The organism is Amycolatopsis sp. NPDC043885 (assembly GCF_056435685.1).
Genome location: NZ_JBWKEA010000004.1, coordinates 1 through 57,671, shown reverse-complemented (window position 1 = coordinate 57,671; position 57,671 = coordinate 1). Strand labels below are relative to the sequence as shown.

44 protein-coding genes and 1 riboswitch (1 of these 45 running past the window's edge) are annotated in these 57,671 nt (G+C 69.9%); of the genes, 18 read left to right on the top strand and 26 right to left on the bottom strand.

What is annotated here, in order from left to right; translation table 11 throughout:
- On the top strand, positions 1-663 hold the 3' end of the coding sequence (locus tag AC069I_RS15595; protein WP_478227602.1) for an MFS transporter. The gene continues 882 nt to the left of window position 1, outside the view; 663 of the gene's 1,545 nt are visible here — the last part of the coding sequence; the start codon falls outside the window, past its left edge; the stop codon is at positions 661-663.
- A gap of 343 nt (positions 664-1,006) precedes the next feature.
- Positions 1,007-3,769 carry a helix-turn-helix transcriptional regulator gene (locus AC069I_RS15590; RefSeq protein WP_478265686.1) on the top strand — a complete coding sequence of 921 codons (2,763 nt, stop codon included), beginning with the start codon at positions 1,007-1,009 and terminating at the stop codon, positions 3,767-3,769.
- Between the two features lie 7 nt (positions 3,770-3,776).
- Here AC069I_RS15590 and AC069I_RS15585 read toward each other — a convergent pair whose 3' ends face one another.
- The 7 genes from AC069I_RS15585 to AC069I_RS15555 all read right to left on the bottom strand — a co-directional run bounded on the left by AC069I_RS15585 (position 3,777) and on the right by AC069I_RS15555 (position 15,623).
- On the bottom strand, positions 3,777-6,500 hold the full coding sequence (locus AC069I_RS15585; RefSeq protein WP_478265685.1) for an AAA family ATPase: 2,724 nt from the start codon (positions 6,498-6,500) through the stop codon (positions 3,777-3,779).
- A gap of 9 nt (positions 6,501-6,509) precedes the next feature.
- A complete protein-coding gene (locus AC069I_RS15580; protein WP_478265684.1) occupies positions 6,510-9,248 on the bottom strand; it encodes an AAA family ATPase in 2,739 nt (912 codons plus the stop codon).
- Positions 9,245-11,941: an AAA family ATPase gene (locus AC069I_RS15575; protein ID WP_478227598.1), complete on the bottom strand. Its 2,697-nt coding sequence runs from the start codon at positions 11,939-11,941 to the stop codon at positions 9,245-9,247. The genes AC069I_RS15580 and AC069I_RS15575 overlap by 4 nt, the downstream gene beginning before the upstream one ends.
- A 472-nt stretch (positions 11,942-12,413) precedes the next feature.
- Complete coding sequence (locus AC069I_RS15570; protein ID WP_340683040.1) at positions 12,414-13,079, bottom strand: helix-turn-helix transcriptional regulator; 666 nt, start codon at positions 13,077-13,079, stop codon at positions 12,414-12,416.
- Between the two features lie 501 nt (positions 13,080-13,580).
- Entirely contained in the window at positions 13,581-13,916 is a 336-nt protein-coding gene (locus tag AC069I_RS15565) for a hypothetical protein (protein WP_478265683.1), read from the bottom strand.
- A 172-nt stretch (positions 13,917-14,088) separates the two neighbouring features.
- On the bottom strand, positions 14,089-14,874 hold the full coding sequence (locus AC069I_RS15560) for an SDR family oxidoreductase (RefSeq protein ID WP_478232328.1): 786 nt from the start codon (positions 14,872-14,874) through the stop codon (positions 14,089-14,091).
- Entirely contained in the window at positions 14,871-15,623 is a 753-nt protein-coding gene (locus tag AC069I_RS15555) for an SDR family oxidoreductase (protein WP_478265682.1), read from the bottom strand. The genes AC069I_RS15560 and AC069I_RS15555 overlap by 4 nt, the downstream gene beginning before the upstream one ends.
- 122 nt (positions 15,624-15,745) lie before the next feature.
- Here AC069I_RS15555 and AC069I_RS15550 point away from each other — a divergent pair, with 122 nt between their 5' ends.
- Both AC069I_RS15550 and AC069I_RS15545 read left to right on the top strand, forming a co-directional pair.
- Entirely contained in the window at positions 15,746-16,360 is a 615-nt protein-coding gene (locus AC069I_RS15550; RefSeq protein WP_340683044.1) for a TetR/AcrR family transcriptional regulator, read from the top strand.
- 158 nt (positions 16,361-16,518) lie between these two features.
- On the top strand, positions 16,519-17,892 hold the full coding sequence (locus AC069I_RS15545; RefSeq protein ID WP_478227594.1) for an MFS transporter: 1,374 nt from the start codon (positions 16,519-16,521) through the stop codon (positions 17,890-17,892).
- On the opposite strand, the gene AC069I_RS15540 is transcribed toward AC069I_RS15545, so the two are convergent.
- The gene (locus AC069I_RS15540; RefSeq protein WP_478265681.1) at positions 17,851-18,810 is read right to left on the bottom strand and encodes a helix-turn-helix transcriptional regulator; all 960 of its coding nucleotides are present in this window, start codon (positions 18,808-18,810) and stop codon (positions 17,851-17,853) included. The two genes, AC069I_RS15545 and AC069I_RS15540, sit on opposite strands and share 42 nt — an antisense overlap.
- Before the next feature lie 143 nt (positions 18,811-18,953).
- On the opposite strand from AC069I_RS15540, the gene AC069I_RS15535 reads away from it, so the two are divergent.
- A complete protein-coding gene (locus AC069I_RS15535; RefSeq protein WP_478265836.1) occupies positions 18,954-19,391 on the top strand; it encodes a nucleoside deaminase in 438 nt (145 codons plus the stop codon).
- On the opposite strand, the gene AC069I_RS15530 is transcribed toward AC069I_RS15535, so the two are convergent.
- Positions 19,388-20,647 (bottom strand): GGDEF domain-containing protein, encoded by a 1,260-nt coding sequence (locus tag AC069I_RS15530; RefSeq protein ID WP_478227592.1) that lies wholly within the window; start codon positions 20,645-20,647, stop codon positions 19,388-19,390. The genes AC069I_RS15535 and AC069I_RS15530 overlap by 4 nt on opposite strands.
- A 223-nt stretch (positions 20,648-20,870) precedes the next feature.
- Between AC069I_RS15530 and AC069I_RS15525 the strand changes: the two genes are divergently transcribed.
- Positions 20,871-21,821, top strand: a complete 951-nt coding sequence (locus AC069I_RS15525; RefSeq protein WP_478227591.1) for a chitinase — start codon at positions 20,871-20,873, stop codon at positions 21,819-21,821.
- 143 nt (positions 21,822-21,964) lie between these two features.
- Here AC069I_RS15525 and AC069I_RS15520 read toward each other — a convergent pair whose 3' ends face one another.
- From AC069I_RS15520 to AC069I_RS15460, 13 genes are all read right to left on the bottom strand, one after another.
- Positions 21,965-23,503: an ABC transporter substrate-binding protein gene (locus AC069I_RS15520; RefSeq protein ID WP_478227590.1), complete on the bottom strand. Its 1,539-nt coding sequence runs from the start codon at positions 23,501-23,503 to the stop codon at positions 21,965-21,967.
- A 49-nt stretch (positions 23,504-23,552) separates the two neighbouring features.
- Positions 23,553-25,583, bottom strand: a complete 2,031-nt coding sequence (locus AC069I_RS15515; RefSeq protein WP_478265680.1) for a hypothetical protein — start codon at positions 25,581-25,583, stop codon at positions 23,553-23,555.
- A gap of 177 nt (positions 25,584-25,760) precedes the next feature.
- Positions 25,761-26,276, bottom strand: coding sequence for a hypothetical protein (locus AC069I_RS15510; protein ID WP_478265679.1), 516 nt, complete (start codon positions 26,274-26,276; stop codon positions 25,761-25,763).
- A gap of 123 nt (positions 26,277-26,399) precedes the next feature.
- Positions 26,400-26,669, bottom strand: coding sequence for a hypothetical protein (locus AC069I_RS15505; RefSeq protein WP_034311873.1), 270 nt, complete (start codon positions 26,667-26,669; stop codon positions 26,400-26,402).
- An 86-nt stretch (positions 26,670-26,755) separates the two neighbouring features.
- Entirely contained in the window at positions 26,756-27,388 is a 633-nt protein-coding gene (locus AC069I_RS15500) for a TetR/AcrR family transcriptional regulator (RefSeq protein WP_478227587.1), read from the bottom strand.
- The gene (locus AC069I_RS15495; RefSeq protein WP_478227586.1) at positions 27,385-28,236 is read right to left on the bottom strand and encodes an SDR family oxidoreductase; all 852 of its coding nucleotides are present in this window, start codon (positions 28,234-28,236) and stop codon (positions 27,385-27,387) included. The genes AC069I_RS15500 and AC069I_RS15495 overlap by 4 nt, the downstream gene beginning before the upstream one ends.
- A 67-nt stretch (positions 28,237-28,303) precedes the next feature.
- A complete protein-coding gene (locus AC069I_RS15490) occupies positions 28,304-29,470 on the bottom strand; it encodes an acyl-CoA dehydrogenase family protein (protein WP_478232320.1) in 1,167 nt (388 codons plus the stop codon).
- Positions 29,467-31,419 carry an ATP-binding protein gene (locus AC069I_RS15485; RefSeq protein WP_478265678.1) on the bottom strand — a complete coding sequence of 651 codons (1,953 nt, stop codon included), beginning with the start codon at positions 31,417-31,419 and terminating at the stop codon, positions 29,467-29,469. Before AC069I_RS15485 ends, AC069I_RS15490 begins: the two co-directional genes overlap by 4 nt.
- A gap of 183 nt (positions 31,420-31,602) precedes the next feature.
- A complete protein-coding gene (locus AC069I_RS15480; RefSeq protein WP_478265677.1) occupies positions 31,603-33,201 on the bottom strand; it encodes an acyl-CoA carboxylase subunit beta in 1,599 nt (532 codons plus the stop codon).
- On the bottom strand, positions 33,198-34,346 hold the full coding sequence (locus AC069I_RS15475) for an acyl-CoA dehydrogenase family protein (protein WP_478232317.1): 1,149 nt from the start codon (positions 34,344-34,346) through the stop codon (positions 33,198-33,200). The genes AC069I_RS15480 and AC069I_RS15475 overlap by 4 nt, the downstream gene beginning before the upstream one ends.
- Positions 34,343-36,034: an acyclic terpene utilization AtuA family protein gene (locus AC069I_RS15470; protein ID WP_478227581.1), complete on the bottom strand. Its 1,692-nt coding sequence runs from the start codon at positions 36,032-36,034 to the stop codon at positions 34,343-34,345. The genes AC069I_RS15475 and AC069I_RS15470 overlap by 4 nt, the downstream gene beginning before the upstream one ends.
- Positions 36,031-36,825: a TIGR03084 family metal-binding protein gene (locus AC069I_RS15465; protein ID WP_478227580.1), complete on the bottom strand. Its 795-nt coding sequence runs from the start codon at positions 36,823-36,825 to the stop codon at positions 36,031-36,033. The genes AC069I_RS15470 and AC069I_RS15465 overlap by 4 nt, the downstream gene beginning before the upstream one ends.
- A gap of 270 nt (positions 36,826-37,095) precedes the next feature.
- On the bottom strand, positions 37,096-37,956 hold the full coding sequence (locus AC069I_RS15460) for an NAD(P)-dependent oxidoreductase (RefSeq protein WP_478227579.1): 861 nt from the start codon (positions 37,954-37,956) through the stop codon (positions 37,096-37,098).
- Positions 37,957-38,006: 50 nt separating this feature from the next.
- On the opposite strand from AC069I_RS15460, the gene AC069I_RS15455 reads away from it, so the two are divergent.
- From AC069I_RS15455 to AC069I_RS15410, 10 genes are all read left to right on the top strand, one after another.
- The gene (locus tag AC069I_RS15455) at positions 38,007-38,399 is read left to right on the top strand and encodes a MerR family transcriptional regulator (RefSeq protein WP_478227578.1); all 393 of its coding nucleotides are present in this window, start codon (positions 38,007-38,009) and stop codon (positions 38,397-38,399) included.
- A complete protein-coding gene (locus AC069I_RS15450) occupies positions 38,396-38,875 on the top strand; it encodes a tetratricopeptide repeat protein (RefSeq protein WP_478227577.1) in 480 nt (159 codons plus the stop codon). The genes AC069I_RS15455 and AC069I_RS15450 overlap by 4 nt, the downstream gene beginning before the upstream one ends.
- Before the next feature lie 41 nt (positions 38,876-38,916).
- Positions 38,917-39,756, top strand: coding sequence for an enoyl-CoA hydratase-related protein (locus tag AC069I_RS15445; protein WP_478227576.1), 840 nt, complete (start codon positions 38,917-38,919; stop codon positions 39,754-39,756).
- Complete coding sequence (locus tag AC069I_RS15440) at positions 39,753-40,361, top strand: acetoacetate decarboxylase family protein (RefSeq protein ID WP_478227617.1); 609 nt, start codon at positions 39,753-39,755, stop codon at positions 40,359-40,361. Before AC069I_RS15445 ends, AC069I_RS15440 begins: the two co-directional genes overlap by 4 nt.
- Positions 40,362-40,583: 222 nt before the next feature.
- Positions 40,584-43,568: a ribonucleoside-diphosphate reductase subunit alpha gene (locus AC069I_RS15435; protein WP_340683062.1), complete on the top strand. Its 2,985-nt coding sequence runs from the start codon at positions 40,584-40,586 to the stop codon at positions 43,566-43,568.
- A 74-nt stretch (positions 43,569-43,642) separates the two neighbouring features.
- The gene (locus AC069I_RS15430; protein ID WP_340683063.1) at positions 43,643-44,719 is read left to right on the top strand and encodes a ribonucleotide-diphosphate reductase subunit beta; all 1,077 of its coding nucleotides are present in this window, start codon (positions 43,643-43,645) and stop codon (positions 44,717-44,719) included.
- Between the two features lie 154 nt (positions 44,720-44,873).
- A riboswitch (cobalamin riboswitch) is annotated at positions 44,874-45,096 on the top strand.
- A gap of 99 nt (positions 45,097-45,195) precedes the next feature.
- Positions 45,196-47,469, top strand: coding sequence for a 5-methyltetrahydropteroyltriglutamate--homocysteine S-methyltransferase (gene metE, locus AC069I_RS15425; protein WP_478265676.1), 2,274 nt, complete (start codon positions 45,196-45,198; stop codon positions 47,467-47,469).
- Between the two features lie 138 nt (positions 47,470-47,607).
- Positions 47,608-49,053, top strand: a complete 1,446-nt coding sequence (locus AC069I_RS15420; protein ID WP_478265675.1) for a cytochrome P450 — start codon at positions 47,608-47,610, stop codon at positions 49,051-49,053.
- Positions 49,054-49,262: 209 nt separating this feature from the next.
- Positions 49,263-51,110, top strand: a complete 1,848-nt coding sequence (locus AC069I_RS15415) for a putative bifunctional diguanylate cyclase/phosphodiesterase (protein WP_478227573.1) — start codon at positions 49,263-49,265, stop codon at positions 51,108-51,110.
- Between the two features lie 17 nt (positions 51,111-51,127).
- Positions 51,128-51,592 (top strand): peroxiredoxin, encoded by a 465-nt coding sequence (locus AC069I_RS15410; RefSeq protein ID WP_034311845.1) that lies wholly within the window; start codon positions 51,128-51,130, stop codon positions 51,590-51,592.
- Here the strand turns inward: AC069I_RS15410 and AC069I_RS15405 are convergent.
- The 4 genes from AC069I_RS15405 to AC069I_RS15390 all read right to left on the bottom strand — a co-directional run bounded on the left by AC069I_RS15405 (position 51,579) and on the right by AC069I_RS15390 (position 55,459).
- Positions 51,579-52,109, bottom strand: coding sequence for a GNAT family N-acetyltransferase (locus tag AC069I_RS15405; protein ID WP_478265674.1), 531 nt, complete (start codon positions 52,107-52,109; stop codon positions 51,579-51,581). The genes AC069I_RS15410 and AC069I_RS15405 overlap by 14 nt on opposite strands.
- A 61-nt stretch (positions 52,110-52,170) precedes the next feature.
- On the bottom strand, positions 52,171-53,385 hold the full coding sequence (locus AC069I_RS15400; protein WP_478227571.1) for an LCP family protein: 1,215 nt from the start codon (positions 53,383-53,385) through the stop codon (positions 52,171-52,173).
- Between the two features lie 94 nt (positions 53,386-53,479).
- Positions 53,480-54,742: a class I SAM-dependent methyltransferase gene (locus tag AC069I_RS15395; RefSeq protein ID WP_478265673.1), complete on the bottom strand. Its 1,263-nt coding sequence runs from the start codon at positions 54,740-54,742 to the stop codon at positions 53,480-53,482.
- Positions 54,743-54,763: 21 nt separating this feature from the next.
- Positions 54,764-55,459 (bottom strand): alpha/beta hydrolase, encoded by a 696-nt coding sequence (locus AC069I_RS15390; protein WP_340683070.1) that lies wholly within the window; start codon positions 55,457-55,459, stop codon positions 54,764-54,766.
- A gap of 131 nt (positions 55,460-55,590) precedes the next feature.
- Here AC069I_RS15390 and AC069I_RS15385 point away from each other — a divergent pair, with 131 nt between their 5' ends.
- Both AC069I_RS15385 and AC069I_RS15380 read left to right on the top strand, forming a co-directional pair.
- Positions 55,591-56,319: a sugar isomerase domain-containing protein gene (locus AC069I_RS15385; protein ID WP_478227569.1), complete on the top strand. Its 729-nt coding sequence runs from the start codon at positions 55,591-55,593 to the stop codon at positions 56,317-56,319.
- A 92-nt stretch (positions 56,320-56,411) separates the two neighbouring features.
- The coding region (locus tag AC069I_RS15380) for a serine hydrolase domain-containing protein (protein WP_478265672.1) at positions 56,412-57,671 on the top strand (1,260 nt) is incomplete at its 3' end.

The window sequence follows — 57,671 nt, the reverse complement described above, 5'->3', positions numbered from 1 at the left end:
AGTCCGCTGCGCTCCGGGCTGGCCTTCGTGCCCGGCGCCGTCGCCGCACTCGTCGCGGGCGGTGTCGTGGCGGCCAAGGCGGTGCGCCGGTTCGGCCGGGCGCCGACGGTCTCGGGCGGGCTGGCGCTGGCGTCGATCGGCTTCGGGCTGTTCGGCGCGGTGAGCACGGACTCGCCGTACCTGCTGGTGCTGGCCGCGCAGGTGGCTTTCGGCGCGGGCGCCGGGCTCACGCTGACCGTCACCGGCGACACCATCCTCGGCACGGTGCCTCGCGACCGCGCCGGTGCCGCGTCGGCGATCTCCGCCACCGCCTACGAACTCGGCGGCTCACTCGGGATCGCGGTGGTCGGCAGCGTGCTGTCCGCCGTCTACCACGCCGAACTGACGCTGCCCGCCGGAGTGCCGCCCGATCTGGCCGCCCAGGTGCGGGAATCGTTCAGCGCCACCGCGGCGGTCGCGACCGGGCTGCCCGAACCGGTGGCGACGGCGGTCCGCACGGCTGCCGAGGAGTCGTTCGTCGGCGGCATCCGGACGAGCATGCTGGGCAGCGCGGCGGTGATGACGATCCTCGCGCTGGTGGCGCTGCGGAGCCTGCGGGGCGTGCCGAAGGTGATCGAGACCGACGTGCCGCCTCCGCGGCCCGCTCCGAGCCCGCTGCCGTGACTTGGTGGGCGTCGCGCAGGGTCCGAAGTACACGAAGCGGTCCTTCACGGACGTACGGCCAGGAACGACGTGAAGGCCTCCTTCCCTACTCTCAAGGTAGGGAAGGAGGCCTTCACGGACTTGGCCGGGCGTGTCTCGCCGGCCCCCTCATGACGAAGTGACGTTCCCTTCCGCACTGCCACGGACCATCCCGAAGAGCGGCCGACCGTGGTCCGCCGGGGCAACTATGCTGGCCGAAGGTGCCCCGGCCGCCTGACCTCCCGACCGAACGGTCCTCCTTGCGCCATGCTCGGAGCGACCGTCGCCCGGCCGCGCCGTGGACCCGCGACGGCCGAGGAGGGAAATGGGAGCGACGGCCGTCACGAGCGCCGGACCGGAGGACGCGCAGGCCGCGTTGGACCGGGTGCTCACGGGGCCCGGCGCGATCTGGGTGGTGCACGGGCCTTCGGGCAGTGGCCGCAGCACCGTTCTCTCCGGTCTCGCCCAGCGCGGCCGCCGCTCCGGTGCCGCCGTGCTGGCCGTGCCCGCCGGCCTCGAGCCCAGGACCGTCCTCCTCCGGCTGACGACCCAGCTGGCCGAGCTGATCACCGTCCTCGACCGCCCCGAGCTGGTCAGCATGCTCAGCGCGGTCGCCTGGCTGCGAACCCGGCTCGAATCGGGTTCCGGCGCCGGACCGCAGACGACGGCCCACGATCTGGTCACCGTCCTCGCCACGCTCGCCCCGCGCGGCCGCATCGTGCTGCTGTTCGACGACTTCGACCTGCTGCCGCCGGAGCTCGCCACCGTGCTCACCCTGGTCGCCGAAGGCGCCCGCGCCACCGGGACGGTCACCGTCGCGACCGTGACCGGCCGGAGCAGGCGGGACGGCCCGGTCGGCAAGGTGTTCGCCGTCGCCGACGGCGCGATCGGTCTCCTGCCGCTGACCGCCGACGAGGCGACCGCGCTGCTCCCCGCCTGGACGACCCGCGCCGGGCGGATCGCGAGTGATCCCGCGTTCGTCACGGCGGTGCGCGCCGCGCTCGGGCCGCTGTTCGGCAATCCCGGCACGGTCGGCGCGACGGTCGCGGGCCTGCGCGCCACCGGCAGGCTGGCGGTCATCGACGAGCACGTGTGCCTGATCGGCGCGGGAACGCCGATCGTGCTGCCCGGCGGGCATCCTGAGACGCTCCGCCTGCGACGGCTCGGGCCGCGCGCCCGGCGGCTGGCCGCCATCATCGCGGTGCTGAGCGAACAAGGCGCCGTCACCCTCGAAAGACTGCCTTGGCTGGCCTCCGCGGCGGGAATGACGCCGTCCATCGTGGGACAGGCCCTCGACGATCTGGTCCGGGCCGGGATCCTTCGCACCGGCAGCGGTACCGACGGCGCGATCGAGTTCGCCGTCCCCGCCCTGGCCGACAGGCTCCGGCTGGAGCACAGCGCGCGCTGGCGCGCCGTGCTGCATCGGCGGATCGTCCGGGAGCGGCGATCCGCCGAGATCGCCCCGCATCTCGCGGAGCTTCCGCCGTCGCCGCCGGATCCCGAGGCCGCGAGCCCGCTGCTGGAAGCCGCGGCGAACGCCGACCTGCCCACGGCCCGCCGCTACCGGAGGGCGGCGCTGCGGCTGCTCGCGCCGGCCGACGCCCGCTTCCCCGAAACGCTCCGTGCGCTGCTCGCGGACAGCCTCGCGGCCGGTGAGTACGGCACGCTGGCCGACGACCTCGCCACCGTCGTCGCACCGCGACTCGCCGACGCCGAGCCGTCCGCACGGCTGTCCGTCACCGCGCTGCTGTGCTGGCTGGGTGCCCTCGCCCACGATCAGCGGCTCGCCGAACTCGACGTCGTACGATCGCTGGCAGTCGAGGTCGCCCGCGCCCTCGACTCGGCTCACGAATGCCACCGCCTGCTGGACGCGGTCAACCGGGCCGACCGGCCGGTGGCCGCCGAGGCGGTCCGGGCGCTCGCGCGTGCCTGCGGCGCCGAAGACGACCGTCTGTTCGCCCTGGGCGCCGGGATCCTGCTCGGCTCGTTGCCCGGCGACGGTGGCAGGCCTGCCGAAGAATGGCTGGTATCGACGGAGATGCCGCCGCACGAGGACGTCGCCGAGGCCGCCGAGGTCCTCGACACGGTCAGCGTGCTGAAGGTCCTGCTGTGCGGCCGGTACCAGCCGCCCTCGACCGGGTTCTCGTGCGACTGGCACGCCGTCCGGCAGGCCTACCGCGAAGGCGAGTGGGACACGGCGCTGTCGCTGGCGCGGCGACTCGAAGGCGACCGCCTGTGGTGGGATCCACCCCGTCGCCACCGGTTCGCGAGTGTGTTCGCCGCGGAGATCTGCGCCCAGCGCGATCAGCCGGAACGAGCAGCGGATTGGTTGCGCCGCTTGCCTTTCCGGACGTCCGTCGACGCCTGTGCCGCCTGGGTCCGCTGCCGGCTGCGCCAAACCGAAGGACGGCACGACGAGGCGGTGGAGCGTGGCTGGCGGGATTACCTCGACTGCCGCGAACGCGGCGTGCGCGCGGGTATGGAACGGCTTCTCGCGCGGCTCCTGTACGGCGCGCGGCGTCAAGGTGACACCGAGACCGTGACCCGTCTGCTGGCCGAATTGGAGAACCTCGCGACCCGATGCCCGACCCCGTCGGTCCAGGAGGCGGCCCTGGTGTGCGGCGGTCTCGTGCGCGGGGACAGGGAATCGGTGCACGCGGGGGTCAAACTGGCCCGGCAGTCCGGCGACGTGTTCCGGATCGCCGAGGCGTGCACGGCGTTCGGCGAGGTGAGCCCGGTTCCCGCGCCGTCGCTGCTGGAAGCGCGCCGGACGCTGGAGCGGCTCGGCGCGGTCGCCGAGCTGGCGTCCGTTTCGGCGCTGCTCGACCGGCACCGCATCGCCGTCTCGCCGGAGCAGGCGGACCGGACCGACCGGGCGGCGCTGGATCCCTTGGAGCGCCACATCGTCGGCCTGATCGCGAGCGGCCACACGAACCGGCAGATCGCGGCCGCGCTGCAGGTCAGTGAGAAACGCGTCGAAGCGCGGCTGACGTCGCTGTTCGAGCGCACCGGCAGTCATTCCCGCGTGGAGCTGGCCGCGGCGTGGCTGCAGGGCCGCCTCGACACGGCGGCGCCCACCGGATCCTGACCGGCATTCACCCCGCCCGGTGGCCCCGCATCGCCGCGGCCAGCTGGGCGCGGCCGGTGATGCCCAGCTTGCGGTACGAACTGGTGAGGTGCTTCTCCACCGCGCGCACCGTGACCTCCAGCAGTTCCGCGATGTCGCGGTTGCGGCGCCCGGACACCGCCAGTTCCACGACGCGCTGCTCGGTCGCGGTCAGCAGGCCGTCCGCCTGATCCGGCGGCTCCCCGGATCCGGTCAGCCAGCTCGCGCCGCATCCGGCCGCCAGGCTCCGGCCCTCCCGCAGCCATTCGCGGGCGTCGGGCCCGGTGGCCCGTTCGCCAAGCAGGACCAGGGTGCGGGCGAGTTCGAGACGATCTCCCGAGCGGGACAGGGTTTCCGCGGCTTCGCGCAGCACCGGGACGGCGTCCTCGTCCCGATCGAGCAGCGTCGCGCGGATCCGCAACGCCCGGCCGACCGAAGACGGCGCGCCCCACGACAACGCCCGCTCGACCTCGCCCTGCGCGACGGCTTCGGCCCGCTTCGGGTCGTCGGTCGCCGCGAGCAGCAGCGCGATCTGGCCGCGCAGCGGCAGCAGCACCCGGTTCCCGAACCGTTCCAGCTGGTGCACGCAGTCGAGGAAGTACTCGGCGGCCGCGGTGTGATTGGCCTCGGTCAGCGCCAGGGTGCCGTAGGCCAATGACCGCAGCCACGGATCGTGGTCGGCCTCCAGGTTGTCGACGAGCAGCCGCGCGAGCGCCGGATCTCGTTGCTCCATCGCGATTTCGGCCAGCACCCGCATCGCCGTCATGGTGATCCCGACCCGGCTGGGGCCCGCCGAGGCGAGCACCGCCTGCGCGCGGTCGCGGGCGACGCCGAGCAGCCCCGTGGCGGAGGCCACCAGCGCCTGCCCCGCCCACGCGACCAGCGTCGGGAGGTCGGGGTCGGCGGCGGGGCCGCACGCCGCCGCGAGCCAGGAGTCCACTCCCTCCAGCGAATCCGCCGCCGCCAGCACCAGCACGGTGAGCGGGAACGTGGTGTACATCTGGTCCGGTGAACCGGGTTCCCGCGCCAGCACCTGCCTGGCGAGGTCCACAATGGACTCCCGGGGTGCGACACCCGCGACGGTCATCAGGTACAGCAGGACCGCGACCAGTTCCCGCTGGGCCGAAGACTCCTGCGCGGGCGCGGGACCGAGTTCGGCCAGCCGGTCCGCCGCCGCGTCCCCGGCACCGGGCACTCCTCGTTCGAGGTAGCGAAGCCGGGCTTCCATGCGCAACGCCGCTTCGGCCGCGGCCGGGCCCGGGACCTCCCGCAGTTCCACGAGCACCTGCCGGAGGCGGCGGACATCCGCGGCGAAACGGAGCCCGGCCACCACCGGGAGCAGGCCGAGCGCGAAGGCGCGATCGACCGGATCCCGCATCAGGCCCAGTGCCTGATGCAGATGCCGGTGGGCGGCGGGCAGGTCGTAGCCGCGTTCGACGGCGGCGAGATCGACGAGCAGTTCCGCGCGATCGGCGCCCGGATGCGCCAGCGCGTGCCGCAGGTATTGGGCGGCCGTCCGAGGCGACGAGTTCGCCAGCGCGGCACTGGCCGCGGTCCGCAGGACGTCCGCAGCCCACGGCTCGGGTTCGGCGACCGTCGCGAGCAGCTGGCGGCCGATCTGCTCGACCGGCCTTCCGTTGCGGTACAGGACGTTCGCGGCACGCAGGTGCAACCGGTCCTGTTCATCGGCGCTCAGCTGATCGGCGACGAGATCACCGGCCATCCCGCCGGCGAACCGCAGCAGCCCGTCGGCGGGGGTCTCGACGATGCCCAGCCTCCGCAGCGCCCGCAGCGCCGCGTCGAAGTCCGGGGAATCGAGTCCCGCGAGTTCGGCGAGGACGCCGGCCTCGGTCTCCTCGCCGAGCGCGGCCATCGCCTTGGCCACCGCGCGGACGTCGTCCGGCTGGGCGCGCAGGCAACGGGTCAGCCGGGCCGCCGCGGGCGAGGGGCGCAACGCGGCGAGTTCGGCCGCGGCCGAGGCGACCGGGCGCAGCCCGTGCCCGAGTATCGTGTTGACCAGCGCGTCCAGCAACATCGGCGAACCACCCGTGCGGGCGAAGCAGGCGCCCGCGAACTCGGGGGCGGGTTCGGCTCCGCAGCGGGCGGTCAGGTAGGCCCGGACGCCGGCGGCCGAGAGCGGGGTGGCGTGCACCGTACGCGCCGCGGTGCGGGCGATGTCCTTGACCACGATGTCGTCGGCGGAGTCGTCGCCCTCCAGCAGGGTCGCGACGACGAGGACCCGCAGCCTGCTCATCCGTTTGGCCAGGTAAGCGAGCCAGCGCGCCGACGCCGCGTCCGCCCATTGGAGATCGTCCACGAGCAGGGCCACCGGGCCGGTGTCGCGCACCATTTCGGTGAACAGTTCCAGCAGTTCGTGCAGCACGAGATGGGCGCGGCGCGCGTCGGGCGGGCCGGCGGGGAATTCGCTGTCGGCCCGGACCGCGGTGAGCAGTTCCCCGCGACGACCCGCCTCCAGCAAGGGTTCCAGCAGCAGCCAGACGACGCCGTGGGCGACTCCGCGCTCCAGCGGTGTCGCCGCTGCCCGCACCACGCGCACTCCCCGCGCGGCGGCCTCCTCCCCCGCCGCGTGCAGCAGGGCGGACCGCCCCGCCCCCAGGCCGCCGCGGACGACGACGAACTCGCCCGCCCCGGCACGGGCCTCGGCGACCGCCCCGGCGATCGCGGCCAGCTGATCCGCTCGCTCGATCATCATGACGGCGGCTCAGAGCTCCTTGTCCAGCGCGTCGAACAGCTCGCGCAACTCGGCCCGCCCGGTCACCTCGAGCTGCCGGTAGATCGCGGTGAGCCGCAGCTCGACGGCGCGTTTGCTCACGCCCAGTTCTTCAGCCAGTTCGGCGTTGGAGGCGTTCGCGAGCACGCGGCGGACGAGGTCGGTCGCACCGGGCGAGAGCGCCCGCCAGCGCCGGGACGCCGTGCGGTAGGACCGCCGCGGCCGGTCGGACAGCCGTTTCCCGAGGTCCGCGATCCGGGACGTGGCCCACGCGAGCTGATACGCGGTGGCCAGCCGTTCGGCTTCGCGCAGCAACCGCGGCACGCCGCTGGTCTGGCCGCGGTTGAGCTGGGCGGCCGCGAGCAGCAGGACCGCCTCGACGTAGAGCACCCTGGCCGGCGACTGCTGGAGCGCGTTGACCGCCTGTGTCAGCCGGAACACCGCGTCCTCGGCGCGGACCGCGACACCCGCCCCCAGATGGGTCCGCCCGATCGCGGTGCGCGTGCCCCAGTTCTGCGCCAGCCGCCATTCCTCGCTGATCATCGCGGCCGCGGTGTGCTCGTCGCCGAGTGCCTGCGCCGCGATGGCGACATGCGAACGCCACGGCACCAGGCCCGGGTTCAGCCAGCCCGCCGCGTTCATCCGCCTGCCGCATTCCTGGAACAGGCCCAGCGCCCGGCGGTGGCGTTTCAGGTCCAGTTCCAGGAGCCCGCGCATGAAAAGCAGGTAGGGCGCGGAGTACAGCGGCCCGCCGTCGCCCGCGGCGTCGACGGCGCGCTGGGCGGCCTCGAGATCCCCGCGGGTGAGGGCCGCCGCGATCTGGATCGTGCTCAGCGACGTGGCGACCGTCGACGGCCAGCCCTCCGGTGGGCCGGAGGCGGCGGCTTCGGCGAGCGCGTCCTCGGCGGCCTGCACGCGACCGCGCTGCAGATGGATCCAGGCCTTGCCGGTGAGCCCGAGGGCCACCGGCACGCCCGCCCCGGCCGCGCTCGCGTCCGCGATCATCTCCTCGTACACCGAAAGCGCTTCCAGGACGTCGTCGGTCTGGGTGAAGGTGATGGCCAGCGCCAGCCGCGGCGAGTAGAGGGTGATGGGTTCGCGGGACGGATCCGCCGCGCGCCGGGCCAGCCGCCGGGCGGCTTTGCCGTCGCGGCAGGCGATCGTGGCCAGCCAGGACGCGGCGGCCGCCTGCGCGGAGGTCAGTGCCGCCGGGTCGAGATCCGGCAGTGCGGGGATGCCGAGATGGACGGCGCCCGCGCCGCTCCCGTCGGCCAGCCAGTACAACGCCGCCAGATCCGCGCGGTCCCGGTCGTCGACCGCGGCCTCGCTCAGGAGGGCCAGCTCGCGCAAGGCGTCTTCCCTGGCGCCTCGCTGCATCATCAGGTCCACAGCGGACAGTCGCGTTCGGACGGTGTCGTCACCGGAAACCCTGGTCGCCCTCGCCAGCCGCAGCCCTCCGGTGAACGGGCACGACGACGCCTCGACGGTCTCGAGTTCCAGCCGCAGCCGCGCCGACATCCCCGGCGGCGCCGGTTCGGCCAGCGCTCTCCGGTAGTAGCGCGCCGCTTCGGCGTGATCCCCGGCTTCGCGGCGGCGCAACGCCGCGGCGTGCAGCGTCTCCAAGGCCCAGGCCTCGCCGACCGGTTGCGAGCCGAGCAGCAGCCCGGCGACGACCTCCTCCGGGGCGGCCCGGCGATGCCCGAGTTCGGCGGCCCGGCGGCGCGTCCCCGCCCGCTCGTCCGCTCCGGTCTCGGCGAGCACCCAGGTGGCCACCTGCGGGTTCATCGGCTCGGCGGGATCGGTCCCGATCAGGCCGGAGTCCGCCAGCACCCGCAGCGCCCGGCCCAGCGGCATCCCGAGCGGCCCGGCGAGCGGCCGCAGGTACGCCTCGTCGAGGGTGCCGATCGCGGCGATCGTCCGGACCAGCGCGGCGAGATCGGACGGCAGCCGGGCGAGCAGGTCGAGCACGGTGTCGCGGCGCACGTCCGCGGTGACGGCGGTGATCTCCGGACCGGCGGACGACCGGGCGAGCACCTCCGCGAGCAGGGCGGGATTCCCCCGCGTGGCCGCGTAGACCTCGGCCACCGGCGGCCGCGGCGCGGGGACCGCGTGCACCAGCCGCCGGACCGCCGCCTCGCTCAAGGGCCGTAACCGGACGACATGCCGGTTCTCCCAGGGAAGACCGCCGAGCGACAAGGGATCCGCTTCGTCGGCGTCCTGCGGGCCGGAGTGCGCGGCGATGAGCAGCACGGGGGCGTTGCCCCGGCGTCGCTGCAAGGCCGCCAGCCAGGCTTCGGACTGCTCGTCGGCCAGGATGAGGTCGTCGACGACCAGCAGGACCGGGCAGCGCCGGGCCGACTCCAGCAGCCGCTGGCAGAGCAGTTCGTGCAGGACCTGCACGTCGGTGCCGTCCGAGAGCGCGGCTTGCAGCCACGGGACGTCCGCGAGCTCCGGGATCGGTGCCAGCAACTGGGAAAGAAGCCCGTACGGCAGCTGCGCCTCGGTGGCCGAGCCGCACGCGGTGAACACCTGCAGTCCCCGCTCGGCGGCCAGGGACGCGACCTGGTCCAGCAGCGCCGTGCGCCCGCTGCCCGCCGGGCCGAGCACGGCCGCGGAGCCGCCGTGGCCGTGTTCGAGATCCCCGATCAGGCGAGTGAGCAGACGCAGTTCGGTCTCGCGTTCGACGAGTTCGTCCGCACCGTCGGCCTCGAGCCGCCGGACGGCGCTCACCGGGCACCTTCGAGGACGGCCGGACGCTCTTCGGTCTCCTCCAGCACCACGGCCAGTTCGGTCCGCCCGCTGATCCGCAGCTTCCGGTACACGCTCGTCAGATGTGTCTCGATGGTCCGGACGGTGACGAAGAGCCGTTCCGCGATGACCCGGTTGCTGATCCCGCGTCCGGCGAGCCGGGCGATATGCCGTTCCGCGGGACTCAGCGAGGCGAACGGGGACATCTCGCCCGGGATCCCCGCGTCGGCGGCGGTCCGCTGGGCGCGGCGGAGCAGGAACCGGTCCCCTGTCCGCAGGCTCAGCTCGGCGCAGCGCCGCAACCGGGTGCGCGCGGCGACGGTGTCCCCCGCTTCGACGAGCGCGCGGCCGAGGTGGTACTCCGCCAGCGCCTCCTCCAGCCGGGCGGGTGAACCGGCCAGGATGCCCGCCGCCTCTTCGATCAACGCGATCCGGTCGGGGCCGCGGGTGGCGACCGCGGTCGCGAGCCGGGCCATCCCGACCGCCCTCGGGGTGCCCCACCGCAGTGCCGGTCCGGTTCCTTCGGCCGCGAGGTCAGCGGCGGCCTCGAAACGTCCCTCGTCGGCCAGCATGCAGGCGGCCTCGAACCACCACGGCGCCAGCAGCGGGTTGGCGATGCCGACGTCCGCGAGGCTCTCCCCGCAACGGTTGAAGAGGTTCAGCGCGGCCTCGCGGTCTCCCGCCGCCCAATGCACCCGCGCGTCGACGAGCTGGAACCACGGGCGCATCACCGTGTGCTCCCACAATTGCGGGGAATCCGCTTCCCGCAACAACTTCATCGCCTTCGCGGTCTCGCCCTGCTGCGCCGCGACGGTCGCGTACGCGATCCGCGGGACGACACCGCCGGTCCGGCCTTCGGCGCGACGGCTGAGCGCGTAGGCCTGTCCGGCGTCGGCCGACGCGGTGGCGAGATCACCGCACCAGTGCCCGAGCAGGCCGCGGAAGGCGAGATATTCGCTGCGCTGGGCCGGCACGAGTTCGATGGCCCTGGTCAGTTCGTCCCTCGCGACGTCGATCTCGTCCGCGAGCAGCAGGGCCAGCACGGCGGAGCTGACGGCCGAATCGTCGGTGGTCGGGGTGTACCCGCGGATCGCGCGCATCGCCCATTCGGCGGCTTCACGCGGCCGGGTGCCGTCGAGTGCGGCGACGACGGCGCAGACGGCCAGATGCCTGGCGTCGACGACCGCGTTGTTCGACCGCGGCTGGATCCGGGTGTCGAGTTTCGCCAGGCTGTCGCGGTCTTCGATGCCCACCAGGCACAACAGTCCTTCGAGCTGCCCGCGCAGCTGCTGGTCCATCTCGCCGCCGAGCACGGTCAGCACCCGGTCCAGCACGGTGACGGCGGTCCCGCAGCGGCGGGCGACGAGCGCCGCGCGGCCCAGTTTCACCGCGGCCCTGGCCTGGTCCACCGGATCCTGTTGCAGTTCGAGCGCGCGGCGCAGGAGGTCGAATCCGCTGTCCGGTTCCAGCAGCGCGACCGTCTCGGCGAGTTGAACGGCCAGCCCGGCGTCGGAGGGCCGGGCGGCCGCGGCGGGCCGGAGATAGCGCAGCGCGTCCCAGGGCGCGCCCCGGTCGCAGGCGCAGGTCGCGGCGTCACGCAGCAGGTCGACCATCCAGGTGTCGAGCTCGGCGAGTTCGAGCAGGTGTTCCGCCACTTCCTCCGGTGATCCGGCCGCGTCGCTCAGCAGGATCGCCGCGGTCCGCCGCCACCGGCCCAGTTCGGCGGGTTCGAGAGCGTCCAGCAGCCCTTCCCGCACCGGATCGTGCCGGAAGGAAAGCCCTTCCGCGGCGAGGATGTGCCTGCCCCGGAGCAGCTCGACGGCGGTTCCGGCGGTGCGGGCAGGCACCTTGGCCAGACGGGCGACCAGTGACAGGTCCTGCCCGCCGAGCACCGCGATGGCGGTGGCGACCGCCTTGGCGTAGTCGGGGACGCCGGCGAACAGGGAGCGGATCAGCGCCGCCCCCGCCGCGGACCCGGCCACCGGGGCGATCCCGGACGCGACCTTGCCCAGTTCGTCGAGCATCTCCCGCAGCAGCAACGGATTCCCGCCGGACTGCTCGACGCAGTGCCGCACGAACGGCTCGCCCGGGTCCGACCCGACGGCCTCGCGCGCGAGCGAGGCGACCGCCTCGGCGGGCAGCGGGCCGAGGTCGAGCGCTTCGGTGCCGTACCAGGATTCGAGATCCGCCAGGCGTTCCGCCGCGCCGTCCGGCCCGTCGGCGGCCGACCGGACCAGGATCATCCGCACCGGCAGCCTGGTGGAATGCCGGGCGATCAGGCTCAGCCACCGCACGACCGCTTCGTCACACCAGTGCACGTCGTCGACGGCGAACACGATCGCGGGCAGTCCGGCCGCCCATTCGGCGAAAGCCTCGTACCAGGCGGCGAAGTCTTCCGGGTCCGGGACGCGGGCGCCCGCGCGGCGCAGCTCCGCGAGTAGTTCCCCCGCGACCGCGGCCCCGTCACCCGGAACACCGGTGCCCCGGCAGACGACGGTGTCCGTGAGAGCCGCCAGCGCGGTGTCCAGCAGGCTGGACTTCCCGATACCCGCTTGCCCCCGCACGACGATGACGGAGCCTTCACCGGGTGCACCGGGGCGCAGCCGAGCGGCGAGCCAACGGAGCTCGTCGTCACGTCCGGCCAGCGCGCGTCCGGGTCTGTTGGCGTCCCTCATCTCCCGCCTCCCTGTCGTCCCATCGGGGCCGTTGCCGTCACACAGAGCGAACAATCGCTTACGTGCTTCCATCTCATCGTGTGATCGTCTTACCGAATAGAGCGTGCAACCTCGATAAGGGTTATCCCTCACTACAGGGACGGCGGGCGCTCAAATGAGCACGACACTCATCAACGGCGGGATTTCGAGCGCGAAGCGGCGCGGGTCGGCGCGCGGACCCGGGTCGATCAAGACCGACAGAAGTCGCGACAGAAGGAAACATGGCATGAACCAGCGACACCATCGAAGTGACCGCCCGGCTGCCAGCTGACTCGCTCGACAGGCCGCCATCCGCTCAAACGAGCGAAATCACCGCGCGGGTCATTACGAATTCTGCCGAAATACATGCAAACGAAGTGGCCGTTCACTGGGACCGCACCGTGATCGCACGAGCACGTCACGCGATGGCCACCCGCGCGTCAGATCCCGGCGATCAGCTCGCGCGCCGGGACTCCGGCACCCGCGGCGGCCAGGCCGTCGAGTCCAGCAGGCCGGTGGCGAAGGCGCGTGAAACCAGTTCGACCCGGTTGCGCGCCTTGAACTTCCGCTGGAGGCGGGCGACGTGATAGTCGATGCCCTGCCGGCTCAGGTAGAACTTGTCGGCCATCTCCAGACTGGACAGGCCACTGGCGATCCCCTGGAGGATCTTCGCCTCGATGTCGGTGACCGAGCCGAGGTGTTCGGCGCGGGCGACGGCGGGCGCCGCCTCCGGGAGCATGGTCAGCAGGATCGCCGTACCCGGCGCCCGCATCCGGCCCGCCATGATGGTCAGCCTGTCGGAGCCGCCGGAACCGAGCCCGGTGACACTGCCGCGGAACCGCTGTTCCCAGCCTTCGGCGACCCGGTTCAGCCGGTCGCGTAAATGGTCCGGACCAGTGGTGACCAGCTCGGGGAACGATTCGCCGAGCACGTCGGCGGGACGGCGGCCGAGCAGGCGGAAGAACGCGGCGTTGCCGCTGCCGAGCCGCAAGCCGGCACTGAGCGCCGCGAGCGGCATGTCGGCGACTTCCACGAATTCGCTGATGGTTCCGGGTCGTACGGTGCGACCCGCGTCGAAAGCGCGCGTGCCGATCGGGGAAATCGTTCGGATGCCGGCCATGGAAAGCCCCCTTCTGCCTGAGCCAAATGTGTCCACCAAAGCCGTCCCTGCCCAAGACTCGGCAAACACTACGAAGCGGCGATCCGCGAGGTCAACGAATTCCGGAGCAGTTCGTGGCCACCGAACCCACCGTGCGGACGGGCCGCACCGAAGGTTCGGTATCGGGGCCTCGGCTGGAGAATCCTCAGCTCAGCGGCCGGTTCGGCGACCGAACCTCGCACCGAGAGGGAGGCGAAGCGAATTCCGCGTGAAGAAACTCTCGCGTTTTCGCTCCGTCACGATAGCACCGAATCCGCCGATCCTTAACATTGATTTAAGGTGGGCCCGGATCGCGATTCGCGAAGCGGGTGGCCCGATGATCGGTACACGGCCGGTGACCGCCTGTCGATCGACCGAATGGCCTTCAGCGAAGAAAACGATCGGCCGACCGGAACCTTCTATCCATTGTAGACACAGAGCCGCCACGGGCGTGGTGACACCCGGGGCGGCTCCGCTGGAGAATCAGACGGTTTCGCGCGTGGTCACCGCGTCCTTCTCTGCGGCCAGCGCGGTGCAGGTGCGCACCCAAAGTTCCCAGCCGCGCAGCGCCTGGTTGCAGTTCCAGCCGGTCCAGCGGCCCGCCTGCGCGCCCTCGTTGCCGGCGCGGTTGCAGGCGGTTTTGCTGCTCCAGCCCTCACTCACCTTGCGATACGGCGTGCAGGAAGCCGCCGCGACGTCGCCCGGCACCCCGGCCGCGCACGGTTCCGCGGTGCTCGCCATCGCCGATCCCGCGGTCAGCACCGACCCGGCGAGGGTGGCGGCGAGAACGGCACCACGGACCACGAAGCGTTTGTTCATCGAGTTTTCCTTACCGCGAGCAAGACCCCTGCCCACAGTGGCCGATCCGCCGACGAAGATCAACCGCCTTGTGCCGGGCGAGTCACCGTGGTCGTGAGTGGCGATTCGGGTTCTAAGCCGAATCGCCACTCACGACCACCCGGACCTGCGCAGCCTCCGCAGCCGGGCGAGGTCATTCACCGATGACCTGCTCCACCTTGCGCTGCAGCTTGTTCATCCCGCCGAGCCAGCGGTCGGTCTGCGTGGCCCGCGCGGCGTAGTAGTCCGCGACCTCGGGGTGCGGCAGCACCAGGAACCGGTCGGCGGCGACGGCTTCGAACAGCGCGTCCGCGACCTGCTCAGGCTGGATCGCCGACGCGCCCATCAGCAGCTCGCCCGCGGGGCCGGTGTTTTCCAGCATCGCCGTCCGCACGCCCTGCGGGCAAATGGCCTGCACGGTGAGCCCGCGGTGCCGATAGGTCGCCGACAGCCATTCGGCGAAGGCGAGCGCGCCGTGTTTGGTCACCGAGTAGGACGCCGAACCGAGACTGGTCAGCAATCCCGCCGCCGACACCGTCGAGATGAAGTGGCCGCGGCCGCGTTCGAGCCACGGCGGCAGGAGCAGCCGCGCCGCGCGCACGTGTGCCATGACGTTGACGTCCCAGATCCGCGCCCAGTCCTCCTCGGGCGCGTCCACGCCGCCCATCGGCGCGATCCCGGCGTTGGCGCAGAAGACGTCGATCTCGCCGAGGGTTTCGCGCGCCGCTTCGATCAGGGACGCGACACCCGCTTCGCTCGCGGCGTCACCGGCGACGGCGGTCCCGCCGATCTCCTTCGCGACCTCGGCCGCGGCCTCCCCGTTCAGGTCACCGACGACGACCCGGGCGCCCTCGGCGGCGAACCGGCGGGCGAGGACGGCCCCGATGCCGCCGCCCCCGCCGGTGACGACGACCCCGGAACCGGTGAACGACGCGGTCACAGGCCACCCGCCAGCGTGACGCCGCCGTCGAGGACCACCGTCTGCCCGGTGATCCAGCCCGCCTCTTCCGACAGCAGGAACGACACGGCGCTCGCGATGTCCGCCGGAACGCCGAGGCGCTTCATCGGGTACGACTCGGAGACCTCTTCTTCGCGGCCTTCGTACAGCGCGGTCGCGAACTTGGTCTTGACCACGGCCGGCGCGACGGCGTTCACGCGGATCTTCGGGCCCAGTTCGAAGCCGAGCTCCTTGGTGAGCCGGATCAGCGCGGCCTTGCTGACGCCGTACATGCCGATCCCTGGCGAAGCGCCGAGCCCGGCGATGGACGCGACGTTCACCACCGCGCCGCCGTGCTCCCCCATCCACGCGTCCCGCGCCCGGCGGGTCCACGAAAGCGGCGCGAGCACGTTGACGGCGAAGATCTTCGCGGCGGCCCCGGGGTCGATGTCCAGGGTCGGCCCGAACACCGGGTTGATACCGGTGTTGTTGACCAGCATGTCGAGCCTGCCGAAGGTTTCGATGGTCTTGGCGACGGCCTCGTCCTGGTGCGCCTCGTCGTCGGCCTTCCCCGGAACGGCGATGGAGACGGCCTCGCCACCCAGTTCGGCCACGGCCTCGGCCAGCGGCTCCGGCTTGCGCGCGGTGATGCACACCTTCGCGCCGCGCTCGACCAGTTCCTTGGCGATCCCGAGGCCGATACCCCGGCTGGCGCCGGTGACGATCGCGACGCGATCCTTGAACGAGTTCACTCTTCGATCTCCTCTGTGTTCACTGGCGACGCAATCACTAAGCGAGCGCTCACTTACAATGGGAAGGTCCGGAGACGGTGTCAAGCCCGCCATCCGGAACGAGCGTCTGGGAGGATCTGCGGATGACCATGTCGCTGTCGGCCGAGCTGTGGCCCGACGTCCAGCCGGAGACGGCACGGCGGCTGATGCTGGCGGGGGTCGAATCCTTCGCGCGCCGTGGCTATCACGCGACCACCACCCGGGACATCGCCTCGGCGGCGGGCATGAGCCCCGCGGCGCTGTACGTGCACTTCCCGTCCAAGGCCGCCCTGCTGTTCGCGATCTCGAAGTACGGCCACGAGCAGACGCTCTCACTGGTCGAGAGTGTCGTGGCACGGGAGACCGACCCGGTCGTGCGGATCCGGCTGCTGGTCGAGGACTTCGTGGCATGGCACGCGCGGAGGCACACCGTGGCCCGCGTCGTGCAGTACGAACTGCACGCGCTGCCCGACGAGGAGTTCGAGATCGTCGCGAAACTGCGCCGCCGCATCGAGCAGGTCGTGCGCGAGGTCATCACCGAAGGCGCCGCGGCGGGCGTGTTCACCGTCGGCGACCCGCACACCGCCGCCCGCGCCGTGCTCTCGCTCGGCGTCGACGTCTCCCGCTGGTACAGCGAGCGAACGCGCCAGACCCCGAAGAAGCTGGGCCAGGAGTACAGCGAGCTGGTGCTGCGCATGCTCGGCACGAAACTCTCCTGACCAGTACTGATCGACCTTTCCCGGCGATACCGCCACCAGAGTGACATACCAACTGGTCGGTATCTAGAATTACCCGTTGAGACGTTGACCACATACTAAGCGGTTGTTAACTTGCCCGGACTGCATCGCCGCAACAGCGCCGAGCGAAGGGCATCCAGATGGCCGACACCGCACCGAACGCCCCTGAAACCGCCGCCGAACCGACGATCACCGTGTCCCAGCGCAGGAGGGCCGCGACCGCGGCGGCACTCGCCTCCTCGGTCGAGTGGTACGACTACTTCGTCTTCGGGATCGCGGCCGCCCTGGTCTTCGGGAAGACCTTCTTCCCCACCAGCAACGCGGCGGCCGGCGTCCTCGCATCGTTCGCGACCTTCGCGGTCGGCTTCCTCGCCCGGCCGCTCGGCGGGATCATCGCGGGCAGCCTCGGCGACAAACGGGGCCGGAAACCCGTGCTGGTGCTGGCGATCGCGCTGATGGGCGCGGCGACCACGCTGATCGGCCTGCTGCCGACCTACGACACGATCGGCATCGCCGCACCGATCCTCCTGGTCCTGCTCCGGCTCGTACAGGGGGTCGCCGTCGGCGCCCAGTGGGGTGGCGCGATGCTGCTCGCCACCGAGTACGCGCCGCCCGGCAAACGCGGTCTCTACGGCAGCCTCGTGCAACTCGGCGTCCCGATCGGGGTGGTGCTGGCGAACACGGTGTTCCTGGTCGCCGCCCAGGTCGCGCCGCCGTCGGATTTCCTCGTCTGGGCGTGGCGGATCCCGTTCCTGGTGGGTGTCCTCGTGCTCGGGCTGGCCTGGTACATGCACGTCAAGATCGACGAAACCCCCGAATACCGTCGTGCGGAAGCGAAACTCGCCGCCGAGGAACGCGGCCGCGCCAAGTCGCCGCTGCGCGACATCCTGCGCGACCACAAGGGCACGGTGCTGCTGGCGGGCGGCTCGTTCATGGTCAACACCGCCACCTTCTACATCCTGCTGAACGGTGTCCTCGACTACGCCACCCGTCACCTGGGGATGTCGCGGACCACCGTGCTCGTCGCGACCCTGCTGATCAGCACGCTGCAGCTGGCGATCATCCCGCTGGCGGCGAAACTGTCCGACCGGATCGGCAGGCTCAAGATCTACACCTTCGGCGCGGTGGGGGTCGCGCTCTGGGCGATCCCGATGTTCCTGCTGATCGACACGGCCTCGCTTCCGCTGTTCGTCATCGCCTCGTTCGTCGGGTCGCTGTTCCTCGGCATCATGTACGGCCCGCAGGCGGCGCTGTTCGCCGAGCTGTTCACGGCCGAGATGCGCTACACCGGCGCCTCGCTCGGCTACCAGATCAGCGCGGTCGTCGGCGGCGGGCTGGCGCCGTTCATCATGGTGCTGCTGCTGGAATCCACCGGGACCTCGATGTCGGTCTCGCTCTACATCATCGTGCTGGCCCTGATCTCGCTCGGCTCGATCGGCCTGCTCGCCAAACGCGCACGGTCCACTTCGGACTCAGACGACCGCGCGCGCGAAGCGGTCGGCGACCAGCCGTAGCCGCTCCTTGACCTCGTCCGGCGCCTCCTCCACGACGAAGTCGACCTCCCAATGGGCTAGGTAGTAGGGCATCACGGAAAGGTCGTTGGAACCGACCCGGACCCGGCAGGTGTGCTCGTCGATGGCCTCGATCGTCCCGGCGGTCGGGGACACGTATTCGGCGAGCGCGTCCGCCGAGGCGCTCACCCGCAGCACCATCTGGTGCGGATACGGCGAAGACGTGATCCCGCGGGAGACGTACGCCGCGAGGTCCTCGGCGGGCGGTTCCCTCGGCGTGAACCGGAAACTCGTGTCCGGGACGCCGTCGATGCGGTCGACACGGAAGGTCCGCCAGTCGTCCCGGTCGAGGTCGAACGCGACCAGGTACCACCGGCGCCCGGTGTGCACCAGGCGCAACGGCTCGATGTAACGCTCGCTGACGTCACCGTTGTGGCTGCGGTAGCCGAACCGCAGCCGCTGATGGTCACGGCACGCGGACGCGATGACCGTCAGCGCCGCCGCGTCGATGACCGGGACGACGCCGCCGAGCGGGATCATCGCCGTGTTCAGCGCGGTGATCCGATGCCGCAGCCGCGCGGGGAGCACCTGCTCCAGTTTCGTGAGCGCGCGCACCGAGGTCTCCTCGATCCCCGAGACCGTCCCGTTCGCGGCCGTGCGGAGCCCGACGGCGACCGCGACGGCCTCGTCGTCGTCCAGCAGCAGCGGCGGCAACGCGGCCCCCGCGCCGAGCCGGTAGCCGCCCGCGACGCCGGGAGTGGCGTGCACCGGGTAGCCCAGTTCGCGCAGCCGCTCGACGTCGCGCCGGACCGTTCGGACGTCCACCTGCAGCCGGTCGGCCAGATCGGCGCCCGGCCAGTCGCGACGTGCCTGCAGCAGGGAGAGCAGCCTCAGCAGCCGTGCCGACGTGCCCGTGGTCATCGGTTCGCTCGCTTCATGGGAGGAGTGTCGCAGATATTCAGGACAGTTCCGGTCCGCATTGGGCTCGTGAGTGGTAATGACGGTTAGAACCGTCCTAGCCACTCACGAGCCGTAAGGTGACCCAGGTGATCGATCCCGCGCGAATGCTGTCCGTCGCCCGTGAAGAGGCCGAACTCGGCAAGGCCGAGGGCGGGGTCCCGATCGGCGCCGCCCTCTTCGACACCGCCGGCGTCCTGCTCGGCCGCGGCCACAACCGCCGGGTCCAGGACTGCGACCCGTCGATGCACGCGGAGACCTCGGCCTTCCGGAACGCGGGCAGGCGGCCGCACTACCGGGACACGATCATGGTCACCACGCTGTCCCCCTGCTGGTACTGCAGCGGGCTGGTGCGCCAGTTCGGCATCGGCCGGATCGTCATCGGCGAGGCCACCACGTTCGAAGGCGGCCACGGCTGGCTCGAGGAACACGGCGTCGAGATCACCCTGCTCGACGATCCGGCGTGCACCGCGCTGATGACCGAGTTCATCCGGGATCACCCGGACCTGTGGTTCGAAGACATCGGCGTCCCGGCCGAGGACTAGGTTTCGGCCTCGAAGACGACGGTCCGGTTGCGCCCGGCTCCCTTCGCCGCGCGCAGCGCCTGGTCCGCCGCGCCGACGAGCCGGTCGAGTGTCTCGCCGCAGGTGGGATGCGACGACACTCCGATCGAGACGGTCGTCCCCGCGAACGTCCCACCCAGTGAGACGAACGTCGAGGAGATCCGCAGCCGGATGCGTTCGGCGATCGCGTGCGCGTCGAACCGGCTCGTGCCGGGCAGCAGGACCACGAATTCCTCGCCGCCGAACCGGCCGACCAGGTCCGCGGCACGGACCTCGGCGCGCAAGGTGTCCGCCACGGCCCGCAGGACGTCGTCCCCGACGTGCCTGCCGTGCCGGTCGTTGAGCCGGGCGAAATGGTCGAGATCGAGCATCAGCAGCGAAAGATCGGCGCCACGGCCGCGAAGCAGCTCGAACTGGGTGCGGGCACCGTCCAACCAGGACGACGCGGTGAGCAGTCCCGTGCCGGAGTCCGTGCCCGCGTGACCACGCAGCGCACGCATCGTCCCCGCCCGGTGAAGTACCACGAGCGCGCCCGCGAGTACCACGGTGACGAACGGCCAGTCCGCCGCCGACCACGCGAGCAACAGTCCGAACGCGACCATCGCCGCGTCGAAGGCGAATCCCGACGGTTCCGCCCCGAATTCGGCCGCCGGTGCGGCCAAGGCCGCGTCGACGGACAGGAAAACCAGACCGGTCGCGAAAACCAAGGCGAAACTTTCGAAATCCCTTGCCGCGCCGATGAACGGCGGCGCACCCAGCAGTACCGGGATGATCGAGGCGCCGAGCGCCGAAAGCATGGTCGCGGACGCCGCGAACACTTGCCGGTGCGGGATCCCGCGCCGGATCCGGAACCAGCGATATCCCGCCGAGGCGACGACGAGCACCGCCGCCAGAGCGGGCGGCAGCAGGAGCGCACCCGCGAAAATCCACGCCGCGTCCAGTCCGGCGCCGAGCCGGGTGTCGGCGCGGGACCGCTCGACGGGGCGCGAAACCTCCGCACTGAGGACCATTCCGGTTAACAGAGCGGAAAACGGAAGAAACGACGACGGCGCGGGCGGCCGCAGGACGAAGAGGTAGGTGGTGGCGGCGATGGCGGCGAAGTCGACGAGGAGCAGGTACCCGATCAGGCCTCGCCTGGGTAATTCCCACAGGCTCCACGAGCCTAGTGCCCGCCGCGGCGCGGCGAACCGGCCTCTCCGGTCGCGGCTTCCGGTCGCCATCAGGGAGTCCCCCACCATTTCGGCAAACTAGCCGGTAATCGCGATGGTGTCGATCCGCTTTCCGGGTCATGGCCCCCTACTAAGGTAGGTCGTTTCCGGCGGGTACTCCGGTGAATTCTTGACAGTCCTCAATGGTCTAGTCCACCGTGAGTAGGCGCACCCTCCCAGTTGATACGCCGCGTCAAGACGGAGATGCTCCACACCTGCGCGCCTCGCCGCGCGCGTACCAGTTGGAGGACCGATGAAATCCTTACGACGCTGGGCAACACTGGCCACCACCGTCGGCGCCGCTCTCGCCACGGCCGCCGGCCTCGCCCCCGTCGCCTCGGCGGCCCCGGATCCGGTGCTCGCCTCGCCCTATCTGTACCAGTGGTCGGGACAGACGGACCCGATCGCCGCCATGAACGCCACCGGCGTCAAGGCCTTCACCCTCGCGTTCATCCTCTCCGACGGCGGATGCAACCCGAAATGGGACGGCAGCCGTTCCCTCACCGGCTCCGACGCCACGATGATCAACAACATCCGGGCCAAGGGCGGTGACGTCATCCCGTCGTTCGGTGGCTGGTCGGGCACGAAGCTCGGCCCGAAGTGCGGCACTCCCGCGGCACTCGCCGGTGCGTATCAGAAGGTCATCGACGCCTACAAACTCAAGGCGATCGACCTCGACGTCGAGAACACCGACGAGTTCGAGAACTACACCGTCCAGGACCGGATCCTGAACGCCGTCAAGATCACGAAGCAGAAGAATCCCGGCCTGCGCGTGGTCATCACCATCCCGACCGAGGTCGGCGGCCCCAACGCGCACGGCAAGCGGCTGATCAACCAGTCGAAGGTGCTAGGCGCGGGCGTCGACGCGTGGTCGGTCATGCCGTTCGACTTCTCCAGCGGCGGTGACATGGCCGGCAAGACCCGCAGTGCCGTGGACGGGCTGAAGAATGTCGTGAAGTCCACTTTCGGCCTGAGTGACGACGCGGCCTACCGGCGCAGCGGGCTTTCGTCGATGAACGGGAAGACCGATGTGGCGGGCGAGACCGTCAGCGTCGCCGACTTCCGCGCGATCCGCGACTACGCGGCGAGCAAGCATCTCGCCCGGCTGTCGTTCTGGGCCGTGAACCGCGACTGCGACAACTGCGCGGGAATCTCGCAGGGCAAGTACGACTACACCAAGATCGTGGCGGGTTACACCGGCTGACTTCCGTTCCCCACCGGTGTCAGTCCGTGAAGGCCTCCTTCCCTACCTTGAGAGTAGGGAAGGAGGCCTTCACTACGCGTGGCGTAACGCCAGAACGCGTCGCGAAGGCCCTAGCCCTCAAGAGAACTCGGAACCGGAGCGAGTCAGCGACCGCAGTCCGGCGCCGTGTTCAGCGGCCGCCCGCGCGACCACACGAGGTCGACCGGATGCACCGAACCGTCCGGATCGATCGACAGGATCGGCAACGCCTTGTCGAGCTGGTTCCCCGTCGCCTGGTCGAACGCGATGAAGCCGGTCGCGCCGGGCACCGGGGAGTTGCAGTCGATGCTGCGCAACACGTTCGCCACCGAGACCGGATCCGCCGACACGTTCTGCACGGCCGCTTCGACGGCCGCGGCGACCGCGTCGTGTTCGATCATCGCGGCGCCGTCCCACAATTCCCCCTTGGGAAAACCGTGGGTACCGGTGAATTCCGCGACGAAGTTGCCGTAGTTTTTCTTGTACGTGGGATGCGCCGGGTCGGCGGCGAACATATCCCACTGGTCGGGATAAGCGAGCGCCGTGTAGCGGAGCCGGACACTGATGTCCTTGTTCAGCTCCAAGGGTTTCCCGGCGAGCGTGCTCGCGTCGTCCCCGGTCATCACGGTCACCGTGTCGAGGCCTTCGCAGGCGCCGTCGCCCGCCAGCGCCGCCACGAGGGCGCCGAGATCGAGCCCGCGGCCGGCGAAGTAGATCAGATCGGGTTTCGCACCGCAGATGTCGTTGTGCCATCTGCTGAACAGCCCCCGCAGGTACGCCTCGCGCGAAGTGTCGGCGAGCGGTTTGACGTCATAGGTCTTGGTGAACACGACCGGGACCTTCGACGAGTTCTGGAACGCCTCGGCGAGCGTGGTCGCGTAGGTGTCCTCCTTGCTGACTCCCTGGATCAGCATCACGCGCCGGAATCCGTGCGCGGCGATGTATCCGGCCGCGGCGCGGGCCTCGTCGGTGTTGGTCGGGCCCACGCGGAAGAAGTTGTCGATCCGCGCGCCCTTCGGGTCGGTGTTCATGTTGTCCGCGGTGACGGTCGCGCCGATCGTGGCGATACCGTGCCTGGACAGTTCGGCCACCAGCGCCCGGCTGTTCTCCGAGCTGGTACCGACGGCGGTGACCGCCACGATGCGCTGGGCGGCGGCCGCGGCGACGATCTCCTCGGCGACGACGCGCCAGTGATCGGCGTTGCTCCCGTAATTGGCCAGCAGGAGCTTGATCCCCGGCGGCCCGTTCTTCGGCCACGCCGCGGTGATCGCACCCTGGACCTCCCGCCGCACGAACGGGAACGGCTGGCTGTCGACCTTCGGATCGGGCGCGAGATTCTCCAGCACCACGATGGTCTTGAAGTTGTCCCCCGCCATCTCGTTGCGGCTCTTGATGAACTTCTCCAGCGGGTCGAGCGGATCGTCGTCCCGCATCGGGCCGGAGTCGAGGTTCAGCCCGACGCAGACGTAAGACGATCCGACCGACTCCTCGTCCGCGTCCACCGCCCGCAGCCCGGAACCGCAGGACTCCCACGGTCTGAACCCCGCCAGCAACGCCCCTGCCAGCACGACCACGGCCAGGATCAGCAGCAGCCGATGGCGGCGCGCCCAGCCGCGTGGCCGGACCGGCGGTCCCGTCACCGCACGTTCACGGGCCTCGGACATGCGTGTTCTCAACGAATCGAGCCAGGACATCACAGAGTTCCGTTCCGGGTCAGGGGAATTCGCCGCGGCGGGCGGCTTCCTTCGCCGACACGAGCGCGCCGACGTCGGGCTGATGCGAGGTGGTGGCCAGCGCGGCGAAGGCGTTCGCGATCACCTGGTGCTGGTTCTGCCCGCGCACGGCGAACGGGTTGGCGGTCAGCCAGCCCGCCGCGATGAGCCGGGCGACGTTGTTCCGGATCTCGGACCGGTCGTTCGGGCACCGCGCGTTGTCCAGATTGACGAGTTCTTCGTACAGCTCCGCGTGATCCCGCTCGGGCGGCAGATCGTCCGGCGCGTTCAGGACCAGCTCGAGTTTCGCGATCCACTCCGCGTGCGGGATCCGGTTGAACTCGCGTTCGAAGAAGGCGACCACCTCGCCGATGTCGCCCAGCGCGAGGTTGCAGTAGGCCAGGCGCACCGGATCCTGCGCGGTGTCCGGATCGTCGCGCAGGGCCTTGAACTGGTCGGTGTAGGTCGGCCCGTCGCCGTCACCGCGCCGGGCCAGCGCGGACACCAGGTTCGCGGCGATCCAGGGATGCAGGGCCGCCTGGTCGTCCGTGGAACCCGGCGAGTTCCGCGCCCTCACCCACAACGAGGTGCGCAGTTCGGTCAGGATCCGCCCGACGTGCGGCTGGTCGATCCGGCTCTGAGCGGCGTCCGGGATCAGCCAGGGCGCGGTCGCGAACGGGGCCGCGGTCACGAAGTCGTCGACGTGGACGTCGTCGAGGTGCTCGGTCAAAGCGAGCTCGGTCAGCCTGCGGTAGCAGGGATCCTGTTCGTCACGAGGATCGGTGGTGAGCAGATCGCGGTCGCCTTCGCGCGCGTCGCTCGCCCGCAACCGCCCCGCGAGCTGTTCGACCGCCGACGGCAGTCCACCGGTCGCCCGGTGCGCGAGCGTGACCTTGGGCGTGCGCGCGCCGGAATCGAGGATGCGCGCGATCCGCCCGATCGACTGGGGCGAGATCCGGACCGGGTAGTAGGGCGAGTCGAGCGCCCCGTTGGCCGGGTTCGCCCAGTCGTCGTACGAGGCCTCCTCGCAGTCCGCGATCGTCCGGACGGCGGGCGGGGCGCCGGACGCGGGTTTCCACGGCGCCAGCCAGGCGGTCCCCCAGTCGTCGTGCCACCGCCCGCTGGTGGCGATCACCAGCAGCGCGTCGTGGGCTTCGCGGTCGTTCGGATGCTGGACGGCGTAGCGCTCCCGCGCGGCGATGAGGTCGGCGAGGAACTCGGTGCCGCCGGCGTGGTCGACGTCGTCCAGCACCACCACCCAGTTGTGCCAGTGCCTGCGCTGCGGCGAGATGTCGCAGGTGCAGGGGCTCTTCTCCTCCGGCTTGGCCATCCGCGGATGGTTCTCCCGGACGTCGCCGAGGAACGCCGCCATCAGCCACTCGTTGACTGCCTTGGCGTCGCGGGCGCTGCCGTGCGCGAGCCGGTTGAGTTCGAGCAGCGCGTCGAACGGCGATCTCCCCTCGGCGTTGGGGAAGTCCGCGAGCGACCGCAGCGCTTTGCCGAGCCGCGGCCGGATGTTCCGGACCAGATGCGGGAACGTCTGGCGGAACAAGTCCGCATACGGGGGCTCGACGAGGCTGGTCGCCTTCGCCGTCTCGGTCAGCGTGTCGAGCGCTCTGTCCAGCGCCGGTGTCCAGATGATTCCGTGAAAACTGTTGAGCAGCGACTTCAGTTGCACGAGGTCTTCGTCGCGATTTCGGCCGGAAAGCTCCGCCTGAACTGCGATCAACGCGATCGTGAACCGAACAAACTGCGGTTTCGGCCGATTTCGCCATTTACTCGACAACCCATAGGCCAGTTTCGTGAGCACGTCGATCGTGCCCGCCCTGCCGCCCTGCCCGAAATCGAATCCGGCGTGCACGACACCCCAGCCCAGGTCACGGCGGATCGCTTCCAGTGCCGTGGTCTTCCCCGAACCGACCGGCCCGAGCAGCAGCGTCACCGGCTGCGGGCGGGACGGATTCCCCGTCTCGCGGTTGAGCAGCATTCTCCGGGCGAGCTGCACCGCGGGAGAATGTCGGTCCACACTCATTTTTCCTGTTCAACCCCTAGTCATGCTCCGAGAGGAATGGAGAGCGCGAACCATCGTAGGTACCCGGCCGGAGCCGGGACACCGGAAAAAGGGCACCGGACACGAACGGACGAAATCAGGGGATGAATCGTAATTCTTGTTCGACAGCGCGCGACGCCGTCGATCACCCGATCGGCGCTATCTACCCCATTGCGGCCGGCGGCCGCCGCCGGGGTATCCGCCGTGATTCCAGTCGTAATACCACCCGTGGTGACCGGCACGCGGATCCGGCCGTTCCTCGGGCCGCGGCGTGGGCGTCGGGGACGGCGTCTCCGAGCCGTGCATCGACGCGGTCATCGGCGGCGGAGGGGCGACACTGCCACCCGAAGGCCCCGACGGGACGGGTGAGGACACCGCGTCGTCCGGGACCTCGACGGCCTGCGGGGCGATGGTCGGCGACGGCGGCGGGAGCGGCGTCCCGGGGACGACCTCGGCCTGGTCGCTCGGGGTGAGCAGCACGGCCAGCAGCCCGCCGACGACGAGACCGCCCGCCGAAAGCGCCGAGATCCGCCGGATCCTCCCGCTCCCGGGAGCGGCGTCCGGAGCCCGGTGCTTCGGCCCGCGCGGCTCCCGGCGACGGGGTGCGGCGCCGGCTTTCCGCATCAACTCGCTGAGGGCGTCCGCGCCGGAATCGTGGCGAGCCGTGCGTGCCATCGGCACCTCCCTACCCGGTCCGCCGCTCGACGGCGACGGCCTCATCCCGGGGTGGATCCTAGGAACGCGGGAGGTGGTTGTAAACGGTCGTCGTCCACTGCGGACAGACGATGCGGTGAAGGGTCAGGCTGCCGCGGTGACCGCGATGGCGGCTTCGCCGGCCTCGGTCAGCTCGGCGGGCACGCGGCCGGTGACCGCGGCGGGGCCGGTGGACGCGCCGGGGCGGATGTAACCGCCGCGAGCCAGCGCGTGCGCGGTCATCTGATCGCAGCAGGCGAACCCGTCGATGAAGAGATCCGGCTCGCAGCTGCACGACATCTGGGCACGGCGCGCCGCGACCGCTCGCAGCATCGCCATCGCGCGATGGGACAGTTCGATCTCTGAACCGGACACCGGACGGACCTCTCTCGATCAGCCACCTGAATCAGCAGCACTTACACCGTGTTATCGGCCGCTGCTCCATCAGTGTTAACAAGATCTCAGACGTTGTCGGTGACTTCTTGGTTCCGTGAGATCTTCGCCGACGCCAGGGGCGGCTCCAGAACCCGCGCCCACTGGGCGACGATCTGCTTGCGCCGCTTCGTGTCGTCGGTCAGCAGGTTCGCCAGCCCCAGGCCGCGGGCAAGATCGAGAGTGGCCTGGACCAGCTCGCGAACGCCCTGGTGGGACTCGTCGACGCCGAGCAGCTCGACGGTCACCCGGTGCGCTTCCCGCCCGACCCGCGCCTCCAGCGGCACCAGGGTCGCGCGCAGGGCCTCGTCGGTCGACGCCGCGACCCAGAGGTGGAGCGCGGCGCGGAACAGCGGCCCGCTGTAGAGGTTGAGCACCATGTCGACGGCCCGCTCGATCCGCGACCGCCCCGACGGCAGTTCCGCGGCGCGGGCGCGCAGTTCCACGATCTGGATCTCGCCGACATGCTCGACCGCGGCCGCGACCAGGTCCTCCCTGGTCGGGAAGTGGTGCTGGGCGGCACCGCGCGAGACACCGGCGCGTTCGGCGATCAGCGCGACGGTGGTCCCGTGCCAGCCCAGCTCCCCGATCGTCTCGACGGCGGCCTCGACCAGCCGCCGCCGGGTCGTCCGGCTGCGCTCTTGCTGCGGTTCGCGGATCATGGCCCTGATTCTGGGGTACGGCTTTCGACCCAGAAATCGAGCTGCAGGTCTTCCTCGCGTCCGCCGACGCGGTACTTCGAGAAGTCCGTGACCCCTTCGGCGGCCAGCACCTCGTCGTCGAGGTAGAAGTTCCCCGTCGCCTCGGTGCTCGGCTTGGTCAGGATCGCGTGCGCCGCGTCCGCCATGATCTCCGGCGTCCGCGACTTGGCCGCCAGTTCCGCGCCGACGACGTTGCGGATCGCCGCGGTGTCGATCGTCGTCCGCGGCCACAGCGAGTTCGCCGCGATCCCGTACTGCCGCAGTTCCGCGGCCAGCCCGACCGTCACCAGGCTCATCGAGTACTTCGCGATGCTGTACGCGAGGTGCCCGGCCCGGAACCACTTCTCGTCGAGGCTGATCGGCGGCGACAGCGTCAGGATGTGCGCGTTCTCCGCCTGCTTCAGGTACGGGATGGCGAGTTTCGACAGCAGGAACGACCCGCGCGCGTTGATGTCCTGCATCAGGTCGTAGCGCTTCATGCTGACTGTTTCGGTCGGTGTCAGGTCGATCGCGCTGGCGTTGTTGAGCACGATGTCGATACCGCCGAACTGCTCCGCGGTCCGCGCGATCGCGGCCTCGACCGACGTGTCATCCCGAACGTCGCCGACGATCGGCAACGCCTGCCCGCCGGCGTCCTCGATCGCCTTGGCGGCGGTGTAGAGCGTGCCCGGCAGCTTCGGATGCGGCTCGGCGGTCTTGGCGAGCAGGGCGATGTTCGCTCCGTCGCGGGCCGCGCGGACCGCGATGGCCTCGCCGATCCCGCGGCTGCCGCCGGAGATGATGATCGTCTTGCCGTGCAGCGTGCTCATGAGTTCGCCTTCCGTAGTGGGCTCGTGAGTGGCAAGGACGGTTAGAACCGTCCTTGCCACTCACGAGTCAGTAGGACCGGGGCAGGCCGAGACTGTGCTGGCCGACGAAGTTGAGCACCATCTCGCGGCTCACCGGCGCGATCCGGCCCAGCCGGACGGCCGTGACCAGCGTGCCCAGCCCGTATTCGCTGGCGAGACCGTTGCCGCCGTGGGTCTGCACGGCCTGGTCGACCGCGCGGATGGCGACCTCGGCGGCGGCGTACTTCGCCATGTTCGCCGACTCGCCCGCGCCGAAGTCGTCACCGGAGTCGTAGAGCGACGCGGCCTTCTGCGTCATGAGCTTCGCCAGTTCCAGCTCGATCTTGATCTCGGCCAGCGGATGCGCGAGGCCCTGGTGGGTGCCGATCGGCGCGCCCCACACCTTGCGCTCGTTGGCGTAGGAGACGGCCTTGCCCAGCGCGTAGCGGGCGATACCGAGCGAGAACGACGCGCCCATGATGCGTTCGGGGTTGAGCCCGGCGAACAGCTGCGCGATCGCCGCGTCCTCCTCGCCGACCAGCGCGTCGGCGGGCAGGTGGACGTCGTCGAGGAACAGGCCGAACTGCTTCTCCGGCGAGACGATGTCCATCTCGATCTGCTTGTACTCGAAACCGGGTGTGTCGGTCGGGACGGTGAACAGCGCGGGCTTGAGCTTGCCGGTCTTCGCGTCTTCGGTGCGGCCGACGATCAGGACGGCGTCCGCCTCGTCGACACCGGAGATGTAGACCTTCCGTCCACTGAGGACCCAGCCGTCGCCGTCGCGTTTCGCGGTGGTGGTGATCTTGTGCGAGTTCGACCCGGCGTCCGGTTCGGTGATCGCGAAGACCATCCGCCCGCTGCCGTCGGCGATGCCGGGCAGCCAGCGCTTCTTCTGCTCCTCGGTGCCGAACCGCGAGATCACCGTGCCGCAGATCGCCGGCGAGACGACCATGAGCAGCAGCGGGCAGCCCGCCGCGGCGAGTTCTTCGAGCACCGCGGCGAGATCCGCGATCCCCGCTCCCCCGCCGCCGTACTCCTCGGGCAGGTTCACGCCGAGGTAGCCGAGCCGTCCGGCCTCGGCCCACAGCTCGTCGGTCTTGAGCCCGGCACGGGCCTGTTTCGCGTAGTACTCGTGCCCGTACTTCTTGCCGAGTTCGGCGACCGCGGCCCGCAGCGCGACGCGCTCCTCGGGCTCGGTGAAGTTCATCGCGTTCATTCGTCGTCTCCTACCACCGCGAGGATCGTGCCCACTTCGACCTGTTGTCCGACCACCACCGGGAGTTCCGTCACGACGCCGTCGGCGGGCGCCGCGATCCGGTGTTCCATCTTCATCGCTTCGAGCCACAGCAACGGATCGCCGGTCTTGACGGTGTCACCCGCCTCGACCGCGAGCCGGACGACCGTGCCCGGCATCGGCGCCACCAGCGATCCGGCGGCGAGCGCCGCGTCGGGATCCGTGTACCTCGGCACCACACCCAGTTCGACGGCGCCTTCCGGCGAATCGACGTACACCGTGTCGCCGTACCGGGCGACGGCGAACTTCCGCCGTACCCCGGACACTTCCAGGACGACGGCGCCGCTCTCGGCGGAAACCGTTTCGACACCTTCGAAACCGTCGGCGCGCAGACCGTCCCGGCCGAGGCTGTAGCCGACTTCGATCTCGACGTCGCCGTGACGGAAACGTTTGCGCTGTCCCTGGGAGCGGACGTTGCGCCAGCCGCTCGGCAGCCGCCGCTGCACCCGCGCGTCCGAGCGGTTCGCCGCCGCCCCCGCCAAAGCTGCGGCCAGCGCCGAAATCCGTACGGTGTCCACAGTGGCCAGTGGGCGGGCCAGGGTTTCGAGACCGTGCCGGTCGAAGAACGCCGTGTCGGTCTCTCCGGCGAGGAAAGCCGCGTGGCGCAACACGTTCACCAGCAGATCGCGGTTGGTCACCACACCGTGGATCTCCGCGCCTGCCAAGGCGCCGGCCAGTGCCCGCGCCGCGCTCCGGCGATCCGGGGCGTAGGCGATGACCTTGGCGAGCATCGGGTCGTAGTGCACGCCGACGGTCTGCCCGCTGACGAACCCGGAGTCGAGCCGGACACCCGGGCCGACCTCGAATTCCCGCTGCGCGGCGGGCAGTTCGAAGCGGTGCAAGGTGCCGCTCTGTGGCTGCCAGCCCGCAGCCGGGTCCTCTGCGTAGAGCCGGACCTCGATCGCGTGGCCCCTGGTCTCCGGCTCCTCGATCGGGAGATGCTCGCCCTCGGCGATCCGCAGTTGCAGTGAGACGAGGTCGAGTCCGGTCGTGGCCTCGGTGACCGGATGCTCCACCTGGAGCCGGGTGTTCATCTCCAGGAAGTAGAAGCGCCCGTCCGGTCCGGCGAGGAACTCGACCGTCCCGGCGCCGACGTAGTCGATCGCCTGCGCGGCTTTGCGCGCGGCGTCGAACAACGCCTCCCGCATGGCTTCGTCGACGAACGGCGACGGCGCCTCTTCGACGACCTTCTGGTGACGGCGCTGGATCGAGCATTCGCGCTCCCCCACCGCCCACACCGTGCCGTGGGTGTCGGCGAGCACCTGGACCTCGATGTGACGGCCGGTCTCCAGGTACCGCTCGCAGAACACGGTCGGGTCGCCGAACGCCGACGCGGCCTCCGCGCTCGCGCCTTCGACGGCCTCGGCGAGTTCGCCGAGCGAGCGCACGACGCGCATTCCGCGTCCGCCACCTCCGGCGGAAGCCTTGACCAGCAAGGGAAGGTCTGCTTCGGTGACCTCGGCCGGGTCCAATTCGGACAGGATCGGAACCCCGGCTTCGGCCATCATCCGCTTGGACTCGACCTTGGAGCCCATGCTCTCGATGGCTTCCGGCGGCGGCCCGACCCAGGTGAGCCCGGCGTCGATCACGGCGCGGGCGAACGCGGCGTTCTCGGACAGGAAACCGTAGCCGGGGTGGATCGCGTCGGCGCCGGTCTCGACGGCCGCCTTGATCAGCAGCTCAGCGCGCAGGTACGTGTCGGCGGGCGCGTTGCCCGGCAGGCGGACGGCGACATCAGCCTCGGCGGTGTGCGGCGCGTCGGCGTCCGCGTCGGAGAACACCGCGACCGTGCCGATCCCGGCGTCGCGACAGGTGCGGAACACGCGGCGGGCGATCTCACCGCGGTTGGCGACCAGCAATTTCTCGATCATGCCGCTCACATTCCTTTACGCGAGATTGCGCGCGTCCGCGATCGGGCCGGCAGGGCGCAACTTCGCGTAGCACCCGCACTGTTGGTCGACAAGCGCCCTGCCACCCCGATAGCGGGGCCTTCGGCCGAGCGCGCGCCTTGACGTACATCTGGTTGCCGCGACATCAGTCTGCTCCGCCTCCCGTCACATACGGAAGACGCCGAAGCCCTCGGCGCCCTTCACTGGTCCATTGTGGATCACGGACAGGCTGAGCCCGAGCACCGTGCGGGTGTCGCGGGGATCGATGATCCCGTCGTCGTAGAGCATCCCGGAGAGGAACATCGGCATCGACTCGGCTTCGATCTGGCCTTCGACCATGGCGCGCATGGCGGCGTCGTGCTCCTCGTTGTACTCCTGCCCGCGCGACGCGGCGGCGGCACGGGCCACGATGGACAGCACGCCCGCCAGCTGCTGCGGTCCCATGACCGCGGATTTCGCACTGGGCCAGGCGAAGAGGAACCGGGGATCGTAGGCGCGGCCGCACATGCCGTAGTGGCCGGCGCCGTACGAGGCACCCATGAGCACCGACAGATGCGGCACCTTCGAGTTCGACACGGCGTTGATCATCATCGCGCCGTGTTTGATGATGCCGCTCTGCTCGTATTCCTTGCCGACCATGTAGCCGGTGGTGTTGTGCAGGAAGACCAGCGGCGTGTCGATCTGGTTGGCCAGCTGGATGAACTGTGCGGCCTTCTGCGACTCTTCGCCGAACAGCACCCCCTGCGCGTTGGCGAGGATACCGACCGGATAGCCGTGGATGCTCGCCCAGCCGGTGGCGAGACTGCTGCCGTACAGGGGCTTGAACTCGTCGAAGTCCGAACCGTCGGCGACCCTGGCGATCACCTCACGCGGATCGAAAGGCACCTTGAGGTCGGTGGGCACGATGCCGAGCAGGTCTTCGGCAGAGTACAGCGGCTCGGCGTAGTCGGGTTTCGGTGTCGGTCCCTGTTTGGTCCAGTTCAGCCGCTTGACGATACTGCGGCCGAGCCGGATCGCGTCCTCTTCGTCCGCCGCCAGGTAGTCGGCGAGCCCCGACGTGCGGGCGTGCATCTCGGCGCCGCCGAGCGATTCGTCGTCGGACTCCTCACCGGTGGCCATCTTGACCAGCGGCGGCCCGCCGAGGAACACCTTCGCGCGTTCCTTGACCATCACGACGTAGTCCGACATGCCGGGCAGGTACGCGCCGCCGGCGGTCGAGTTACCGAACACCAGCGCGATGGTGGGCACCTTCGCCGCCGAAGACCGCGTGAGGTCACGGAAGATCCGGCCGCCGGGGATGAAGATCTCCTTCTGCGTCGGCAGATCCGCCCCGCCGGACTCGACGAGGTTGATCACCGGGAGGCGGTTCTGCGCGGCGATGTCCGCGGCCCGGTAGCTCTTCTTGGCCGTCCACGGGTTGCTCGCCCCGCCTTTGACCGTGGGGTCGCTCGCCGAGATCATGCATTCGACGCCTTCGACGACGCCGATGCCGGTGATCACGCTGGCGCCGACCTGGTAGTCCGAACCCCAGGCCGCCAGCGGCGACAGTTCCAGGAACGGCGAGTCCTCGTCGAGGAGGAGCTCGATCCGCTCGCGGGCCAGCAGCTTGCCGCGTTTGCGGTGGCGGGTGACGTACTTTTCGCCGCCACCCGCGATCGCCTTGGCGTGCTCGCCGTCGATCTCGGCCAGCTTGCCGAGCATGGACTCACGGTTGGTGGCGAACTCCTCGGCCCGCGTGTCCACTCCTGACCTGATCGTGCTCATGCGGTGTATCCCAATCGCTTCGCGGCCAAGCCGGTGAGGATCTCGTTGGTCCCGCCGCCGATACCGAGGATGCGCACGTCACGGTAGTGACGCTCCACTTCGGACTCCCGCATGTAGCCGAGTCCGCCGTGCAGCTGCACGGCCTCGTTGACCACCCATTCGGCGGTCTCGACGGCGGTGTTCTTCGCGAAACAGGCTTCGGCGATGACCTCTTCGCCCGCGACGTGCCGCTGGGCGACCTGCCGGGTGTAGGTGCGGGCGACGTCGATCTTGCGGGCCATCTCGGTCAGCTTGTGCTGCACCAGCTGGCGGGAGATCAGCGGACGGCCGAAGGTCTCGCGCAGGCGGCACCAGTCCAGCGTCAGGTCCAGAGCCCGCTGCGCGTGCGCGTAACCCTGCACCGCCAGCGAGACCCGCTCGGTGACGAACTGGGTGGCGACCTGCGCGAACCCGCTGTTCTCCGCCCCGATCAGGTTCTCGGCTGGCACCCGGACGTCCACATAGGACAGCTCGGCGGTGTCCGAGCAGAGCCAGCCCATCTTCTCCAGCTTGCGGGAGACGGTGAAGCCCGGTGTGCCGCGTTCGACCACGATGAGCGAGATCCCGTGGGCGCCGGCTTCCCCGGTGCGGACCACGGTCGTCACGAAGTCGGCGCGGCAGCCCGAGGTGATGAAGGTCTTGGCGCCGTTGATGACGTACTCGTCGCCCTCGCGTACCGCCGTGGTGCGGATCCCGGCGACGTCGGAGCCGCCGTCGGGTTCGGTGACCGCGAGCGAGCCGATCTTGTGGCCCTCCAGGGCCGGCCGGACCCAGCGTTCGATCTGCACCGGATCACCGGCCGCCGCGATATGCGGGACGGCGATGCCGCAGGTGAACAGCGAGGCGAAGAGCCCGCCGGAACCGCCCGCGTAATGCAGTTCCTCGGCGATGACCACCGCGTCGAGGTAGTCGCCGCCTCCGCCGCCGACCTCCTCGGGGAAGCCGACGCCGAGCAGTCCGAGTTCCCCGGCGTTGCGGTGCAGATCGCGGGGCAGTTCGCCCTCGCGCTCCCACTCTTCGAGGTGGGGCAGGATCTCGGTTTCGGCGAACCGCCGCACGGTCTTGCGCAGTTCGGCGCGTTCCGGCGTGGAGAAGGGGTCGGTCACAGGAGGGCCTCCGGGATGTCGATCTCGCGGGAGCGCAGCCATTCCCCGAGCGCCTTCGCCTGCGGGTCGAACCGCGCCTGCGACGCGACGCCCTCGCCGAGGATGCCTTCGACGACGAAGTTGAGCGCCCGCAGGTTCGGCAGGAGATGCCGCCGGACCTCGAGGTCCGCGGTCTCCGGGAGCAGCAGTTTGAACTCGGTGACGGTGAGCCGGTGCGCGAGCCAGCGCCACGCCTCGTCGGAGCGCGCCCAGACACCGACGTTCGCGTTGCCGCCCTTGTCGCCGCTGCGGGCGCCGACCACCCTGCCCAGCGGTGCCCGCCGGACCCGCGCCTGAGTGAACGGAGCGGGCGGCCGATCATCGTCCACATCGGACAAAGGCAGCGTTTCGGCGGCGGGCGCGATGTCGCGGCGTGTTCCGTCCGGCAGGACGGCGACGTGTGGCACCTCGTGCGCGTCGACGAAAGCGGGCCGGTACACACCGTAGGGCGAGGCGGCCGTGGGCGGCGCGGTGACGTGGAAGCCCGGGTAGCTCGCCAACGCGAGTTCGATCGCCGCGCCGCTGAACGCGCGCCCGGCGACCTCCGGGTCGGCGTCCTTCACCGCGACATGCAGCAGCGCGCTCGCCTGCTGCTCGGTTTCGGCGTCGGGCCGGTCGGTGCGAGCCAAGGTCCACTGGACGCCCGCCGGCGGCTTGGCCTTGAGCGCGCCTTCGAGTTGTTCCTTCACCAGCGCGGCCTTCGCCTCGATGTCGAGTCCGGTGAGGACGAACGTCGTCTCGTTACGGAAACCGCCGAGCCCGTTCAGGCAGACCTTCAGGGTCGGAGGCGGCGGCTCTCCGGTGACGCCGCTGATCCGGACGCGGTCCGGGCCGTCCTCGGAGAGCGTCAGCGTGTCGAACCGCGTCGTGACGTCCGGCCCGGCGTACCGGGCGCCGGTGATCTCGTAGAGCAGTTGCGCGGTCACGGTTCCGGCGTTCACGACACCGCCGGTGCCGGGGTGTTTGGTGATCACGCTGGAGCCGTCGGCGGAGATCTCGGCGATCGGGAACCCCGGCACGCCGAGCTCGTGCTCGGTGAAGAAGGCGTAGTTGCCGCCCGTGGCCTGCGTGCCGCATTCGATCACGTGCCCGGCGGCGACCGCGCCCGCCAGCGCGTCGTAGTCGTCGCGGGCCCAGCCGAAGTGCGCGGCGGCCGGGCCGACGATCACCGACGCGTCGGTGACGCGGCCGGTCACCACGATGTCGGCGCCCGCGTTCAGGCATTCCGCGATACCCCACGCGCCGAGATACGCGTTGGCGGTCAGGGTCTTGCCGAAGCCGAGTTCTTCCGCACGCTGGATGAGGTCGTCGCCCTCGACGTGCGCGATCGCGACGTCGACGCCGAGTTTCGCGGCCAGTTCGCGGAGCGCGTCCGCGAGACCGGCGGGGTTGAGCCCGCCGGCGTTGGCGACGATCTTGACGCCCTTTTCCTTCGCCAGCGCGAGATTCTGCTCCATCTGGCGCAGGAAGGTCTTGGCGTACCCGCGGTTCGGGTCCTTCATCCGGTCCCGGCCGAGGATGAGCATGGTCAGCTCGGCGAGGTAGTCGCCGGTCAGCACGTCGAGCGGGCCGCCGGTGAGCATCTCGTGGACCGCGGAGAACCGGTCGCCGTAGAACCCGGACGCGTTGCCGATCCTGATCGGGGTCATGCGAACTGCCCCGGTTTCCGCCCGGCACCGGGAGGTCCGGCGAAGGCCTGCGCGATCCCGAGCCATTCCTCGACGTCCTTGCCGGTGGCGACCAGGTCGGTGTCGGCGGGGTGACGGCGCTGGGTGATGACGAGGCAGAAGTCGACGGCACTGCCGGTGAGCCGCTGTCCGGCACCCTCGGGCCCGAAGTCCCAGGTGGTGCCGTCGGGCGCGGTCAGCTCGACACGGAACTCCTCGCTGGGCGGGGAGAGCGAGTTGAGCTTGTAGGCGAAGTCGCGAGTGCGGGTGCCGAAACGGGCGATGTGCCAGATCCGCGCGGTGTTCTCCCGCGTGACGCCGAGCGCGTCGTAGATGTCCTGGCCGTGCGCCCAGGTCTCCATGAGGCGCGCCGTCACCATGGACGCGGCGCTCATCGGCGGGCCGTACCAGGGGATCTTCTGTCCGTCGGGCACCGCCGCGAGCGCGTCGGCGAGTTTCGCGCGGCCGGCGCGCCACTCCGCCAGCAGCTCACGCGGCGGCGTCTTCGCGCCCTCCGCCGCGCCGTCGTCGACGTAGGACTCGCCCGTCGCGAGCAGCCCTTCGATCTCGGCCTGCCACTCGGCCTCGGATCCGCGCGCCGCGATCAGCGCCTTCTTGTCCGTCCAGGCCAGATGAGCGATCTGATGGGCGATCGTCCAGCCTTCGGCCGGGGTCCGCCGCGCCCAGTCCGACGCGGGCAGATCCGCCACCACGTCGTCGATGGCCTGCGATTCCGCCGCGAGATCCCCAAGGATCACGCCCAGGTCAGCCATGCCCGCCTCCTCGCGTCTCCCTCAGGCTGGCACCGCCCGCCGGAAAAATCAAGCACGCCTGATTGTTTTCCTCAGTCGGCGTGCAGCCGCGACTCCAACTGGCTTCGAGGTGTCCCCAATGTGGCATCGGAGACGCTCAGTGTCCCCAATGCCACATTGGGGACACTGAACCCCGTCGCCCACGACCTCCGCGCGACATCGCCTCGACTACCGACACACCGATGGTGAAGAAGGATCCCTCAAGGAGGCCTTCACGGACATCGGGCCAGGTCAGCTCCCCGGCCGCTCGAATTCCCGGATCAGCACCGGGTACTGCTCCCCGCCGTGCCCGGCGGCGATCGCACGGTCGGCCATCGCCTTGAACAGCTTCGGCAGTTCGGCGTTCACGCCCAGTGCCTCGCATTCCTCGACCAGATGCGCCATTGCCCGTGCATCGGTTTCCAAGGCCGACACCTCCGCGGGGAAGGAATCCTTGTCGACCTGTTCGGCGTACCCGGGCAGCCAGCCCGCCACCCCGACGGCGATCTGCTGCGCGAAGGGCGCGTACGTCGCGGCGTCGACACCGGCCGTCTTGAGCATCGCGGTGCCCTGAAGCCACGCGTTCAGGACGCTCCACATCATCGTCAGGCCGGCGACGTCGTACAGGGACGCGAGTCCGGGGTCCTCGCCGAGGTGGCTGATCGTGCCGAGCGCGCCGATCTCGAAGTCCGGCCGCGGCCCGCTCAGCAGGATCACCGCGTCGGCGGTCCCGATCGTCGACGGGATGGCCATGATCGCGCCGTCCACGTACCGGGCGCCCCGTTTTTCGGCCCAGGCGGCGGTTTCCCGCGCCTGGGCGGAGTCGCCCGAGGTCAGGTTGACCAGTGTCGTGCCCGCCAGCACGGCGTCGCCGAGCAGTGCACGCACGGCGGAGTAGTCGGTGAGGCACAGGATCGTCACACCGCCCGAGCCGAGCGCGTCGCCGATCGTGGGCGCGAGCCGCGCGCCTTCGGCCACGAGCGCGTCCGCCTTGGCGGCCGTCCGGTTCCACACGGTCGTGGGATGCCCCGCCTTCAGGAACGCGCGGGCGAGCGCGGTGCCCATGAGACCGAGGCCGACGACCGATACCGGGGTGTTCTCGTTGTCTGTCATGGCACGATCGTCAACGTTGATACCGGTATGAAGGTCAAGTGGGGAAAGCGATGAAGATCGGTGAACTGAGTCACCGGACGGGCGTCAACGCCCACCAGTTGCGCTACTACGAGGCACAAGGCCTCCTGGAGGCGAGCCGCGGCGCGAACGGTTACCGCGAGTACGACGAGACGGCTTTGCTGCGGGTGAAGCAGATCCGTCATCTGCTCGCCGCCGGCCTGTCGTCCGAAGACATCGCGTACCTGCTCCCCTGCGCGATCGGCGAGGAACCCGAGCTGATCGGCTGCCCCGAGTTGCTGGCCGCGATGCGCGAGCGGCTCGGACGCCTGGACGAGCAGCTGGCCAAGCTGACGCGATCGCGCGACGCGCTGGCCGAGTACATCGTCGTGGCCGAGCGGGTCGGCGGCGAGACCTATCCGCCTTTCGACGGCGCCGCCGCGTGAACGAGGCACACGAAGCGATCCGGCTGCGGGAGCAAGGCACCGACGAGGCGCGCCTGCGGCTGATCGAGCTGGCCGGGCGGCACCCGCGGGACGCCGTGATCGCCTACCAGACGGCCTGGGCCCACGATTCCGCCGGACTGGAGGCCGAAGCGGCCCCGTTCTACGAACAGGCGCTCGCGGGCGACGGTCTGTCCACAGAGGACAGGCATGGCGTGTTCGTCGGGCTCGGCAGCACCTATCGCGTCCTCGGCCGGTACGACGAGTCGCTCGCGACCTTGCGGCGCGGCCTCGGCGAGTTCCCGGACGACGCGGCGCTGAGGACGTTCCTCGCGATGGCGCTCTACAACGTCGGCGAGGCGCGCGAGGCGGCGGGAACCTTGCTGAAGGTGCTCGCGGCGACCAGCGCGGACGACGGCGTCCAGCGGTACCGGCGAGCGGTCGAGTACTACGCGGACCATCTGGACGACGTCGAATGAGCCTTATTGACACCTTGTCAACGTAGCCTTACTTTCACGTCATGAGCGCGTACGCCGAAATCACCTACGAGGTCGCCGACCGCATCGCGACGGTCACGCTCAACCGGCCCGAAGCCCGCAACGGCTACACCATTCGCATGGCCGACGAACTCGGCGACGCGATGGACCGGGCCGACCGCGACGAGGACGTCCGGGTGGTGATCCTGACCGGCAACGGCAAGGATTTCTCGGTGGGCGCCGATCTCACGCAGGGCGGCTTCGACTTCGACCCGGAGACCGGCCCGGACGCGGCGTGGCAGGAGCCGGCGGGACGCTGCTCGAAACGGATCTTCACGATGAACAAGCCGGTGATCGCGGCCCTGCGGGGCGCGGCCGTCGGCGGCGGCATCACGATCACGCTGTCCTGCGACTACCGTCTCGCGTCCACGGATTCCCGGTTCGGCTTCGTCTTCGTCCGCCGCGGGATCTACCCCGAAGGCGCGTCCGCGTGGTTCCTCCCGCGGCTCGTCGGGATGGGAACGGCACTCGACTGGATGGTCAGCGGGCGTGTCTTCGGCGCCGAGGAGGCGAAGGCCGCCGGGCTGGTCCACAGTGTCCACGAGCCCGAGGAAGTGCTCGGCAAGGCGCGCGAACTGGCCCTCGAGATCGCGACGACCACCTCACCCGTTTCGGTCGCGGTGACCCGGCAGCTGCTGTACCGGATGGCGAGCGCCGCGTCGCCGTTCCCGGTGCACGAACTGGACTCCAAGCTGATCGGCGGGCTGGGCGCCAGCCCGGACGCGGTCGAGGGAGTCGTGTCCTTCCTGCAGAAACGACCACCGGAGTTCTCCATGCGCGTCGACACCGACCAGCCCGCCTATCTGCCGTGGCGGAACTCGTGACCGCCTATCCCCCGGAGCCCTGGAACCTGGCGGGTCAGGCGTACCTGTCGATCTGGCGTATCCCGGTGAGCGAACTGCCCGAACTGCCCAGCGGCGCCGAGCCGATCACGCTGGGCGGCCGCGCCCAGGTGTTCACCGCCTGGATCGACTACCAGGAGCCCGGGCAGCTCCAGTACCACGAACTGCTGGCGACCGTCGCGGTCCGCGGCGAACGCCTCTCCAGCTCCATCACCGACATCTGGGTCGACAGCGAGGTCTCCCTCGCCGGCGGACGCGCACTGTGGGGCATCCCCAAGGATCTCGCCGCGCTCGACTTCGCCCACGGGCGGACCTTCACCGCCTCGGCGGCCACCCACGAGGACTGGATCGCGACGGCGGCCTTCACCCCGCGCCCGAGCCTCCCGGTGCGGATGCCCGCGGCCTTCGACGTCGTCCAAATGCTGGACGGCCGTCTCAAAAGAAGCCCCGTCCGAGCGACGGCGAACCCGCGTCCCGCGGCCGCGGATTGGCGGATCAACGAGTCCGGCCCGTTCGGCTTCCTTGCCGGTCAGCGGCCCGCGCTGAGCGCCTGCCTGCGCGACTTCAAGATCGTTTTCGGCGGCTGACCAGCCGCTCAGCGTGATCGTCTAACCCGCCAGGGTGAGACCACGACACGCCACCCATTGGGGCACGTGCGGCCTCCGACCCCTACATGTAGTCTCTGGGAACCGGTACCGCCCAGCGACGGGGAGACCGCTCGGGAGCGGTTGCCGGACAGCTTTGTGAACGTGCAGCGCACGGCCTTGTGCGGCCTTGCGGTGCTTCAACGCGCCCTTTGGAGACTACGCATGTCAGTGGAAATCGGTCAGCGGCCACCTTCGTCCTCGGACACCACGCCCGCGACCGTGCGAGTCATCCGGCGGGACGGCAGCGTGTCCCCCTTCGACGCGAACAAGATCTCGGTCGCCGTGACCAAGGCCTTCCTCGCCGTCGAGGGCGGTGACGCGGCCGCCTCGTCGCGGATCCACCACCTGGTCAAGGAATTGACCGAGCAGATCGAGACCACCCTGCTCCGCCACGCCGGTCCCGAGACCGCGCTGCACATCGAGCAGATCCAGGACATCGTCGAACTGGCGCTGATGCGCGGCGAGCACCACAAGGTCGCCCGCGCGTATGTCCTGTACCGCGAGGAGCGCGCGAAGGCCCGTGAGGCCGAGAAGCCCGCGTCGTCCGACGTCGCCATCAGCGTCAAGGCGGCCGACGGCTCGCTTCGCCCGCTCGACTGGGCCCGCGTCTCGCACGTGGTCGGCGAGGCCGTCGCCGGCCTCGAGGACGTTTCGGCCGAGCCTGTCCTGGCCGAGGCCAAGCGCAACCTCTACGACGGCATCAGCGCCGACGAACTCGCCCTCGCCCAGATCATGGCCGCGCGCGTGCTCGTCGAGCAGGAGCCCAACTACTCCTACGTCAGTGCCCGGCTGCTCGCGGACAAGCTCCGCGGCGAGGCGCTCAGCTACCTCGCGGGAGTGCCGCAGCAGGCCAGCCAAGACGAGATGACCGCGAGGTACCCGCAGTACTTCCGGGACTACCTCAAGCGCGCCATCGAGCTGGAGCTGGTCAACCCCGAGCTGCAGACCTTCGACCTGGACAAGATCACCGCGGCCATCCGCGCCGAGCGTGACCTCGACTTCGGCTTCCTCGGCCTCCAGACCCTGTACGACCGGTACTTCCAGCACCACGACGGCGTCCGCTTCGAGCTGCCGCAGGCGTTCTTCATGCGCGTCGCGATGGGCCTGGCGATCCGCGAGGACGACCGGGAAGCCCGCGCCATCGAGTTCTACGAGCTGCTCTCGACGTTCCACTTCATGGCGTCCACCCCGACGCTGTTCAACTCGGGCACCACGCGCCCGCAGCTGTCGTCGTGCTTCCTGACCACTGTGGACGACGACCTGGACTCGATCTTCCAGGCGTACAAGAACAACGCGCTGCTGGCGAAGTACTCGGGCGGTCTCGGCAACGACTGGACCCCGGTCCGCGGCCTCGGCGCGCACATCAAGGGCACCAACGGCCAGTCGCAGGGTGTCGTGCCGTTCCTCAAGATCGCCAACGATACCGCGGTCGCGGTGAACCAGGGCGGCAAGCGCAAGGGCGCGGCCTGCGCGTACCTCGAGACCTGGCACGTGGACATCGAGGAATTCCTCGACCTGCGCAAGAACACCGGTGACGACCGTCGCCGCACGCACGACATGAACACCGCGAACTGGGTGCCGGACGAGTTCCTGCGCCGCGTCGAGGCCGACGCGCAGTGGACGCTGTTCTCGCCGAACGAGACCCCGGATCTGCACGACCTCTACGGCAACGCGTTCGCCGAGCGCTACCGCGAGTACGAGGCCGCCGCCGAGCGTGGCGAGCTGAAGGTGTTCCGCAAGGTCCGCGCGGTCGACCTGTGGCGCCGCATGCTGACCATGCTGTTCGAGACCGGCCACCCGTGGATCACCTTCAAGGACCCGTGCAACCTGCGTTCGCCGCAGCAGCACGTGGGTGTCGTGCACTCGTCCAACCTGTGCACCGAGATCACGCTGAACACCACCACCGACGAGGTCGCGGTCTGCAACCTCGGCTCGGTGAACCTGCTCAAGCACGTCACCCCCGAGGGCCTCGACACGAAGCGCCTCGAGAAGACCGTGCGCACGGCCGTTCGCATGCTCGACAACGTGATCGACATCAACTTCTACACGATCCCGGAGGCGCGCCGCTCCAACCTGCGCCACCGCCCGATCGGGCTGGGCCTGATGGGTTTCCAGGACGCGCTGTTCGAGATCGGTGTCCCGCTGTCCTCGGACGAGGCCGTGCAGTTCGCGGACACCAGCATGGAGCACATCAGCTACTACGCGATCTCGGCGTCGACCGACCTCGCCGAGGAGCGCGGCCAGTACCAGACGTTCGAGGGTTCCTTGTGGAGCAAGGGAATCCTGCCGATCGACTCGATGCAGCTGCTGATCGACGCGCGGCAGGGTGACGCGCTCGACGTCGACACCTCGTCCACTTTGGACTGGGCGCCGCTGCGCGAGCGGGTCAAGACCGTCGGCATGCGCAACTCCAATGTGATGGCGATCGCGCCGACCGCGACGATCTCCAACATCTGCGGGGTCGGGCAGTCGATCGAGCCGCTGTTCCAGAACCTGTTCGTCAAGTCGAACATGTCCGGTGACTTCACCGTGGTGAACCCGCACCTGGTCCGCTCGCTCAAGGAGCGCGGGCTGTGGGACGAGGTCATGGTGTCGGATCTCAAGTACTTCGACGGCAGCCTCGGCCAGATCGACCGCGTGCCGGACGACCTGAAGGCGCTGTACGCGACCGCGTTCGAGATCGAGTCCAAGTGGCTGGTGGACGCCGGTTCGCGGCGCCAGAAGTGGATCGACCAGGCTCAGTCGCTGAACCTGTACATCGCGGCGCCCAGCGGCCGCAAGCTCGACGAGCTGTACCGCTACGCCTGGCACAAGGGCCTCAAGACCACGTACTACCTGCGGGCGCGGTCCGCGACGCACGTGGAGAAGAGCACCCTGCGCGGCACCGACGGCAAGCTGAACGCGGTCTCGGCCACCCCGGCCCCCGCCGCACCCGCTTCGCCGAAGCCCGCCGCTCCGGCCCCGGCTCCCGCCGCTTCGCCCGCCCCGTCGGCTTCCGCCGCGGTCCCGGCCGTGCCGGTCACCGCGCCCGCACCGGCCGCCAAGCCGGAGCCGAAGGAGATGCCGAAGGTCTCGGACGTCGACTTCGTCGCCGCCGACGGCGCCGCCTGCCGGATCGACGACCCCGACTGCGAAGCCTGCCAGTAACGACATCCTCGTGAGTGGTAAGGGCGGTTAGAACCGTCCTTACCACTCACGACGCCTCTTGGAGTGTGCCCTTCATGACCACCTTTGACGCCTCCACCGACGCCACCGGCCTCGGTGAGATCGAAGTCGGCGCCGCCCGCATCAACGTCGACGACAAGCGGATGATCAACGCCCGCGCCGACGTCAACCAACTGCTGCCGATGAAGTACACCTGGGCGTGGGAGAAGTACCTCGCCGGCTGCAACAACCACTGGATGCCGACCGAGGTCGCCATGCAGGCCGACATCGCGCTGTGGAAGTCGCCCGACGGCCTCACCGAGGACGAGCGCACCATGCTCAAGCGCAACCTCGGCTTCTTCGCCACCGCGGAATCGCTGGTGGCCAACAACATCGTGCTCGCGGTATACCGGCAGATCACCAACCCCGAATGCCGCCAGTACCTGCTGCGCCAGGCGTTCGAGGAGGCCGTGCACACGCACACCTTCCAGTACATCTGCGAGAGCCTCGGCCTGGTCGAGGGCGAGCTGTTCAACATGTACCGCGAGGTCCCGTCCATCTCGGACAAGGACGCGTGGGCGCTGAAGTACACGCAGAACCTGGAGAACCCGGACTTCGAGACCGGGACGCCGGAGGCCGACCAGGCCTTCCTGCGTGACCTCGTCGCGTTCTACGTGATCTTCGAGGGCATGTGGTTCTACACCGGCTTCGCGCAGATCCTGTCGCTCGGCCGCCGGAACAAGATGGTCGGCATCGCCGAGCAGTACCAGTACATCCTGCGCGACGAGTCGATCCACCTGAACTTCGGCATCGACTGCATCAACCAGATCAAGATCGAGAACCCGCACCTGTGGACCGAGGAGTTCCAGGCTGAGGTCCGCACCATGCTGACCGAGGCGTGCGAACTCGAGGTCGCCTACGCCCGCGACACCATGCCGCGCGGCATGCTCGGGCTCTCGGCCGAGCTGATCGAGCAGTACATGCACTTCATCACCGACCGGCGGGCGCAGCAGATCGGTCTCGCGCCGATCTTCGGCGAGACGGAGAACCCGTTCCCGTGGATGTCGGAGGCGATGGACCTCAAGAAGGAGAAGAACTTCTTCGAGACCCGCGTCATCGAGTACCAGTCCGGTGGTGCCCTCGACTGGGACTGAACCCCGAACTCGCGTGCTCAGGCACGTGACTCGCGTGCTTGAACACGGAACACGCCGGGCGGACTTCCGCCCGGCGTGTTCCGTCTCCAGGCACGCGTGTTCCGCCTCCGATCACGTGAGTTACGCCTCCAGTCACGCGAGACCCGAATTCGGTACGCTCCGGGGTGCTACTGGTTCGCCCGGCCTCCCAGGCCGGTCGAGGTAACAGGGAACCCGGTGCGAATCCGGGACTGCCCCGCAGCGGTATGTGGGAACGAAAGCCGTCACCGTGCGAGACACGGTAAAGCACTGGGACATGGCGCCCCGGGAAGCGACGGCCGGTAGGAACGAGCGAGTCGCCCACGAGTCCGAAGACCTGCCCGTGGTACGCGCGCCGACGGCGTGCGTGAGTCCGGGCCTCGTGGGATGGGCACGACCGAACGGCGGTCATCCCCGCGCGCTCCGGGCTCGCCCGACAAGCTCGCGAGGAGAGAGCTGTGACCGAAATCGGCACGACTGTGCTGGGCTACCCCCGGATCGGACCGGACAGGGAACTCAAGCGTTCACTCGAACGCTACTGGGCGGGCAAGATCGACGAGGCCGAGCTACTGGGCACCGGCCGCGCGCTGCGCACCAGGACCTGGCGGGAACTCAAGGACGCGGGACTGAAATCCGTCCCCTCCAACACCTTCTCCCACTATGACCAGGTGCTCGACACCACCGAGCTGTTCGGAGCGCTGCCGGAGCGCTTCACGACGCTCGGTCTCTCGCCGCTCGACACCTACTTCGCCGCCGCACGCGGGGTGCAGGACGCGCCGGCGATGGAGATGACGAAGTGGTTCGACACGAACTACCACTACCTCGTCCCCGAACTCGGCCCGGACACGACGTTCTCGCTCACCGGCACCAAACCGCTCGACGAATACCGCGAAGCCCGTGCGGTCGGTGTCGAGACCCGGCCGGTGCTGGTGGGCCCGGTGACGTTCCTGCTGCTCGCGAAGCCGGCCGAGACCGCTCCGGAGGACTTCCGACCGCTGGACCTGCTCGACAACCTCCTCGACGGCTACGTCGAGCTGCTGCGCCGTCTGCACGACGAAGGCGTCGAGTGGGTTCAGTTCGACGAACCCGCCTTCGCCGCGGACCGCACCGAGAGGGAGCTCAACGCGCTCATCCGCACCTACCACCGGCTCGCGAAGGAGACCGCGCGGCCCAAGATCCTGGTCGCCGGGTACTTCGGCGGTCTCGGCCGCGGCTTGGGTGTGCTCGCGCGCTCTCCGATCGACGCCATCGCGGTCGACCTCGTCACCGATGAGTCCTTTGTGGACGCCGTCGCCGCCGAACCCGCCCTGCGGGACAAGGAGGTGCTGGCCGGTGTCGTGGACGGGCGCAACGTCTGGCGCACGGATCCGACCCGCGCGCTCAGCCGAGCGGCGATGCTGCTGGGTATCGCGAAATCGGTCAGCGTGTCGACGTCCTGCTCATTGCTTCACGTGCCCTACGACGTCGAGCGGGAGGACGGACTGCACCCGCGTCTGAAGGGCTGGCTCGCCTTCGCCAGGCAGAAGGTCGACGAGGTCGTCTTGCTCGGGCGCGCGCTGAAGGAAGAGGGCGTCGACCTCTCCGCCGCCCGTGCCGCGGCCACGGATCGCGCGACGGCGGCCGACCTGGCCGACAGCGGGGTCCGCGCCCGGCTGGAGGCACTGCGGCCGGAGGACACCGTCCGCTCCCCCTACGCCCGGCGCGCGGCGGCTCAGCAGGCCGCGCTGAAGCTGCCGCCGTTGCCGAGCACGACGATCGGCTCGTTCCCGCAGACCACCGACGTCCGCAAGGCGCGGGCCGCGCACAAGGCGGGTTCGCTGGACGACGCGGGCTACGAAGCCGCGATGAAGGCGGAGATCGAGCGCGTCGTCCGGCTGCAGGAGGACCTCGGCCTGGACGTGCTGGTGCACGGCGAACCCGAGCGCAACGACATGGTGCAGTACTTCGCCGAGCGGCTGGCCGGGTTCGCGGCCACCGACTTCGGCTGGGTACAGTCCTACGGTTCGCGCTGCGTCCGGCCGCCGATCCTGTACGGCGACGTCTCCCGGCCGGAGCCGATGACCGTCGAGTGGGCCCGCTACGCGCAGGGCCTGACCGGCAAACCCGTCAAAGGCATGCTGACCGGACCGGTGACGATCCTGGCGTGGTCGTTCGTCCGCGACGATCAGCCGCTGGGCGAGACCGCCCGTCAGGTGGCGCTGGCCATCCGCGACGAAGTGCACGAACTGCAGGAGGCGGGCATCCGCGTCATCCAGGTGGATGAGCCGGCGCTGCGGGAGCTGCTCCCGCTGCGCGCGGCGGCGCACGAGGCGTACTTCGCGTGGGCGGTTTCGTCGTTCCGGCTGGCGACTTCCGGAATCGACGACGCGACGCAGATCCACACCCATATGTGCTACTCGGAATTCGGCGACGTGGTCAAGGCGATCGACGCGCTCGACGCCGACGTCACCAGCATCGAGGCCGCGCGGTCGAAGATGGAGGTCGTCACCGACCTCGGCGCGGCGGGCTTCGGCCGCGGCGTCGGGCCTGGCGTCTACGACATCCATTCGCCGCGCGTCCCCGCGGTCGACGAGGTCAGCGGGCTGCTGCGGACCGCCGTCGGCGCCGTGCCCGCCGAGCGGATCTGGGTCAACCCGGACTGCGGTCTGAAGACCCGTGGGTACGCCGAGGTCGAACCGGCCCTGCGGAACCTGGTCGCGGCCGCCCGCGTGGTCCGCGCCGAACTGGCCTGACCGGTCCGTGAAGGCCTCCTTCCCTACCCTCAAGGTAGTGAAGGAGGCCTTCACGGAACTTCCACCGGGGTATTGTCAGGACGTCAATAAGGGTGCGATGGTGGAACGGTAACCGATCTCAGCGGGGAGATGGTCGCCATGGCGAACGCCGTCGAAAAGGTCACCGGGGCACTGCGCGAGCGGGTCCCGCCGCTCACCTCGATCCCCCTGCCGCGTTCGGTCGACCAGCGCTGGCTCGGCGCGACCTGGCCGGTCCGCGAGCTCGCGCCCGCCCCGCCGGGCCTCAAACCCGTCCTCGGCGACGAAGGCCCGCCGGTCATCGGGCACGCCCTGGACTTCATGCGCTTCGGCATCGAGTTCGGCCTCAAACGCTACGAGACCTACGGACCGGTGTCGTGGATGGGCGCGTTCGGGCGCCGCATCGTCGCGCTCACCGGTCCGGAGGCCACCCAGATCGCGTTGGTGAACAAGGACAAGGCCTTCTCCCAGGAGGGCTGGAAGTTCTTCATCGAGCAGTTCTTCGACCGCGGTCTGATGCTGCTCGACTTCGGCGAGCACCATCTGCACCGGCGGATCATGCAGGCGGCGTTCTCCCGGCAACGGCTCACCGGTTACGTCGACCAGATGGGGCCGGCCCTGCGTAAGGGCGTCGCCGCGTGGGCCGACCGGCCGAACCCGCGGATCTACTGGTCCCTCAAGCAGCTCACGCTCGACGTCGCGACGCGCGTGTTCATGGGCATGAGTTCCGGCGACGACGCGGCCGCGATCAACCGCGCGTTCGTGAACTCCGTGCGCGCGGGCACGGCCATCGTGCGGTTCCCCGTTCCCGGCGGCCGCTGGGCGGCGGGTTTGCACGGCCGCAAGGTCCTCGAACGCTACTTTTCGGCGAACCTGCCGGCGAAACGGGCCGGCGACGGCGACGACCTCTTCACCGCGTTGTGCCACGCCACCACCGAAGACGGTGACCGCTTCACCGACTCCGACGTCGTCAATCACATGATCTTCCTGATGATGGCCGCGCACGACACCTCGACGATCACCAGCGCCGCCGCCGTCTACCACCTCGCCAAGAATCCCGAGTGGCAGGAACGCGCGCGCCGGGAATCGCTCGCGCTCGGCGACGACGTGCCGGACATCGAGGCGCTGGAGACCCTGACGACGCTGGATCTGGTGATCAAGGAAGCCCTGCGGCTGGTGGCCCCGGTTCCTTCCCTGACCAGGAAGACCGTGAAGGACACCGAGGTTCTCGGGCATTTCATTCCCGAAGGGACACTCGTCGGGGTTTCCCCCACTGTCAACCACTTCTCGCCGGAGCACTGGACCGACCCCATGCGGTTCGACCCGGACCGCTTCGGCGAGGACCGCCGCGAGGACAAGTCGCATCGCTACGCGTGGATGCCGTTCGGCGGCGGGGCGCACAAGTGCATCGGCCTGCATTTCGGGACGTTCGAGGTGAAGGCGCTGCTGCACGAGATGCTGCGGGCGTATCGGTGGTCGGTACCGGAGAACTACACCGCACGCTGGGACTACGTCTCGCTGCCCGTGCCGGCGGACGGACTGCCGATCCGCCTGACATCCCGCTGAAGCCGGACCAATCGGACAAACACGATCGAGCACTCTTGGTAACTTCCGGTCACCACTCGTGTAGCAGCGATCACCCTTTCAGCCGGTAGACACCCCGGATCGCGCATGATGCCGTGACACTACACCCGGTCGGCCCATACCTAGTGTGGGTCCGTGGGCTCGGACACCCGGTCTGAGCTGGCCATCAACCGAGCATGAAGAGGTGAAGTGTGCCCGAACCTGGTTCCGCGCCAGGGTTGGTGGACGTCGCTCGGAGATGGGCCGAGACGCTCGCTGACACTAAAGGAGTATCGCTTCCCAAGGAGCAACTCGAACAGCTGCTGCTCGGTGTCGCCCAGGACGCCGTCTTGGCCGAGCCCGACCATCAGCCCGCCGTGCTGCGCTTCTCCAAGCTCTATTCCGCCTCTCCCATCGGGATCGCCCTCGCGGACGCCAACGGCACCATCGTGGAGGCGAACGCCGCGCTCGGCCGTCTCCTCGGCTGCCGCCCCTCCGCGCTGCGCGGGCGGGAGATCCCCGATCTCGGCTCCGCCGAACACGACGTCGCCCGCCTGCGGAACGCGCTCGCGCAGCTCATGACGCACGGGCAGCCGACACAGCAGGAACGCCTGCTGCTGGATCACAGCGAGGAAGGCTCGCTCTGGGTCGACGTGACTCTCACCGACCTCCCGGGTGACCGGCCCGATTCGACCTATCCGGTGCTGATGGTCTCCGACGCCAACGAGATCCACCTGCTGCAGGAACGGCTGCTGCACCAGAACGTGCACGACGCGCTGACCGGCCTGCCCAACGCCACCGCGTTCGGCAACGCCCTCGAAACCGCGCTGGCCGGGTCCGGCGGCGAGCAGGTCGCGCTCGTCTATCTCGACGTCGACGGCTTCAAGGTGATCAACGACGGTCTCGGGGCCGGCGTGGGCGATCAGGTGCTGCGCGGGGTCGCGAAGAAGCTCACGTCCGTCTTCACCGGCAGGCACAACGGCTCGGTCGCCCGGCTGTCCGGCGACGGGTTCGCCGTCCTGCTGCGCGGCGACTTCACCCCGCCCGATGTGATCGCGCTGGTCGAGCAGGCCTTGGAGGAGCTGGTCGAGCCGATCTACCTCGGCGGGCACGGTATCGGGGTCAGCGCGAGCGCGGGCATCGTCGTCCGCCCGGTCGCCGACGGCGGACCCGAAGACCTGCTTCGCGCCGCGGAAATCGCCCTGCACCGCGCCAAGGAGGCGGGCAAGGCGCAGTGGATGCTGTTCGATCCGGAACTCGACGCGCGTGACCGGGGCCGCTACCAGCTCGGCGCGGTCATCGCGGGCGCGCTGGAGAACGGTGAGTTCTCGCTGATCTACCAGCCGACGGTGAAGCTCGCGAATCCCGACCAGCTGGCCGCGGTCAACGCCGGGTTGCGCTGGAGCCACCCGGAGAAGGGTGAACTGGACTCGGACGATTTCTATCCGCTCGCGCAGATCACCGGGATGACCATCCCGCTCGGCCGATGGCTGCTGGCCGAATCGCTCGCCGCCACCGCGAGATGGCGGAACAGGTTCGGCGAGGCCGCTCCCGACGTCTGCGTGCGGCTGCCGAACCGGCTGGCCATCGAGCCCGATCTGGTCCTGTTGGTCAAGGAACAGCTCGACCGGCACAACCTGCCCGCCCAGGCGCTGCGGCTGTGCACGGACCGCGAGTCCGTGCTCGACTCGAGCGGCGAGGTGCTGGACTCCTTCGCCGTGCTGGCCGATCTGGGCTCCCAGCTGGTGCTGGCCATCTCCGGTTCGGACGATCTGGAGCTGATCCCGCGCCACGGGCTGCCGGTCCGCCACGTGATCCTGTCCGGCGCGGTCGTCGACGCGCTGGCCGACGGCGAGGACGAGGCCGACGTCCGCCACCTGTGCCAGCTGGTCGCCAGGGCCAAGGAGCTGAACCTGCGCATCGGCGCGGAGGGCGTCCGGAGTCACGAACAGGCCGAACGGCTGCGGCGGTACGGCGTACTCGCGGCGCGTGGTTCGTTCGTGGCGGATTCCGCGACCGGGGACGAGGTCGACGAGCTGATCGAACGGCACGCCCACTGACGTGACAGGATCGGTCCATGGACCAAGGTGACATCGCCCCGGACTTCACTCTGCCCGACGACAAGGGCGAGGAGCGCACGCTGTCGGACTTCCTCTCGTCCGGCCCGGTCGTGCTGTTCTTCTACCCCGCCGCGATGACCAGCGGCTGCACCGCGGAAAGCTGCCATTTCCGCGACCTGGCCGCGGAATTCGCCGAAGTGGGCGCGCACCGCGTCGGCATCAGCCCGGACGCCGTAGCCAAACAGCAGGAGTTCTCCGCCAAGCACGGCTTCGACTACCCCCTGCTGTCCGATGTGGACGGTGTGGTGGCGAAACAGTTCGGCGTATGGCGCAAATTCAGCCCGCTGCATGCCAAACGGCACACCTTCGTCATCGACACCGACCGCAAGGTGCTCGAAGTGATCAAGAGTGAGCTGAAGTTCACCGTGCACGCCGACAAGGCGCTCGCGGCCTTGCGCGAGCGCAAGACTAAGGACGCTTGAGCCGCCAGATCCGGTTGACGCCCGCGCAGGCGGGGGCGAGCGGCGGTTCGGCGGCCTCGTCGCCGGTCATCGTGAAGCCCAGCCGCGCGGGCACGGCACCGCTCGCGAGGTTCTTCTCGTCGTGCCGGATCTCGATCCCCGGCGCGCCGAGCCGGAAAGCCTCGTCGGCCAAGAGCTTCGCGGCCCTGGTCGCGAAGCCGCGACCGGTGTGGTGCCTGCCGAGCCAGTAACCGATCTCGATCCGGCCCGGATGCGTGATCATGCCCGCGCCGCCGACGAGGTCTTCCCCGCTGAGGATCGCGAAGTCGTAGGTCTTGCCGTCGGCCCAGTTCTCCGCGGTCCGCTCCAGGAAGTCGGCGGCTTCACGACGGCCACAACCGTAGGTGGCCCAGATCATCCAGGCGCCGAGATGCCCGGCGGAGTCGCCCGCGACGGCGGCGAGGGTTTCGAGCTGCTCCGGCTTCCAGCGGCGCAGCGTGACGACGTCGTCGGCGAGGGTTTCGGCGGGCGCTTCCATCAGGCTCCTCGTGAGTGGCAAGGACGGTTAGAACCGTCCTTACCACTCACGAGGCCGACGATCAGGTCAAGATCGCGCTGTCCGGGATCTCCGTGTCGTTCTTCAACGCGTCGAACAGCAGCTTCGACTTCGTCTTGTCCCAGTTCTCCGCCGAACCGCTGGTCACCGGCACCGTCGTGGTGACGACGCCGCCCGAGGAGATCCCGCGCATCGCCAGCGCCAGCCCCACCAGATTGTGCACGTGGTCGCCCGAATCCATCGTCAGCGCGTCCGGCGCCGTCGACAGCAGCGGGAAAAGCGAGAACGGGTTCAGCAATGTGCCGGGGCTGCCGATCTCGCTGACCATCGCGCCGATGAACTTCCGCTGGTTGGCCACGCGGTCGAGGTCCGAACGCGGGGTGGCCTCGCTGTGCCGCATGCGGACGAACCCGAGCGCCTGCGGGCCCTGGAGGTCCTGGCAGCCCGCGGGGATCTTGATCTTGGTGAGGGTGTCCTCCATCGGCTTCTCGACGCACATGTGGACCCCGCCGATCGCGTCGACGATCTTCGCGAAGCCGCCGAAGCCGATCTCGGCGTAGTGGTCGATGCGCAGGCCCGTGGCGCCCTCGACGGTCTGCGCGAGCAGCGTCGGGCCGCCGATCGAGAACGCCGCGTTGATCTTGTTCTTGCCGTGCCCCGGGATGGTCACCTGCGAGTCGCGCGGAAGGCTCAGCAGCGTCGGTTTGGTGCTGTTGTCAGGGACGTGCGCGATCATGATGGTGTCGGTGCGCTTGCCACCGCCTGCGGCCTTGCTGTCCCCGGTGACCAGCTTCTCCTGCTCTTCGGGGGTCAGCCCGTCGCGGCTGTCGGAGCCCACGATCAGCCAGTTGGTGCCTTCGGCAGCGACGGGGCGGCCGGAGTAGTCGGCCAGCGCGTCGACGCGGTTGATGGAGAACTCCAGGTACACCCACACGCCGGCGAGGAACACCACGAACACGGTCAGCAGGGTGAGCAGCACCTTGCCGAAGCCCCAGCGCTTACGTCGCCGCGGCGGCCGCGCACCGTCGTCGGCCGGGCGGCCAGGAGGGGGCTGCGGCGGGCCTGGACGGCGTGGTGGCGGACCGGCGGGCCGTTCCTGGCCGCCGTGCCCCATGGGCCTCGTCCGCTCGTCGTACGGGCTGCTCCCCCGGCCCGGCAGCGGCATCATCTGCGCGGGCTGATGCCGCCGGGGGCGGCCGGACGGCGGCCGTTGCGGCGGCGGCATCCGTCGCCCTCGGTCGTCGCCTCCATACGTCATGCCGAATCACCCGTCCCGGTCTCGCGTGTAGGGCCCAGTCAACCGCAGACCCTAGGTGAAGGACGTCCGGCACCCCGCATCGGTTGGGTGGAGCTCACCGTCCGTTTTCGGCGAATCCGAACTGGTGGACCTTGAGATACCCCGAACGGAACCCCGCTTCGGAGTACGCCAGATAGAACTCCCACGTCCGCTTGAAGACGTCGTCGAAGCCCAGTTCGGTGATTTCGTCCCACCGCTGGCTGAAATTCTCCCGCCACAGCCGCAACGTGCGGGCGTAGTCCTGGCCGAACTCGCGTACTCCCTCCAGTTTCAGCCTGGTGTGCGCCAGCATGCCCTGCTCGACCGACGTCGTGGACGGGATGAGCCCACCGGGGAAGATGTACTTGTGCACCCAGGTGTAGGACCGGGCCGCGGCGAGCATGCGTTCGTGGTCCATGGTGATGGCCTGGAGCCCCAGCCTTCCGCCCGGCTTCAGCCGCTTCCCGATGGTCTCGAAGAACGTCGGCCAGTACGCTTCCCCGACCGCTTCGATCATCTCGACGCTGACCACGGCGTCGTACTGGCCGGTCGAGTCGCGGTAGTCGCACAGCCGGACATCGACGCGGTCGGCGAAGCCCGCCGCCGCGATGCGCTCGGTCGCCAGCTTCGCCTGCTCCTCGGAAATGGTCAGCGAGGTGACCGTGGCCCCGCGCGCGGCGGCCCGGATCGAGAGTTCGCCCCAGCCGGTGCCGATCTCGAGCACGGTGCTGCCTTCGCGGACCCCGGCGTAGTCGAGGACGCTGTCGATCTTGCGGTGCTGGGCGGCGGTGAGGTCGTCGTCCGGGCCGAACAACGCCGACGAGTACATCATCGACGGGTCCAGGAACGCACCGAACAGGTCGTTGGACAGGTCGTAGTGGCGATGGATGTTCGCCCGCGCGCCCTCGACGGTGTTCTCCTCGCCGGCCGGGTGGCCGCGGTCGACGAAGCGGCGGAACCGTTGCAGCAGCGGCGGGATGAGCGTCGCCATCCGCTCCGCGAACGGGGTCAGCACCTCGGCGAGCGCGTCGCTCGTCCAGTCGCCGACCATGTAGGCCTCACCGAAGCCGATCTTCGCGTCCACGCCGAGGCGGTGGAAGAAGGCGGCGGGGCGGTTGAGCCGCATCTCGGGCGCGTCCGGCCCGCCGGCGCCGAGCTGCGAGCCGTCGGGCATGCGCACGCGGACGTTCAGCGGGCGCACCGCCTGCCGGAACAACTGCTCGGCGATCCGCGCCCGGAACGGGGAATGCGGCGGGGTGGCCAGTCCGGGCCACCGGTTTTCGTCAAGGGTGGGCAGGCCGGACGAACCGGCCGTCCGATCGACGCTCGACGTGGACATGAGTACTCCCTCCCGCCCGGTCTAGACCGGGATCCGCAGCCGTTCCGAGCTCGGCCGCCCCCAGGCGCCGCTCAGCGTTTCGTCAGTTCCCCCGGCTTCGATCAGCTCGAGTGTGAAAGCGCGTACGAGACGGTTCCAGACGCGAGACCTTCGTAGCATCGCGTGCCCTTCGCCGCCTATTTCAAACCGCGCGGATCGCGACGTCACCTTTTCGGCGCGTTCCGCGAAAGCGTGTGATGCCACCGGATCGGTCATCCGGTCCTTGGTCCCGTGCGCGATGAGCACGGCACGGCCGCCGACGGCACCGATGGGTTCACCCGGTGGTGTCCACGGCGCCAGCGCGCAGACGCCGATGACGGCCGGATCGTCGGCGACGCGCAGGGCGACCCGCCCGCCCATCGAATGGCCGACGAGGATCACCGGAACCCCCGGATGGTCATCGCGGACGCGTTCCAGTGCCCAGCGCGCGTCGGCGAGCGCGTCGGTGCCGTGGTCGTTCCAGCCGTAGATCCGGTTGCGCAGGAGCCTCACCTCGACCCCGTGCGCCCGGCCCGCCCGATGGACGTCCCTCGCCAGCGGCACCATCCGCTGGTACGCCAGCCGCCACGGCGCGACGCGGGCATGACTGTGCTCCGCGCCGCCGTGCAGGACCAGCACCACGCCTTTCACCCGGCCGCGTACTCGCCAAGTCCGCACCGCGGGATCAGCCTCGCTCACCCTGGACCCTCCAGTCTCCGAAACCCCGGCCGCAGTGATCGGGTCAACCTCGATCATGACCCGATGTATTCCACTTCGGCCATTGGTCCACGCGATACATTCGTCGCTGATCTCCAGACGGAAGGGCGGATGTGGTGAGCACCACCGAACGTTGTGCAGGCGTCACCGAACGGCTCGCTGAGGCCGAACGGGGTAACGCGGAGCAGATCCGGAAGTCGGCCGAGCTGATCCTGGGGGTCATCCGGGCGGACGCCCTGGTGTTCACCGCCGGGGCCGGACATTCACTGGCCGCGGTCGCCGAGACCTTCTACCGGGCGGGTGGGCTCGCCTGTGTGTACCCGGTCTACCACCCCGAACTGCTGCCGTTGCACGGCGCGCAGCACAGCACCAAGACCGAGCGCCGCTCCGGGCTGGCCGAAGAGGTGCTGGCCGAGCGCGCGCCGGGCCCGGACGACGTACTCGTGGTGTTCTCGACCTCGGGGGTCAACCCGTACCCGGTCGAACTGGCCGCCGGTGCCCGGAAGCGCGGGGCAGCGGTCATCGCGGTGAGTTCGGCCGCGTCGGTGGCCAAGGCGCCCAAACGCGCGGCCACGACGCTGCTCGAAGAGGCGACCATCGTGCTCGACTCCCACGTCCGTCCCGGGGACGCGAGCTACCCGCCGGAAGCGCCGCGGACCGCGCCGCTGTCCACGGTGATCAACGCGTTCCTGTGGAACCTCGTGCTCGCCGAGGTCGTCGACCTCGGTGCGGCGCAGGGCGTCGACATCCCGCTGTGGCGCAGTTCCAACGTGGACGGTGGCGACGAGGCCAACGCCGCGCTGCTGGCCAAGTACGGCGCGCGGGTTCCCGCTCTCCGCTAGTTCTTTACCGCGCGGACGAGTTCCTTGACTCGTCCGCGCGGCGCTTCTACGGTCACATACCGACCGGTCGGTGTCCGCAGGAGGTCCGTGCCATGACCGAGATCCACGGCGAGTGCGCGGCGGGCTTCGAACCCGTCCGCGCCGCCTTCGAGGAGAACTTCGCCGAACGCGACGAGATCGGCGCCGCGTTCTCGGTGACGCGGCACGGCGAGACCGTGGTCGATCTCTGGGCCGGCTGGGCCGATCCGGACCGGACGACCCCGTGGCGGGCGGACACGCTCACCAACGTCTGGTCGACCACCAAGGGCATGACCGCGCTCTGCGCTCACCACCTCGCCGACGCCGGACTGCTCGAGCTCGACGCGCCGGTCGCGAAGTACTGGCCGGAGTTCGCGGCGGCGGGCAAGCGGGAGATCCCGGTGCGCTGGCTGCTCTCGCACCGCTCCGGGGTGACCGGGGTCGGTTTCGACCGGCCGGTGACGGTGAAGGAACTGTACGACTGGGACCACATCACCGGACTGCTCGCCGCGCAGGCGCCGCTCTTCGAACCGGGCACCGCCAGCGGCTACCACGCGCTGTCGTTCGGGTTCCTCGTCGGCGAGGTGATCCGCCGGGTGAGCGGGCAGGACGTCCGCGCGTACTTCGCCGGGCACATCGCCGGCCCGCTGGACGCGGACTTCCGGATCGGCCTGGACTCCGACGCCGATCTGGCGCGCTGCTCCACCCTCGTCGAGCCCGTGCTCAGCGCCGAGATGACGACCGCGCTGACCCAGGCGTTCACCAACGCAGGCCCGGTCGCTCTCGCGGCGCTGGCGAACCCGCGCGTACAAGGCCGTGACGCCAACGATCCCGCGTGGCGGCGCGCGATCCTGCCCGCCTTGAACGGTCACGGCACCGCCAGGGCCATCGCGACCATTTACGGCGCGCTCGCCTCCGGGCGCCTGCTCTCGGCCGGAGCGCTCGCGACCGCCCGTGAAGGACAGGGCCGCGAGGCCGACGTCGTCGGCGGGCTGGGCAACGAATGGGCGCTGGGGTTCTACCTCGGCAGCGAGGAACGCGGCTTCGGGCCGAACCCGCGCGCGTTCGGGCACGACGGGTTCGGCGGCTCGTCCGGTGGCGCGGATCCCGAAAGCGGGATCGCCTTCGGCTACACGATGAACCGGATGGGCCCGCTGATGCGGGACGATCCGCGGAAGATGGCGCTGGTGAACGCGACCTTCCGCGCCCTGCGGTCGTGGGGGGGGGGTTGGGGTTTTCCCCCCACCACCCCCCCCCACCCACCCACCACACAAAGGACCGCCCCCCTTTTTCCCCCCCCTTCCCCCTCGGAAGGAAACGGAAAAAGTAGGGTA

What these genes read in the sequence shown, in the direction of transcription:
- AC069I_RS15590 (WP_478265686.1), top strand. Translation starts at nt 1,007, where the DNA reads ATGGGAGCGACGGCCGTCACGAGCGCCGGACCGGAGGACGCGCAGGCC.
- AC069I_RS15585 (WP_478265685.1), bottom strand. Translation starts at nt 6,500, where the DNA reads ATGATGATCGAGCGAGCGGATCAGCTGGCCGCGATCGCCGGGGCGGTC.
- AC069I_RS15575 (WP_478227598.1), bottom strand. Translation starts at nt 11,941, where the DNA reads ATGAGGGACGCCAACAGACCCGGACGCGCGCTGGCCGGACGTGACGAC.
- AC069I_RS15570 (WP_340683040.1), bottom strand. Translation starts at nt 13,079, where the DNA reads ATGGCCGGCATCCGAACGATTTCCCCGATCGGCACGCGCGCTTTCGAC.
- AC069I_RS15565 (WP_478265683.1), bottom strand. Translation starts at nt 13,916, where the DNA reads ATGAACAAACGCTTCGTGGTCCGTGGTGCCGTTCTCGCCGCCACCCTC.
- AC069I_RS15550 (WP_340683044.1), top strand. Translation starts at nt 15,746, where the DNA reads ATGACCATGTCGCTGTCGGCCGAGCTGTGGCCCGACGTCCAGCCGGAG.
- AC069I_RS15545 (WP_478227594.1), top strand. Translation starts at nt 16,519, where the DNA reads ATGGCCGACACCGCACCGAACGCCCCTGAAACCGCCGCCGAACCGACG.
- AC069I_RS15540 (WP_478265681.1), bottom strand. Translation starts at nt 18,810, where the DNA reads ATGACCACGGGCACGTCGGCACGGCTGCTGAGGCTGCTCTCCCTGCTG.
- AC069I_RS15535 (WP_478265836.1), top strand. Translation starts at nt 18,954, where the DNA reads ATGCTGTCCGTCGCCCGTGAAGAGGCCGAACTCGGCAAGGCCGAGGGC.
- AC069I_RS15530 (WP_478227592.1), bottom strand. Translation starts at nt 20,647, where the DNA reads ATGGTGGGGGACTCCCTGATGGCGACCGGAAGCCGCGACCGGAGAGGC.
- AC069I_RS15525 (WP_478227591.1), top strand. Translation starts at nt 20,871, where the DNA reads ATGAAATCCTTACGACGCTGGGCAACACTGGCCACCACCGTCGGCGCC.
- AC069I_RS15520 (WP_478227590.1), bottom strand. Translation starts at nt 23,503, where the DNA reads ATGTCCGAGGCCCGTGAACGTGCGGTGACGGGACCGCCGGTCCGGCCA.
- AC069I_RS15515 (WP_478265680.1), bottom strand. Translation starts at nt 25,583, where the DNA reads ATGAGTGTGGACCGACATTCTCCCGCGGTGCAGCTCGCCCGGAGAATG.
- AC069I_RS15510 (WP_478265679.1), bottom strand. Translation starts at nt 26,276, where the DNA reads ATGGCACGCACGGCTCGCCACGATTCCGGCGCGGACGCCCTCAGCGAG.
- AC069I_RS15500 (WP_478227587.1), bottom strand. Translation starts at nt 27,388, where the DNA reads ATGATCCGCGAACCGCAGCAAGAGCGCAGCCGGACGACCCGGCGGCGG.
- AC069I_RS15495 (WP_478227586.1), bottom strand. Translation starts at nt 28,236, where the DNA reads ATGAGCACGCTGCACGGCAAGACGATCATCATCTCCGGCGGCAGCCGC.
- AC069I_RS15490 (WP_478232320.1), bottom strand. Translation starts at nt 29,470, where the DNA reads ATGAACGCGATGAACTTCACCGAGCCCGAGGAGCGCGTCGCGCTGCGG.
- AC069I_RS15485 (WP_478265678.1), bottom strand. Translation starts at nt 31,419, where the DNA reads ATGATCGAGAAATTGCTGGTCGCCAACCGCGGTGAGATCGCCCGCCGC.
- AC069I_RS15480 (WP_478265677.1), bottom strand. Translation starts at nt 33,201, where the DNA reads ATGAGCACGATCAGGTCAGGAGTGGACACGCGGGCCGAGGAGTTCGCC.
- AC069I_RS15470 (WP_478227581.1), bottom strand. Translation starts at nt 36,034, where the DNA reads ATGACCCCGATCAGGATCGGCAACGCGTCCGGGTTCTACGGCGACCGG.
- AC069I_RS15465 (WP_478227580.1), bottom strand. Translation starts at nt 36,825, where the DNA reads ATGGCTGACCTGGGCGTGATCCTTGGGGATCTCGCGGCGGAATCGCAG.
- AC069I_RS15460 (WP_478227579.1), bottom strand. Translation starts at nt 37,956, where the DNA reads ATGACAGACAACGAGAACACCCCGGTATCGGTCGTCGGCCTCGGTCTC.
- AC069I_RS15455 (WP_478227578.1), top strand. Translation starts at nt 38,007, where the DNA reads ATGAAGATCGGTGAACTGAGTCACCGGACGGGCGTCAACGCCCACCAG.
- AC069I_RS15445 (WP_478227576.1), top strand. Translation starts at nt 38,917, where the DNA reads ATGAGCGCGTACGCCGAAATCACCTACGAGGTCGCCGACCGCATCGCG.
- AC069I_RS15435 (WP_340683062.1), top strand. Translation starts at nt 40,584, where the DNA reads ATGTCAGTGGAAATCGGTCAGCGGCCACCTTCGTCCTCGGACACCACG.
- AC069I_RS15430 (WP_340683063.1), top strand. Translation starts at nt 43,643, where the DNA reads ATGACCACCTTTGACGCCTCCACCGACGCCACCGGCCTCGGTGAGATC.
- AC069I_RS15420 (WP_478265675.1), top strand. Translation starts at nt 47,608, where the DNA reads ATGGCGAACGCCGTCGAAAAGGTCACCGGGGCACTGCGCGAGCGGGTC.
- AC069I_RS15410 (WP_034311845.1), top strand. Translation starts at nt 51,128, where the DNA reads ATGGACCAAGGTGACATCGCCCCGGACTTCACTCTGCCCGACGACAAG.
- AC069I_RS15405 (WP_478265674.1), bottom strand. Translation starts at nt 52,109, where the DNA reads ATGGAAGCGCCCGCCGAAACCCTCGCCGACGACGTCGTCACGCTGCGC.
- AC069I_RS15400 (WP_478227571.1), bottom strand. Translation starts at nt 53,385, where the DNA reads ATGACGTATGGAGGCGACGACCGAGGGCGACGGATGCCGCCGCCGCAA.
- AC069I_RS15395 (WP_478265673.1), bottom strand. Translation starts at nt 54,742, where the DNA reads ATGTCCACGTCGAGCGTCGATCGGACGGCCGGTTCGTCCGGCCTGCCC.